Annotated in this window: 33 protein-coding genes and 4 pseudogenes; 14 read left to right on the forward strand and 23 right to left on the reverse strand. The window is 56.8% G+C overall.

Annotation, left to right across the window (positions count from 1 at the left end; all coding sequences use genetic code 11):
* Together FKN99_RS16040 and FKN99_RS16045 are read left to right on the forward strand one after the other, a co-directional pair.
* Window positions 1–1,068, forward strand: a 1,068-nt coding sequence (locus FKN99_RS16040; protein ID WP_172118814.1) for a site-specific integrase, incomplete at its 5' end; no start/stop codon positions are given.
* Window positions 1,069–1,205: 137 nt separating this feature from the next.
* Window positions 1,206–2,059 (forward strand): IS5 family transposase gene (locus tag FKN99_RS16045; protein WP_172118838.1). Its coding sequence is split into 2 segments (ribosomal slippage): window positions 1,206–1,548 and window positions 1,548–2,059, totalling 855 coding nucleotides; the frame shifts between segments, so codons are not numbered across the junction.
* Window positions 2,060–2,348: 289 nt separating this feature from the next.
* On the opposite strand, the gene FKN99_RS16050 is transcribed toward FKN99_RS16045, so the two are convergent.
* Window positions 2,349–3,740 (reverse strand): DEAD/DEAH box helicase, encoded by a 1,392-nt coding sequence (locus FKN99_RS16050; RefSeq protein ID WP_172118815.1) that lies wholly within the window; start codon window positions 3,738–3,740, stop codon window positions 2,349–2,351.
* A complete protein-coding gene (locus tag FKN99_RS16055) occupies window positions 3,737–4,282 on the reverse strand; it encodes a hypothetical protein (protein WP_216658132.1) in 546 nt (181 codons plus the stop codon). Before FKN99_RS16055 ends, FKN99_RS16050 begins: the two co-directional genes overlap by 4 nt.
* Window positions 4,283–4,420: 138 nt before the next feature.
* Between FKN99_RS16055 and FKN99_RS16060 the strand changes: the two genes are divergently transcribed.
* Window positions 4,421–4,642: a helix-turn-helix domain-containing protein gene (locus FKN99_RS16060; protein ID WP_172118816.1), complete on the forward strand. Its 222-nt coding sequence runs from the start codon at window positions 4,421–4,423 to the stop codon at window positions 4,640–4,642.
* Window positions 4,643–4,995: 353 nt separating this feature from the next.
* On the opposite strand, the gene FKN99_RS16065 is transcribed toward FKN99_RS16060, so the two are convergent.
* The 17 genes from FKN99_RS16065 to FKN99_RS16145 form a co-directional block, all read right to left on the reverse strand.
* On the reverse strand, window positions 4,996–6,318 hold the full coding sequence (locus FKN99_RS16065) for a sodium ion-translocating decarboxylase subunit beta (protein ID WP_172118817.1): 1,323 nt from the start codon (window positions 6,316–6,318) through the stop codon (window positions 4,996–4,998).
* Window positions 6,319–6,327: 9 nt separating this feature from the next.
* A complete protein-coding gene (gene oadA, locus FKN99_RS16070) occupies window positions 6,328–8,169 on the reverse strand; it encodes a sodium-extruding oxaloacetate decarboxylase subunit alpha (protein ID WP_172118818.1) in 1,842 nt (613 codons plus the stop codon).
* A 50-nt stretch (window positions 8,170–8,219) separates the two neighbouring features.
* Window positions 8,220–8,471: an OadG family protein gene (locus FKN99_RS16075; protein ID WP_172118819.1), complete on the reverse strand. Its 252-nt coding sequence runs from the start codon at window positions 8,469–8,471 to the stop codon at window positions 8,220–8,222.
* Window positions 8,472–8,861: 390 nt separating this feature from the next.
* Entirely contained in the window at window positions 8,862–9,878 is a 1,017-nt protein-coding gene (locus tag FKN99_RS16080) for an ABC transporter permease (RefSeq protein ID WP_172118820.1), read from the reverse strand.
* A 51-nt stretch (window positions 9,879–9,929) separates the two neighbouring features.
* On the reverse strand, window positions 9,930–11,483 hold the full coding sequence (locus tag FKN99_RS16085; protein WP_172118821.1) for a sugar ABC transporter ATP-binding protein: 1,554 nt from the start codon (window positions 11,481–11,483) through the stop codon (window positions 9,930–9,932).
* 178 nt (window positions 11,484–11,661) lie between these two features.
* A complete protein-coding gene (locus FKN99_RS16090) occupies window positions 11,662–12,588 on the reverse strand; it encodes a substrate-binding domain-containing protein (RefSeq protein ID WP_172118822.1) in 927 nt (308 codons plus the stop codon).
* 132 nt (window positions 12,589–12,720) lie between these two features.
* A complete protein-coding gene (locus tag FKN99_RS16095) occupies window positions 12,721–13,884 on the reverse strand; it encodes a Gfo/Idh/MocA family protein (protein ID WP_172118823.1) in 1,164 nt (387 codons plus the stop codon).
* Window positions 13,881–14,942 (reverse strand): sugar phosphate isomerase/epimerase family protein, encoded by a 1,062-nt coding sequence (locus tag FKN99_RS16100; RefSeq protein WP_172118824.1) that lies wholly within the window; start codon window positions 14,940–14,942, stop codon window positions 13,881–13,883. The genes FKN99_RS16095 and FKN99_RS16100 overlap by 4 nt, the downstream gene beginning before the upstream one ends.
* A 4-nt stretch (window positions 14,943–14,946) precedes the next feature.
* Window positions 14,947–15,762, reverse strand: a complete 816-nt coding sequence (locus FKN99_RS16105) for an SDR family oxidoreductase (RefSeq protein ID WP_172118825.1) — start codon at window positions 15,760–15,762, stop codon at window positions 14,947–14,949.
* The gene (gene iolE / locus FKN99_RS16110) at window positions 15,762–16,658 is read right to left on the reverse strand and encodes a myo-inosose-2 dehydratase (RefSeq protein WP_216658133.1); all 897 of its coding nucleotides are present in this window, start codon (window positions 16,656–16,658) and stop codon (window positions 15,762–15,764) included. Before iolE ends, FKN99_RS16105 begins: the two co-directional genes overlap by 1 nt.
* Window positions 16,659–16,661: 3 nt before the next feature.
* Window positions 16,662–18,527, reverse strand: coding sequence for a 3D-(3,5/4)-trihydroxycyclohexane-1,2-dione acylhydrolase (decyclizing) (gene iolD, locus FKN99_RS16115; RefSeq protein WP_095623437.1), 1,866 nt, complete (start codon window positions 18,525–18,527; stop codon window positions 16,662–16,664).
* 419 nt (window positions 18,528–18,946) lie between these two features.
* Window positions 18,947–19,897: a MurR/RpiR family transcriptional regulator gene (locus FKN99_RS16120; protein ID WP_172118826.1), complete on the reverse strand. Its 951-nt coding sequence runs from the start codon at window positions 19,895–19,897 to the stop codon at window positions 18,947–18,949.
* Between the two features lie 182 nt (window positions 19,898–20,079).
* Complete coding sequence (locus FKN99_RS16125) at window positions 20,080–21,204, reverse strand: Gfo/Idh/MocA family protein (protein ID WP_172118827.1); 1,125 nt, start codon at window positions 21,202–21,204, stop codon at window positions 20,080–20,082.
* A 150-nt stretch (window positions 21,205–21,354) separates the two neighbouring features.
* A complete protein-coding gene (iolG, locus tag FKN99_RS16130; RefSeq protein WP_172118828.1) occupies window positions 21,355–22,350 on the reverse strand; it encodes an inositol 2-dehydrogenase in 996 nt (331 codons plus the stop codon).
* A gap of 81 nt (window positions 22,351–22,431) precedes the next feature.
* The gene (locus tag FKN99_RS16135) at window positions 22,432–23,400 is read right to left on the reverse strand and encodes a hydroxyacid dehydrogenase (RefSeq protein WP_095623441.1); all 969 of its coding nucleotides are present in this window, start codon (window positions 23,398–23,400) and stop codon (window positions 22,432–22,434) included.
* A 2-nt stretch (window positions 23,401–23,402) separates the two neighbouring features.
* Window positions 23,403–24,218 (reverse strand): HpcH/HpaI aldolase family protein, encoded by an 816-nt coding sequence (locus FKN99_RS16140; protein WP_095623442.1) that lies wholly within the window; start codon window positions 24,216–24,218, stop codon window positions 23,403–23,405.
* A 13-nt stretch (window positions 24,219–24,231) separates the two neighbouring features.
* Window positions 24,232–25,668 (reverse strand): NAD-dependent succinate-semialdehyde dehydrogenase, encoded by a 1,437-nt coding sequence (locus FKN99_RS16145; protein ID WP_095623443.1) that lies wholly within the window; start codon window positions 25,666–25,668, stop codon window positions 24,232–24,234.
* Window positions 25,669–26,249: 581 nt separating this feature from the next.
* Between FKN99_RS16145 and FKN99_RS16150 the strand changes: the two genes are divergently transcribed.
* The 6 genes from FKN99_RS16150 (at window position 26,250) to FKN99_RS16175 (ending at window position 33,267) form a co-directional block, all read left to right on the forward strand.
* The gene (locus FKN99_RS16150; protein WP_172118829.1) at window positions 26,250–27,749 is read left to right on the forward strand and encodes a CoA-acylating methylmalonate-semialdehyde dehydrogenase; all 1,500 of its coding nucleotides are present in this window, start codon (window positions 26,250–26,252) and stop codon (window positions 27,747–27,749) included.
* Window positions 27,750–27,904: 155 nt separating this feature from the next.
* Window positions 27,905–28,861: a Bug family tripartite tricarboxylate transporter substrate binding protein gene (locus FKN99_RS16155; protein ID WP_172118830.1), complete on the forward strand. Its 957-nt coding sequence runs from the start codon at window positions 27,905–27,907 to the stop codon at window positions 28,859–28,861.
* Between the two features lie 14 nt (window positions 28,862–28,875).
* Window positions 28,876–29,388 (forward strand): tripartite tricarboxylate transporter TctB family protein, encoded by a 513-nt coding sequence (locus tag FKN99_RS16160; protein WP_172118831.1) that lies wholly within the window; start codon window positions 28,876–28,878, stop codon window positions 29,386–29,388.
* Between the two features lies 1 nt (window position 29,389).
* Window positions 29,390–30,901, forward strand: a complete 1,512-nt coding sequence (locus FKN99_RS16165; RefSeq protein ID WP_172118832.1) for a tripartite tricarboxylate transporter permease — start codon at window positions 29,390–29,392, stop codon at window positions 30,899–30,901.
* A 39-nt stretch (window positions 30,902–30,940) separates the two neighbouring features.
* Window positions 30,941–32,047 (forward strand): phytanoyl-CoA dioxygenase family protein, encoded by a 1,107-nt coding sequence (locus FKN99_RS16170; protein WP_172118833.1) that lies wholly within the window; start codon window positions 30,941–30,943, stop codon window positions 32,045–32,047.
* Window positions 32,048–32,076: 29 nt separating this feature from the next.
* The gene (locus tag FKN99_RS16175; protein ID WP_172118834.1) at window positions 32,077–33,267 is read left to right on the forward strand and encodes a Gfo/Idh/MocA family protein; all 1,191 of its coding nucleotides are present in this window, start codon (window positions 32,077–32,079) and stop codon (window positions 33,265–33,267) included.
* 263 nt (window positions 33,268–33,530) lie between these two features.
* Here the strand turns inward: FKN99_RS16175 and FKN99_RS16180 are convergent, their stop codons facing one another.
* Window positions 33,531–33,755 (reverse strand): hypothetical protein, encoded by a 225-nt coding sequence (locus tag FKN99_RS16180; protein ID WP_095623446.1) that lies wholly within the window; start codon window positions 33,753–33,755, stop codon window positions 33,531–33,533.
* 9 nt (window positions 33,756–33,764) lie between these two features.
* Here FKN99_RS16180 and FKN99_RS16185 point away from each other — a divergent pair, with 9 nt between their 5' ends.
* On the forward strand, window positions 33,765–34,511 hold the full coding sequence (locus FKN99_RS16185; protein WP_095623447.1) for a sulfite exporter TauE/SafE family protein: 747 nt from the start codon (window positions 33,765–33,767) through the stop codon (window positions 34,509–34,511).
* Between the two features lie 270 nt (window positions 34,512–34,781).
* On the opposite strand, the gene FKN99_RS16190 is transcribed toward FKN99_RS16185, so the two are convergent.
* From FKN99_RS16190 to FKN99_RS16200, 3 genes are all read right to left on the reverse strand, one after another.
* Window positions 34,782–35,336 (reverse strand): Tn7-like element transposition protein TnsE, encoded by a 555-nt coding sequence (locus FKN99_RS16190; protein ID WP_172118835.1) that lies wholly within the window; start codon window positions 35,334–35,336, stop codon window positions 34,782–34,784.
* Window positions 35,337–35,799: 463 nt separating this feature from the next.
* Window positions 35,800–37,866, reverse strand: a complete 2,067-nt coding sequence (locus FKN99_RS16195; protein ID WP_172118836.1) for a helix-hairpin-helix domain-containing protein — start codon at window positions 37,864–37,866, stop codon at window positions 35,800–35,802.
* Window positions 37,841–38,857: an IS30 family transposase gene (locus FKN99_RS16200; RefSeq protein WP_172118837.1), complete on the reverse strand. Its 1,017-nt coding sequence runs from the start codon at window positions 38,855–38,857 to the stop codon at window positions 37,841–37,843. Before FKN99_RS16200 ends, FKN99_RS16195 begins: the two co-directional genes overlap by 26 nt.
* 172 nt (window positions 38,858–39,029) lie before the next feature.
* On the opposite strand from FKN99_RS16200, the pseudogene FKN99_RS18020 reads away from it, so the two are divergent.
* From FKN99_RS18020 to FKN99_RS17800, 4 pseudogenes are all read left to right on the forward strand, one after another.
* Window positions 39,030–39,296 (forward strand): annotated as a pseudogene (locus tag FKN99_RS18020) (BrxA family protein); the annotation flags it as partial.
* A 69-nt stretch (window positions 39,297–39,365) separates the two neighbouring features.
* Window positions 39,366–39,810 (forward strand): annotated as a pseudogene (locus FKN99_RS16210) (IS3 family transposase); the annotation flags it as partial.
* A 57-nt stretch (window positions 39,811–39,867) separates the two neighbouring features.
* Window positions 39,868–40,173: pseudogene (locus tag FKN99_RS16215) on the forward strand (transposase); the annotation flags it as partial.
* Window positions 40,174–40,542: 369 nt separating this feature from the next.
* Window positions 40,543–40,823, forward strand: a pseudogene (locus tag FKN99_RS17800) (hypothetical protein); the annotation flags it as partial.

Below are 40,823 nucleotides of genomic sequence, written 5' to 3' on the forward strand. Positions count from 1 at the left end.
GATGATAGTTTTATATACCAATTCGTAGCGGAGCTCAAAAAAAGAAATATCAATGACGAAAGCATATTATCTCATTCAAAAAATGCTTTGAAATACTTGCTTCACCTTAACAGAAAGCACCCAAACTGGAAGCTGGCTACGAACCATCCCTCTCAACCAGGGGAGTATAATATTCACTATTATATAGCAGAATTTTTTAAAAACGGCAGGAGGATTCAGCATCCTAAACATCGAGCATTCGATGGATTAATACACATCCATGGTGAGGCAGATTTTATTCGCGACCATGAACTAATTCTTTGGTTTGACTCTATCAACCACACCATCTACCACCCTAATATTACAAGCTTCCTATCAAAACGGTGGCTTGCCCTAGGAACCATACTAGATATCACAGGATCAAGAATCACCGAGGCACACAGAATAACTAGAGGCATGATAAAAAATGCAGCCAGATCGATACCTGACTTAGATACAACGACTGTTATTAGAGGCATCCCCATTCTAAAGGGAAAATTCAAAGGTAAAACCAGAGATGTCCCTGTTTCAGGCGAAGACCTTCAGGTTATCTTGAGCTACATCTTTGAAGTGGAAAATAAATTCCCAGAATTAAAGCACGATGCATTATTTGTTGACTCTCGCAGTGGCAACCCTCTAAAATCCACCTACATCAAGAACTACGCAAAAAAGGTAATCAGCAAAAGCACATATAGTGATAAGCTAAGCCATTTAAGCAATCATTCTTTCAGGCATAGATTTATTACTATCAATATTGCAAAAACTATCAGTAAACTATCAAAGTCGGGAGGTTTTTATAACATCTTCACAGTCGCAGCTGATGTCTGCAGGAAATTAACTATGCATGCATCCAATCAAACTCTATCAAGATACATACACCTAGCTAGCGATATTATAAACATGGATGAAAATGATCACTCAACTCCTAACTCAACACATTTGAGATTAAAGATTGCATCGTTAAAAGAAATTTCTAACTCTATCCGAAACGGTACTATTGAGCAAGAGAGAGGGATGCAAGCCTTGCTAAACGCCATAGACGATATTTAAATATAAAATACCTCACTTAGCATATTTTTACAACTCAATCTCATGGAGTTACACTTCACCACTCATTAAACTAGGTTTTGTACGAAAAGTGATATCTGCTAAGTTTTCCCATGCAATAGCTGCATAGGGAGGAAATGATGGTTGGCCGGTACGAGATATCCAATGAGAACTGGGCACAGATTACAGATATTGTGTCGCCAACTCAGGTAATGGGCAGACCACGGCGGGATGACCGGCAGGTCCTCAATGGCATTTTCTGGGTACTCTGTTCTGGTGCCAAGTGGCGAGATCTACCCGAGCGATATGGTCCCTGGTCAACCGCCTATGAGCGCTTTCGAAAATGGCGAGATGACGGCACGTTTGAAGCCATTCTTTCCCGCTTACAGCTCAGGCTACGTGAAGATGGACTGATGGACCTGGATACATGGATGATTGATTCGACCTCAATACGCTCCACCCGTGCTGCCGCAGGAGGCGGAAAAAAGGGGGCTCTGAAGAACCCTTAGATCACGCCTTGGGGCGTAGTCGTGGAGGATTAACTACCAAAATTCATTTGGTTTGCGATCGTCACGGCTGGCCACTGGCGTTCACGCTGTCTCCTGGCCAAGAGGCAGACTCTCGGCACTTTATTTCGACATTAGAGAAGATTTACCTGCCTGGTAACGCTGGGCGACCACGTAAACGTAGTCGCTATATGGTGGCTGACAAAGGATATGACAGCGATGAGTTGCGCCATTATTGCGACAGGCACGGCATGAAACCGGTAATAGCGCAGCGCAACATGCATCGAAGAATACGGCCAGGTCTACCTAGACGGTTTGATAAGCCTAAATACCGGCAACGAAATGCAGTAGAGCGCTGTTTTAGTTGGCTGAAGGAGTCACGCCGTATCGCCACACGCTACGATAAGTTAGCAAGCAGCTTTAGAGCGATGGTATGCGTGGCGTGCATAGGCCTCTGCTTGCGAGCCGACTTTTCGTACAGAACCTAAAAGGATGAATCATTTAAGCCCTTGATGTGAGTTCAGAATAAAGTTTCATCCTATTGCTAGTGACAAGAAAACCTCCTGACTTACTTCGGCAACGAGAAAAATCTTAATTTAATCATGTATTTATGACACACACTGCCCAGAATAATTCACAGTGCGTGTTTTTGCTTCAGGCAGGTTGGGCAGTGCTAAAGTATCATCCTAATTTCAGGCCAACTCTCGCAATGATGCAGGAACTGAATAATAAAGAATCATCCTTTCACGCGCCCCCTTCTACCAAGCCGCCCACCTTTCATAAGCAAGTCAGTAGCAGCTGCCGGTAGTGCTGCGAAAAGCTGACGTGATAGCTCGGTTCCGCGGCGAAATCACCCAGCGAGTAAGCGCGCGGCGAATCAGCCTCCAGGTCCTGTTCAGTTTCACCATCATTGCTGCCATCCGCATCGTAGTCAGCCCTGCAGCCTTCCGTCGCAGGACCAGAGGCTGAGACAGGCAACGGTATCTGGCTCAGTACAGCCAAATCCTCCGGCAAGTCGTCAGCAATGCGTTCCGCGAATCGCCGTAGTGTCGTCTCCGCCAGCATGAACAGCCAGGCCTGATCATCGTGCTCGCCTATGCGCCGCAGTATCCTTCCCAACACCTGCCGGTAGTGTAACTCGGTACGTATGCGGCTGAAAAAGCAGCATACCTGAAGACGGGGGATGTCAGTCCCCTCGCTGATCATCCCAACCGCGACGATCCAGCGACAATCACTGCGTCGGAAAGCATTGATGACCTGCTGGACATTCGGGGTACGGTTGGTCACGACGCACCAACTTTCTCCTCTGGCATCTAGCGCCCGGGCAATCTGCTGGGCATGCTCTATATCGGTGGCGACCACCAGCCCAGCCGCATCCGGTTTGGTCAGGCGAAGCGCGTCCAGCTTGTCACATCCTCGCGCGAGCAGTTGTTCAATCACCTCGTCATGACGCAGCAGGTCTTCGTAGGTGACAGGCGACTCTCCCAATAGCTCGGCGATACTGGGGAACAACTTGACAGTGTTCTCGGTTTCAATTTCTTCCGTGAGCCTCACTTTCTGATTGTCCAGGAGTAGGATGCGAGGCGAGCGGCACACTCCGTCCACGATAGCTTCCTTCAGACCATAGCGATAGTCGCAGATCAGGTGCCCCTCGGGAGATATGTAGCGCGCCAGGGCAATGGGGCGATCGTCAGAGCGCCATGGTGTGCCAGATAGCGCCAAGGTGAATGCGGCTCGATCCTGGATTTTCTGCAAGATCTGTTGCCCCCAGGCGTTGCTCAGGAGGGGGTCATGGCCAGCGCAGTGGTGGATTTCGTCGAAGACGACGAACACGCGATAATCATCAAGGAGTCGCCAAAAGACCTCATCGCGGTACTCCATGGCTTGATAGGTGTAAGCACCACCGACCGCGCCAAGCAAACCATCCAGACGCTTGCCGAGCACCGCCGAAAAGGTAGAGCGAAAGCCGTCGACAACCTGGCAGGACGGGGCGAAACAGAGCACCAGATCGATCTTGCCTTGATCAAGCAGGCATCGGGCTAGCTCCGCCGCCATGCGTGTCTTGCCGGCACCGGGTGTCGCCTGGCAGAAAAAATGCGCATTGGACAGAAAGTGCTCCAACGCCGTCTCGATACACCGATGCTGCCAGCCTCTCAGTGATGACGTCATTGCACCGACGCCACCGTCTTGAGGGTGTTCTCGACGGCACGGAGGTGCCCCAGCAGGCGTGAGCTGCGGTCTTTGGCTCCCAGGTACTCCTCCTCGACCTTGTCCCGGAGGTGCGGCATGTCATCGAGAAGCTGCTTGTATCGCTCCGCTTCCCCCATCGTCGACAAGAAGTCGAGCCGGATCTCCTTGAGGAGCCCTTCCAGATACGTCTCCGCGTCGGGTGACGAAAGGGAAGGCGTGGCACTCTGTTCGGACGACAGCACCGCTTTACGTGCAGGCTTGAGGCTATTCTCGAACCCGTTGTCGATCAGCTCCAGTTGCAGATGCGTCGGGATGGGTCTTTGGTGGTAGACCTGCCCCCGCTTGCGGCGCTCTTCGTCATGCACGAGCCAACCTGTCCTGAGCAAGCGGCGAATCTGTTCATACACATACCGGCGCACATCGCCGAGACGAAAGTTCACACCTTCCATGTTCTTGGCGTAGGCATCCCGCAATTCTCGGGTGGTGAATTGCGTGCGCCCCTCCTCCTGGAGTAATGTCATACAGTCGCCTGTCGAAGACGAACGGGACGATTTTCATGCCGGCACCTGAGGGTTATAGCGAAAAATGCGGATTATAGTCCGTGGCCTGTGCGTCCGCAAACACACGATAGTGCTGCCTCAAGTGGAATTGAGGCGGTCATGGATCAATTGGCGAAAGCGTTGGGGGCACGCATCCGGATGCAAAGAAAGGCCCGTCGGCTTTCTCAGGATGCACTGGCGCTGGCCTGCAATATTGATCGCAGCTACGTAGGGCGCATCGAGCGTGGCGAGGTGAACATCACGGTCGAGAAGCTATACCTTATCGCCAGCGAGCTGGCTTGCGACCCATCTTCTCTTCTGCCGAAGGTGACGGAGCTTTAAGAAACCACTGAACTATTCGTTTCTGGTCGTCTGAAGCCTTCAGAGTGGCCAGATCATCATCCCAGTGGTCAGTACATGATCTCTTGAAGTGGCCTGCTTTACCTAGCTACCGTGAGACCCAACTGCCAGGCCAGATTCAAGACACACTGGCTCCATCAACGCGGACTGCCCCGTTTCCCCGCCGCGCTGGGGAAGTAGGACGGGGCATTGGCATAAAATCATACGATGACATATGACTCTCATTCCTGGATTACAGATCCTTAGCTTAAGTCATCCCATGAAAAATGGCTCCTCACCGACTTACCGGGAAACGTGATTAGGGGCAATTTTCCATTTTGCCTGGCCGGCCTTGCTTACCCTAGGTACTTGATCATCACCCCGGCGGCCACCGCCGAGCCGATCACCCCGGCCACGTTGGGCCCCATGGCATGCATCAGCAGGAAGTTGTGGGGGTTGGATTCCAGCCCGATTTTGTTGGAGACCCGCGCGGCCATAGGCACCGCCGAGACCCCGGCCGAGCCGATCAACGGGTTGATCGGCATGCGACTCACCGTGTTCATCAGCTTGGCCATCAACACCCCGCAGGCCGTGCCGATGGCGAAGGCCACCATGCCCAGCGCCAGGATCCCCAGCGTTTCGAAGGCCAGGAAACGGTCGGCCATCAGCTTGGAGCCCACCGAGAGCCCCAGGAAGATGGTCACGATGTTGATCAGGGCATTCTGGGCGGTGTCGGAGAGGCGCTCCACCACCCCACACTCACGCATCAGGTTGCCGAAGCAGAACATCCCCAGTAGTGGCGCGGCATCCGGCAGGAACAGCACGACCAGGATCAGCAGCGCCAGCGGGAAGACGATCTTCTCGCGCTTCGACACCGGGCGCAGTTGCGTCATGGCGATCTCGCGTTCCCGCTTGGTGGTCAGCGCCTTCATGATCGGCGGCTGGATCAGCGGGACCAGCGCCATGTAGGAGTACGAGGCCACGGCGATGGCACCCAGCAGCTCCGGGGCCAGGATGCTCGCCACATAGATCGAGGTGGGACCGTCGGCGCCACCGATGATGCCGATGGCGGCGGCCTGGTTGAGCGAGAAGTCCATCCAGCCCATGGCCGACATGCCCACCGCCCCGAGCAGGGTGGCGAAGATGCCGAACTGCGCGGCGGCGCCCAGGAACAGGGTCCGGGGGTTGGCCAGCAATGGGCCGAAATCGGTCATCGCGCCCACGCCCATGAAGATCACCAGCGGGGCGATGCCCGAGGCGATCGCCACGTTGTAGAACTGGTAGAGCACGCCGTTGGCGTAGCCGACATCCATGGCCACGTCGTTGGCGGCGCGCACCAGCGTCGACGAGAGGTCGCCATGCAGCGCATCAGAGAGCGTCCCACGCCATGCCTCGATACCGGCGACCGGGTCCAGGGCGACTCCCAGGGCCGCGGCCATCTGTTCGAGCACCCCGGGACGCGCCAGGTGCGCGGCCTGCTCAGCCGCCGACAGGGCGAGACCCGCCTCGGGGATGTTGGCCAGAATCCCGCCGAAACCGATCGGCACCAGCAGCAAGGGTTCGAACTTCTTGGCAATGGCCAGGTAGAGCAGTCCCAGCCCGACCAGGACCATGACGCCCTGCCCGAGGGTCAGATTGTAGAGCCCCGAGCCATACCAGAGTGTCAGTAACTTCTCCACGGGGGCTCCTTACAGCTCGACCAGCACGTCACCGACGGCGACACTGTCGCCCTCGCTGACCTTGACGGCGGTGACGGTTCCGGCGCTGGACGCCCGTACCTCGGTCTCCATTTTCATGGCCTCGAGAATGATCACCACATCGCCTTCGGCCACCACGTCGCCTTCACGCACATTGACCTTGAAGATGTTGCCAGCCAGTGGCGCGCTGATCGACTCGCCACTCGGCGCCGGCGCACTCTGCTCGGGCGCAGCGGGAGCTGAGGCCTGTTCGTTGACCTGGCCGACCTCGCCCCCCTCGGCGACCTCGACCACGTAGGCCTTGCCGTTGACCTTGATGGTGTAGGTCTCGGGGCCGGCGACGCTTCCCTGGGCCGCCGGCACCTTGGCCTGGCCTGCACCCTGCTGCGTGGCAACCGGCTGGGTCGCGGCCGCATTGTCCTTGCCAGGCGCCTGGGGAACCGGCTCGAAGGCATCGGGGTTGTCGCGGTTCTTGAGGAACTTCAGACCGATCTGCGGGAACAGCGCATAGGTCAGCACATCATCGGTCTCGCGCTCGCCCTCTGCCAGGCGGATGCCCTCGACCTTGGCCTTGTCCCTGAGCTCGGCGGACAGCTTGTCCATCTCGGGGCTTAGGTTGTCGGCCGGACGGCAGGTGATCGGCTCGCCGCCCTCCAGTACCCGCGACTGCAGCTCTGCGTTGAACGGCGCCGGAGCGGCACCATACTCGCCCTTGAGCAGCGCCTGGACCTCCTTGGAGATCGACTTGTAGCGCTCCCCCATCATCACGTTCATCACCGCCTGGGTGCCGACGATCTGGGAGGTGGGGGTGACCAGCGGGATAAAGCCCAGATCTTCCCGTACCCGGGGAATTTCTTTAAGCACGTCGTCGAGCTTGTCGCCGGCACCCTGCTCCTTGAGCTGGCCTTCCATGTTGGTGAGCATGCCACCCGGCACCTGGGCAATCAGGATGCGCGAGTCGATGCCCTTGAGCGAGCCCTCGAAGGCCGCGTACTTCTTGCGCACCTCGCGGAAGTAGGCGGCGATCTCCTCGAGCAGCGCGAGGTCGAGGCCGGTGTCGCGCTCGGTGCCCTGGAGGATGGCGACCACCGACTCGGTGGGGCTGTGGCCGTAGGTCATCGACATTGACGAGATGGCGGTGTCGACGTTGTCGATGCCCGCCTCGGCGGCCTTGAGCGCGGTGGCGGTGGACATGCCGGTGGTGGCGTGGCACTGCAGGTGGATCGGAATGTCCACGGCGGCCTTGAGCCGGGTGACCAGCTCGAAGGCGTCGTAGGGCGTGAGCAGCCCGGCCATGTCCTTGATGGCCAGCGAATCGGCGCCCATGGCGGCGATGCTGCGGCCAAGTTCCACCCAGCCATCCAGCGTGTGCACTGGGCTAACGGTGTAGGACAGGGTACCCTGCGCATGTCCCTCGACCTTGCGCACCGCCTGAATGGCGCGCTCGAGGTTGCGCGGGTCGTTCATGGCATCGAAGACGCGGAATACGTCGACGCCATTGGTCTTGGCGCGCTCGACGAAGCGGTCCACCACGTCGTCGCCATAGTGGCGGTAACCGAGCAGGTTCTGACCACGCAGCAGCATCTGCTGGGGGGTATTGGGCATGGCGTGCTTCAACGCCCGTATCCGCTCCCACGGATCTTCGCCGAGATAGCGGATACAAGCGTCGAAGGTGGCGCCACCCCAGGACTCCAGCGACCAGAAGCCGACCCGATCGAGCTTCTCGGCGATCGGCAGCATGTCATCGAGCCGCATGCGTGTGGCGAACAGCGACTGGTGGGCGTCACGCAGGACGACATCGGTGATGCCAAGCGGACGTGTCTTGTCAGTCATGGTCGTGACCTTGTCATTATGGGTGGAAGGGGAAAGGGGGAACGGTCGCCTTAGCGGTGGTGGCGACGGCGATAGCGGTGCACCGCGGCAGTGATGGCGACCATCACGTCATCGTCCTGGCGAGGCGTCGGCGGACGGCGATTGCCGGTCACGGTAGGGGCGGGCGGCTCGTGAAAGAAGCGCCCGATGGCCTTGGACATCAGAGTGGTAACGATCACCAGCACGGTAAGAAAAACAAAGACAAACCCCATTCCCAAAGCCATGAGGGCCAAGCCCTCACCCATCAAAATATTTGCGCTCATCAGCTTCCGTTGTATTCGATACTTTTATGCAAAATGCCTCAGTCAACGTCATCAGCTCATATGAGAGTCGACATAACTAAAGCTTCCAGAGTATTTATCCCGCCATGGGCGTTCATGTGGTCGCCGCGCGGCCCGATCAAGCTGAGGGCCGCGCTACTACTGCTGCGCAGCGCCTGCAGCATGGAGGGTTCGAGCGACAGGATGGCCCTCCAGCTCGGGGGGATAGCCCACGATCACTCGTATCAGGGAGCGTTGTTGTCAGGATTAATGGATCCGTTGGCTCATGATGCAGCCGTCCTGGCTGCTCTCAGTAGGGGCCTAACATAGGCCCCTGCCCACTAGCTGACATACGGCGATGAACCATCCCGACATCGGATCGGGGAAGTTGCTTCAGGTGGTCTTGTTGCGCTTGCGCTGACGGTACTGATCGACCACCACGGCGGCGACGATGATGGCGCCCTTGACGATATCCTGATAGTAGGCATCGACGCCCAGGAAGGTGAAGCCGCTAAGCATCACGCCTAGGATCAATGCCCCGATCACGGTGCCGGCGATACGCCCCACCCCACCGGCCAGGCTCGTGCCGCCGATGACGGCTGCGGCGATGGCGTCGAGCTCGTACATCAGACCCATGCCCGCCTGACCCGTGCCGGCCCGGGCCGACGCCACGACCCCGGCCAGGCCGGCCAGCAGGCCTGCAATGGCATAGACCATGACGAGATGGCGACGCACGTTGATGCCGGAGACACGGGCGGCCTGGGGATTGGCACCGATGGCATAGGTGTATTTGCCGTAGCGGGTGTATTTCAGGGCGATGTGGAAGAGCACCGCCACCGCCAGGAAGATGATCACCGGGTTGGCACCGGAGCCGATCCAGGTGAACTGCTCGGTCAGCATGCTCACCGGCTGGCCATCGGTATAGGCACGAGCCACGCCCCGGGCGCTGACCATCATGCCCAGGGTGGCAATGAACGGCGGAATGACGGCGAAGGAGATCAGGGCACCGTTGATCAATCCGCACAGGCCACCGACCAGTAGACCCGCGATCAATGGGATGATCCAGGGCATATCGGTCAGTGCCGGATAGACCGCGCGCATATAATCGGACGATTGCGCGAAGCTGGCGGTGACCATGGCCGTCAACGCGAGCACCGACCCCGACGACAGGTCGATACCGCCGGTGATGATGACCTGCGTCACCCCGATGGCGATGATGCCGATGATCGATATCTGCAGGATCATGATCAGCAGGCGCTGGGGGTTCATCAGAAAGGAGTCGCCGCGCACGACCCAGCCGAGGACCTCGAATAGGATCGCGATGCCGACCAGCACGAGCAGGATGCTCACCTCGGTGGGAATCTTCTTCTTGCGCTTCTTGACCACCTCCAGGTGATCGGTGGTTTCCATTGTCTTGCTCATTGTCTTCTACCTCATTGATGCCCGTGGCCCGGAGAAAGATCAGCCTGCGACGGCCGGCGGTTCCACCGGTGACGAGGCGAGTTGCATGATATTGACCTGATTGGCTTCGCTGCGGTCGAGGAAGCCTGTGACCCTACCTTCGTGCATCACCATGATGCGGTCGCTCATGCCCAGCACTTCGGGCAGTTCCGAGGAGATCATGATCACGGCCACGCCTTGCCTGACGAGTTCGGTAATCAGCTTGTGGATCTCGGCCTTGGCGCCCACATCGATCCCACGGGTGGGTTCGTCGAGGATCAGGATACGCGGCTTGGTCATCAGCCAACGGCCGATCAGCACCTTCTGCTGATTGCCGCCCGAGAGGTTGCCGATGCGCTCTTCCATGGAGGGTGTCTTGACGCTCAAGCGTTCCTTCATCGAATCACACTCCTGGTCGAGTCGATCCTGTTCGACGAAGGTGCCCCGGGTGTAACCGTCGCGCAGCACGGCCATTTCCATGTTCTCTACGACCGAAAGGCCGAGAAACAGGCCGGTTTCCTTGCGATCCTCGGTGAGCAGTGCCAGACCGCGTAGCATGGCCTGATGGGGGGAGCTGATGATTTCTTCCTTGCCATCGATGGCGATCCTACCCGACGTGGGCGGCGTCACGCCGAACAGGGTCTCGGCAACGTTGGTACGTCCCGACCCCACCAGACCGGCGAGGCCTAGGATCTCGCCGGCGCGCACCTCGAAACTGATATCCTCGAACACACCCGCCAGGCAGAGATTTTCCACCGACAGGACCACATCACCGATCGGCACCTCTTCCTTGGGGAACATCTGGGTGACCTCGCGGCCAACCATCAGCTTGATGATCTCGTCGGAGGTCAAGTCACTGGCCGCGGCGGAGTGGATGAACTGACCGTCTCGAAACACCGAGATGTCGTCGGCGATCTCGAACACCTCGTCCATCTTGTGGGTGATGTAGATGATCCCCTTGCCCTGTTTCCGCAGGTCGTTGATGATCTGGAACAGGTGTTCCACTTCCCGGTCGGCCAGCGACGAGGTCGGTTCGTCCATGATCAACACGTCGGAGTCGAATGAAACGGCCTTGGCGATCTCAATCATCTGACGACCAGCTACCGTCAGCTTGCGAACCTCCATTTCGGGGTCCATATCGATGCCCAGTCTCTCGAAAAGCGCCTCGGTCATCTGGTTCATCCTGTCGTGGTTCACCATGCCGAGGGCATTGAGCGGTTCACGGCGGATCCAGATGTTCTCGGCGATGGTCATGTAGGGCATCAGGTTGAGTTCCTGATGGATCATGGCGATGCCGGCTTCCAGGGCGTCCAGCGGGCCATTCAACTGCAGCGGCATGCCGTTCAGGCGCACCTCGCCCTGGTCGGGGATATAGACACCAGCAATGATCTTCATCAGGGTCGACTTGCCGGCACCATTCTCGCCCATCAGGGCATGCACGGTGCCAGGGCGGACCTTGAGCTGGACGTTGTCCAAGGCTACTACGCCGGGAAAGGTCTTACGCACACGCTCAACTTCAAGTAAAAATCCGGCCCGATCTTTATTGAGCGTCTCACTATAATTATTTGGCTCCATAACAGCTCCGCAAAAGATTCACATTAAAAATAATTAACCTGATAGCATTCAAACTCTGCCTCAAAATAATTCAAATTAAACGGAGGATTCCTTAACAACACACCAGCCTAAACCATCGATCGGAAGCCCAACAATCCGGGCAGGCCAATAGACAGTCTACCCGGACAGTGAGAATTTGTTATTTAAAACTATCAATATTGTCTAAAGTAACAATCTCAAACGGAATTTCGACTCGCTCTTCAAATTCTTGACCTCTAACAATCTTCAAGGCCGTATCAAGAGAGCCCTGAGCTTGACCTTTTGCATTCTGAAATACAGTAATATCAAGATCTCCGGACTCCAACATATAGAAACCATCTTGGGTGCCATCCACACCTCCAACGACCACATCATCCATTGATATTCCAGACGATTTCATTGCCATGATTGAACCTATAGCCATTTCATCGTTATTGGCAAACACAGCATCCGGAATGGTGCCAGAACTAATCCAATTAGACATAACATCCATTGCAGGAGTGCGCATCCATTCAGCCGTCTGCTCATCTAAAATATTGATGTTATTGCACTCGTCGGTATCAAGCACATCTCGAACTGCAGCTGTCCTACCACGCTGACCTGTTGTACCAAGCTGTCCCATCAAAATAACGGCATCACCCTTTCCGTTAAGTTGTTCGCATATATATGTAGCTTGTAGCTCTCCTGCCTGATATTCATTGGAGCCCACCCAAGCTTGTTTATCAGGAAAATTCTCCATGTTGGATGGCAGCATGTTTACAAAAACCAGTGGAACATCATTTTCATCTGCAATCTCAGAAAAAGTTACTCCAGTATCAGCATCAACCAACATTGTAATGATGGCATCCACATCATTAGCAATAAAATCTTGTATTTGGGATTGTTGGCGGCCGATGGAGCCTTGAGCGTCTGAAACTTGGATAGAAACTTCATCCATAGTATCAGAATAGGATTGCAAACTACGCCTCAAGTCGGTGAGAAAGTTATCATCAAACCTTGACATACTGACACCAATATTGATATCCGCATGGGCCGAAATTGATACTAAAGAAGACAATGCCACTACTACAAAGCTGAGCCTTTTCATAATCCACCTCTATTACTATTGTTATTCCCGCAAAGCCTTACGATGCAGGATTGGCTCATGAATCCATAAGAATAAATGGTTTTCATGAAAGGTTTCTCATGGTTCACACAAGAACCAAGAAGATCATAAGAGTTAAACAGCTAATGGAGTAAGCCAGGGTTGATTTGCATCTTCATGGCTATCCACTACCGCATCGACAAAAGCCACCCCTTTTAGCCCATCATAAGCGGTGGGTAGGTTTTGCCCGATCGGTCCGGGATCACGCCCGCTCTGTCGAGCAAGGATTGCTTCTGCAAAGCCCGCATACAGATTGGCAAAGGCTTCGAGGTAACCCTCTGGATGACCCGGCGGCGTGCGCGTGCGTACCTTGGCATCTTCGGACAGTTCCTCGGCACCACGTTTGATGATCAGGGTACGACCATCGAGCGAGGCCAGTACGAGTTCATTTGGTTGTTCCTGGAACCAAGACAAAGAGCCCTTCTCGCCAAAGACACGAAGTCGGACACCGTTGGAATTACCCAAAGCCACCTGCGATGACCACAGCAGGCCACGCGCTCCCCCCTCATAACGCAACATGACGTGAGCGTTATCATCTAGGGCTCGCCCCTCGACAAAGGTCGAGAGATCCGCGGTAAGGGATTTGAGCTTTAGGCCCGTCACGAACCCTGCGAGATGATAGGCATGCGTGCCGATATCGCCGATCGAGCCACCACGGCCATTCTTTTTAGGGTCGGTACGCCATGAAGCCTGTGCACTGCCCTGGTGCTCGATCGCGGTTGCCATCCACTCCAGCGGATATTCCACTTGTACGGTACGCACGCGTCCGATTTCGCCGTCCGCTACCCGCTTCCGTGCCTCATGCACCATCGGGTAACCCGAGTAGGTGTAGGTCACGCCGACAAAGCGTCCACTCTCGCGCGTGAGTTCCTCGAGCGCCACCGCATCTTCGAGTGTTGCCGTGATTGGCTTCTCGCAGATCACGTCGAAGCCCGCCTCAATGAAGGCGCGCGCGATCGGATAGTGCGTGAAGTTCGGCGTGCAGATGGCCACGGCATCGATCCGATCCTCACGCGCGAGTTCGGCGGCGACCATCTCCTTGTAATCGCCATAGCTGCGGTCGGGGTCGATACCCTGGGTCAGGGCAAAGGCCCGGCCTCGCTCGGCGTCCACGTCGAAGGCACCGGCGACGAGCTGCCAGGCGCCGTCGAGACGCGACGAAATGCGGTGGATGTTGCCGATATAAGCACCCTGGCCACCGCCAACCATGCCAAGACGAAGGGGTCGTTGATAGCTCATTTGTCCTCCAGCCCGAGTATTGCCCGGTTGGCGCTACGATTGGCGCCGGATTTCACGAAGTCGTCAAAAGCACGACCCGAGACCCTGATGATGTGGTCGTCGATGAATCGCGCACCCTCGGCTGCTCCATCTTCGGGATTCTTGAGGAAGCATTCCCACTCCAGCACAGCCCAGCCGTCGTAGTCGTAGGTCGCTAACTTCGAAAAGATCGCGCCGAAGTCGACCTGGCCATCGCCCAGAGAACGGAAACGCCCCGCACGCTTGGACCAAGGCTGATAGCCGCCGTAAATACCCGACTTGCCATCGGGGCGGAACTCGGCATCCTTCACATGGAAGCATTTGATCCGGTCGTGGTAGTGGTCGATGAAAGCCAGGTAGTCGAGCTGCTGCAGCACGAAGTGCGACGGGTCGTACAGCATGTTCGCCCGGGGATGCGCCTTCACGCGATCAAGGAACATCTCCCAGGAGTGGCCGTCATGCAGATCTTCACAGGGGTGAATCTCGTAGCAGACATCCACGCCATGGGCGTCGAAATCGTCCAGTATCGGCATCCAGCGCTCGGCCAGTTCGCCGAAGGCCTCATCCACCAGGCCTTCGGGCCACTGTGGATAGGGGTACAGGTAGGGCCAGAGCAGCGAGCCGGAGAAGGTTACATGGCGATCTATGCCAAGGCGCTGCGAGGCACGGGCGGCGTAGCGTAGCTGCTCCTCGGCCCAGGCCCTGCGCGCCACCGGATTGCCGCGCACAAATTCGGGCGCGAAGCTGTCCATGATCTGGTCGTGAGCGGGGTGCACAGCAATAAGCTGTCCTGTAATGTGCGACGCCAGTTCGGTGATTTCAAGACCATGATCGGCCAACAAACCCTTCATCTCATCGCAATAGCTCTCGCTCTCTGCGGCCTGCTTCATGTCGATCAGGCGTGTATCCCAGGTCGGGATCTGCACGCCCTTGAAACCTTTGTCCGCGGCCCACTTGGCGAGTGACTCCAGAGAATTGTATGGCGCCTCATCGGCTGCGAATTGTGCCAGGTAAACACCTGGACCTTTGAGTGTCCGCATTCTTTTATTCCTCCAGTGCTTGGGCAGGCACGGGAGGCACCGCATCGTAGCCGCCCCAGACGGACTGGTCGAACTGGACTACTGCTCCGGTCATCATTCCGCTATCTGGTGAGGCCAGAAAAAGCACCGCGCACGCCACTTCTTCCGGCTCCAGCAAGCGCCCGAACGGCAGAGTCGCTGAGGTTTTTTCGAGCCAATTCGGGTCGCCAGATTCTCGCGCCTGCAACTCCTTTTCATTGTCGGACGCCATCCAGCCGATATCGAGCTGATTCACGCGAATCCGGTTGCGCATCAGCGCATAACCCGAATTTCGCGTCAGGCTGGCAAGCGCACCTTTGGAAGACGAGTAGGACGAAAGGAATGGTTGACCGGCACGCTCCGAGACGGAACCGATATTGATGATCGAGCCCTCGATTCCCTCTCGAATCATAATTTTCGCTGCATCCTGCATCAAGAAGAATGGTGCGCGCACATTGACCGCAAACATGCGGTCGAAGAGTTCGGGTGACGTATTAAGAAGATTGCCGCGATCCGTCAGGCCGGCAGCGTTCACGAGGATATCCACCCGACCGAAATAGCTATCGGCCTGTGAAATCACATTGCGGCAATCGTCTACGATGCCGAGATCTGCCTGCACGAATCGAACCTCGATGCCAGTCTCACCGGTAATCGAGGAGGCGATGGTGTTACCCTTCTCGACACCACGGCCACAGATGATGATACCTGCAGCCCCGGCACGCGCGAAGAGACGGGCGACAGCGGCACCAAGCCCCTGAGTACCACCCGTTACAACACAAATTTTCCCATCGATGGCATTCATTATTGCAGTACCTCATAACCTGCGGCGGCCATTACACGCATCAACTCGCGATGCCCTTTCTCCGCCATTTGCAAAGGTGGATTGGCGACAGGGTCCTGCTCCGCTTCCACTACGAACCAGCCTTCATATCCCTTGTCTGCCAAGGACTTGACAATGTCTTCGAAATCTAGCGAGCCGTCACCGGGCACCGTAAAGGCCCCTTTGACGACTGCGTCAAGAAAACTCTCCTTGGTGCGGTCCAGTCCATTCAAGACATCCCCCCGGACATCCTTACAGTGCACCTGGTTAATGCGGCTATGGTACTTCTCGATGACGCGCAACGGGTCCCCGCCTGCAAACACCATGTGACCGGTATCGAACAACAGCGGCACGGTGGAGTGCTGCATGAAGATGTCGAGCTCCGCTTCGGTTTCGATTGCGGCCCCCATGTGGTGGTGGTAGGCGATTGGCATTCCCTGCTCCTCACACCAGTCGGAAAATTGCGATACCTTGCGCGCATAGGCGACGATCTCTTCCTCGGTGAGTTTCGGCTTTGTGGCCAGCGGTGCGCTCATTACGCCCTGGATTGAGCGCGCGGTCTCGCCGTAGACGATACATGGCGCTTTTGCGGCCTTGAAAAAAGCCAGTTGCTGGGCGATCCGCGCTTTTTCCTTCTCGATATCACCGTCGAGCAGAAGACCCGAGAACCAGCCGCCACAGACCGACATGCCGAAGGCATCAAGGATGGGGCCGAGTTCCCTCATGTCCATCGGGAAGCGACGGCCCGTTTCCATGCCGGTGAAGCCGGCCACCGACGCCTGTCGCAGGCACTCTTCGAGACTCACGTCATCCGAGAGAGCTTCGAGGTCGTCGTTCCACCACGCAATGGGAGCGATCCCAAGTTTAGCTTTCAGCATTCCTTAAATCCCCACTCGCCGCTTTGAACGGATGGCGTCGTGTGCTTTACGTGCCTCGCGCACACTCTCGTACGCCGACACCTCGGGCACGCCAACATCCCAATCCGCATCGCCCGGCACCCATGCATAAGCGTCGGAGACGATGCTAAGCACTGTGGTACGGTCGTTGTTCTGCGCCCACTCCATCGCCTCTTCCAGATCTTCGAGGCTTTCACATTTTCGCGCATAGGCGCCCATCGACTCCGCGTGCTTCACGAAGTCGACGTGGAGTGGGTTCTCGGGATTCTGGATCCGGCAGTCCTTGAGCAGGTTGTTGAAGCCCGGCACGCCCTTGAACTGCTGGAGGCGGTTGATGACCGCGTAACCGCCGTTGTCGCAGACGACGACGATCATTTTGTGGCCGGTAAGCACGGCGGAATAGATATCCGAGTTCATCATCATGTAGGTGCCATCGCCGATCATGACGATCGGAGTGCCACCGGCCGCGCCAGGCCCTTCCTGCGCCATCGCGCACCCCCAACCGGCAGCGATCTCATAGCCCATACAGCTGAACCCGAATTCGCAGTCGAAGGTGTTGGGGTTCTTGACCCGCCAACCCTTGATAATCTCGCCTGGGGTTCCGCCAGCTGCGCCGATCAGCGTATCGTTCGGGCGTGCCACCTTGTTGAGTACACCAATTACCTGCGCATAGGAGGGTATTGCCGCATTGGAGGGCGCCTGGTGCTCATCCAGCAGTGCATTCCATTCATCGAAGAGCCCTTTCGCTTTGGCCATATAGCTGGCCGGCATGGCGAAGTCGCCTAGCGCGGCGTCAAGCTCGGCAACAGTCTCGAGCGCGTCACCAACAACCGCGATCGCCCGGTGTTTGGTGGCATCCCAGCGGGCGGCATTGACCGAAATGAATTTTGCGTCCTTGGAGAAGGCGGTCCAGGAACCGGTGGTGAAGTCCTGCAGGCGCGTGCCGATGGCCAGGATGACATCTGCCTCGGCCGCCAGCGCATTGGCCGAGGTCGAACCGACGATCCCGATGGGGCCAGCGAGAACCGGGTGATCGTGGGTCAGAGCGCCTTTGCCCGCAATGGTTTCCACCACGGGAATCCCGCGCTTCTCCGCGAATGCCGCCACCTCGTTCTCGGCGAGGGAATAACGCACGCCGCCCCCCGAAATGATCAACGGATTCTTAGCTGTCTTGAGCAGCGCGGCGGCTTCTTCTATCACCTTGCGATCTGGACGCGGACGCGGGATCGACCAGACCTTCGGCTCGAAGAAGGCTTCCGGGTAATCGAACGCCTTTTCCTGGGTATCTTGAGCCAGACCGATGAATACCGGACCACAGTCGGCCGGATCAAGCATCGTGGCAAGGGCCTGGGGCAGCGAGGTGATTACCTGTTCGGGGTGGGTGATGCGATCCCAATAGCGAACTACCGACTTGAAACTGTCGTTCACGGTCACAGTCGGATTGTTGAAGTGCTCGACCTGCTGGAGAACGGGATCGGGCAGTCGATTGGCAAAGGTATCGCCTGCAAGGAGCAGTACCGGCAGGCGGTTCGCCATCGCTGTACCCGCCGCAGTCACCATGTTGGTGGCACCTGGACCGATCGAAGTGGCCGCAATCATCGCTTGGCGGCGACGCTTGGCCTTAGCGAAGCCAACAGCGGCGAGTGCCATCGACTGTTCATTCTGCCCACGCCAGGTCGGCAATTGATCCTGAACGGCCTCGAGCGCTTCTGACAGGCAGGTCACGTTGCCATGACCGAAGATACCAAACACACCTGCGAATAGCGGTACGCGCTCGCCATCGATCTCTATGAACTGGTTGCTGAGGTATCGGACGATGGCCTGAGCCATAGTGCATCGGACGGTAGACATAGCTTCTCCTGTATACGTTCTGCTAGGCGCAAGCAGCCATAGCACTGGCTTGTTATCAGCAACACTATTGCAGAAATTTATTTTTTGCAATATTAATTGCTGATGGCACGACTAAAGTGTAAGGTCAGCTGACGCTTGAGGGTTCGGAAACGGATAGGAAAGGGAAATATATCGAAAGATCAAAGCTTTATAAGATGACGGACAGAGCCTGTTCATCATCGCCATCGGCCAGTAGCAGAGCCACTCGCACAACGAGCAGCAATAGCTAGTCCTTGGGATGGCAACTCTTTATTCTGCGCGCGCCTACGCGTGAGCTGTCCGCGACACTATATGTGCCAATTGCATGGCATCAGGCAACTGCTTTAGAAGACGCTCAGTTGAAAGTCACGGGCGAATCGACATTAATGACTGCTGGAGAATCACTTCTGCTGGCCATTGGCTTTCCCCCCTCGTGTGCGGCGGGTGCGCTTGCGCTCGTTGCCGGTAACCGTCGCGATCTGGGGTGCCTCCTCATCCGGCTGGAGTATGGATGCCAAGGCGATCGCGATGCTCTGAGAAAGGCACATAGGCGCAGCCAGGGAGCGGGAAAAGGTGTATTCCTCTTCCGGAATGGTGAATAACACGGTCGAACCCTTGGCCAGAGGCGAGAGCTGACTGTCGGTAATGCCGACTACCGAAGCTCCTGCATCGTTCGCGATATCGGCTATGTTGATGACCTCTTTCGCGTAATGTCGGAACGCGATGGCGACCAACACATCGTCCGCCCCTATGGTTCTCGCCATTTCAGGGGCTAGGCCTCCCGCGGAATCGAGAAGCACTACACGCTGCTTCAACATCGTTAGCAGATAGCGGAGGAAGATGGCGATGGGTTCCGAGCGGAGCTGTCCAGAGATGTAAATCGTATCGGCATCTTTCAATAGCATGGCTGCCTGTTCGAGGCTTTCCGCGGCAACCGAGTTCAAAAGTTCCTGCAACGTAGCGATGTCCCGCACGACGAGGTCATGCATGAAACCGACGATACCGTGCTCGCGACTTTTTCGGATATCGGTTCCCAGGGCCTTGACACGCTCCTCATACCCGGGCGCAGCCGTCGACAAACGGGACTGGAATACCGTCTGCATCTGCTTAAAACCGGAATAGCCGAAGTTCTGCGCAAAACGAACCAAAACTGAGGGATGGACACTGCACTTGGCCGCAACCGAATTCACGGACTCCATCGCCACAATATTCGGGTTCTGCGTCACGTAACGTGCAACTTGCTTATAGCGCTCCGACAAATTTTCATATTGATTGGTAATTTCATTGACAATCCGCTCGTAATTTTCGGGCGGTGACAGGGGGTTAGAAGAAGAACTGCTTTTCTGGGACATAAGGTGACATCCATTAGAAATGAGCTTTCGATGGCTATAGTGGTATCATGAAGCACATGCAAGTGCCCAGCCCATCGTTGATCCGACCAAGAACACACATGCAACATCTGCTGCCATATGCCAATTTGCTTGTCAACTCTCCGGTCCCTGCGCATCCGCGCCATTTTGTGAATCACGCAGCCTCAGGACACCGGCATCCAGCAACCCTCCTTCGACGACCGCACAGCGGTATCGACTACCTTCTGGATTTCCCAGGCTTCACGGAAGTCCGGTCCTTCCGGGTCTTTGCCTTGAGCGATTGCCTGCAAAAACTCAGCAACCTCGATCGTCTTGAGATCATTGAACCCTAGCTGATGTCCCGGGGCCTTGCAGAAATGCCCGTAGGGTGTGTGTTGCGGTCCTGCTTCGATACGCTGGTATCCCGAGTATTTCGGATCATTTCCGGCCTTGAAGTGTAACAGTTCATTAAAACGTTCCTGGGTAAAGGCCAGCGAGCCTTTCGAGCCGACTAACTCGAAGCCGAGTTGCATCTTGCGACCGGTAGCGACCCAGCTCGCCTCGATGGAACCCCGGCAGCCACGGGAGAACTGCACCGTCAAGCGCGCAATATCATCCAATTCGACCGCTCGCATCTCGCTCGCTCCAGACGCAATCGGCCGCTCCTTGATCACGGTTTCGAGATCTGCATAGAGGCCAGCTATCGGACCAAGCAGGAAACGTGCGATGCCGACGATGTGGCTGCCCAGGTCCGCGATGACGCCCGCTCCCCCGGACGGATCAAAGCGCCAGCTGTAGGGCAACCGAGGATCCGCCATATAGTCTTCGGCATGAATACCGCGAAAGCTGATGATTTCACCCAACTCTCCAGACTCCACCATCTGCCGCGCCAGTTTGAGCAACGGATTTTTAATATAATTGTAGCCAACCTGCGTCACCACACCCGCCGCTTCGGCCGCTTCCGTCATCGCCTGCGCATCGGCTGCAGTCGGCGCAATCGGCTTTTCGCAGTGCACATGCTTGCCCGCGGCGATCGCGGCCAACGCCTGCTCCCGATGCAGGGTGTTCGGTGTCGTGATCGAGACGACCTCCACCTCGGAATCGGCCACCAAGGCCTTCCAGTCGGTGGTACTGCGCTCGAAACCGTACTGGATACGCGCCCGTTCGAGTGCTTCCTGGTTGATATCGCCGATTACCTTGAGAACCGGGTTGAGGCTGCCTGGGTAGACCCCCGCGGCAGCACGATACGCCAATGCATGCGACTGGCCCATAAAACCAGTACCAATAATGCCAACACCTATATCACGCATTTTCCAAACCCCGTCGTTGATTACCGTTGTTGAAACCCCACCCGCTAGCAGCGCTTGGCAGTGCGAGTGCCGTGAGAACCAGTGGATATACTGCGACAATATCTCAATAGCACTCGCAAGAACTGTTGATAGGGTGCTGCCATGCCGGCGTTACACCTTGACGACTTTACCGGTGCGCACCGATTCCAGAGCGCAGTTCGCCAGGTGCAGTGCCTGGCGGCCGTCGTAGGGAGTCACAGGTACCGGTTTGCCGTTTCCAACCGCCCCAAAAAACGCTTCGAGCTCGGCTCGAAAGGCATCGTCGTAGCGCTCGAGGAAAAAGTTCAGTAGAGGATCGTGGACTTCGGTCTGATCCTGATTGTAGCGCCGCAACGTACTCGGCCGAAGGTTGTCATTGAGCAGCATGCCATTCGAGCCGAACACTTCCATCCTCTGATCGTAACCGTAAACGGCTTTGCGACTATTGTTGATGTGGCATTGCTTACCGGAAGCGGTACGCATTACGACCATGACGGTGTCATAGTCGTCGTATTTCTCGACTAGGTCCGGGCTTACCAGCCGGCTGGCAGTCGCCAACACCTCGGTGGGCTCTTCGCCTAGCAGCCAGCGCGCCATATCGAAGTCGTGGATGGTCATATCACGGAAGATACCACCTGAAGCCTGCACATAACCTTCCGGCGGCATACCGGGATCACGGCTGGTGATTACGACCTGATGCACATCGCCTATCTCGCCGGCGTCGATCGCCTGCCGCATGGCCGCCGCACTAGGATCGAAGCGACGATTGAAGGCGAGCATAACAGGCACGTCTTTGTCTTCGAGCTGCCTCAGCGCCTCATCCACTTTTGCAATGTCCAAGTCAACGGGTTTCTCGCACAGCACAGCCTTGCCCGCTTCGACCGCCTTGAGCATCAGGTGGACATGCGTATCGGTTGGGGTCCCAATAATCACAGCATCGATATCATCGCGAGCGATCACTTCGAGTGGGTCGGTAGCCGCTTCACAGCCTATCCGCTCGGCAAGCGACTTTGCGGCCTCTTCAAACGGGTCGACGACGACAACAAGCTGCGCGAGCCGACTGGCGGCGACAGCCGATGCGTGAACCTGCCCGATTCTTCCGGCACCCAAAACAGCTGTACGAATCATGTGAAATCTCCATTGCTATTGCGTCACGCTACGGGCATGACAGCTTTGACCAAACCTGTATAAAGTCGTAACGACACATCCTCAAGAGAAGCCAACTTCCCTGGCATTGACCACCAATGCCGGATCCAGATCGCCGGAAAAACAGTTGAGAATATTCTCGACAGCGGCCACTGACATGCGCATCGCGGCTTCCTGCGTCAGCCCGGCCACGTGCGGGCTGAGCAGTAGCCGGGGGCAATCCAGTAGCGGATCACCAACCGCCGGTGGTTCATCGACGAGTACGTCGAGACCGGCACCGCCGAGTCGGCCAGCGTGCAGGGCATCGGACAGCGCCCGTTCGTCGATAATGCCGCCGCGGGCGGTATTAACAATGATTGCAGACGCTTTCATCCGCGCCAGCTCCGGCTGGCCGATCAGCGGCTTGCCATCTTTCAGCGGCATGTGCACCGAGAGAAAGTCCGCGTCGGGCAGAGAGGTGTCGATACTGGCGACAGGAGTACAACCCTGCTCCCGGATAAAGTCGTCGCTCTGGAAAGGATCGTATACGGCGACGTGCATGCCGAATGGCAGGGCCAGCTTGGCCACCCCCTGGCCAATACGCCCGAATCCCAGCAGTAGCAGTGTCCGACCGGCGAGCTCGACGGCTGAAAAAGCGTTGCGGCAACCCCAGTCCCCACTGCGGACGCCAGTGTCGTGATGAAGCGCCTGCTTGGCAACCGCGAGCATCATCATCAGCGTGTGCTCCGCGACTGAACAGGAATTTACGTCTCCGACGATAGCAAGTGGAATACCGCGTTCGTTGAGCGCCTTGACGTCGACGGAGTCATAGCCGACACCGTGGCGGGAAACGACTTTCAGGTTCTTGCCAAGCTCGACCTCTCCCGCCGTCATAGGCTGCGTGCGGATCAGAAGGCCGTCGGCCTTGTCGAGCAGCGGCGCATAGCTTTCCGTGCTCACCTCTTCGATTAGGTCGAAAGTCACGCCCGGTGCGTTGCGCAGCCGCTCAACGCCGGCGTCGTGAATCCTGCCAGCCACTAGAATATGCGGCATAGTTAGTACCCCCCCACTTCGTTGGACGTCGAGCCGCCAGCTTCGCCCCGAAGAGCGCGAACCTTGTCGACGCTCGCTTTAGCAGCCCCCACCAGCAGCCGGACGTCGTTGGACACCGTTACCAGGTCGAAGCCCCACTCGAGTGCGCGGGCGGCGTACTCCGGCGTTCCGTTGTGCAGGCAGGCGCGCAATCCCGCTTGCTGTGTACGGGTCATGATGTGCTTGATCGCCTCGATTATCTCCGGCTCTTCGCGGTCGAACCCGGTGCGGTACTGGCGCCCGGTCAATCCGAGGGTCAGATCGGCCGGACCGATATAAACCCCGTCCAGGCCCGGCGTCGCAACGATTTCATCGATGTTGGCAACCGCCTCCGCCGTCTCGATCATCGCAAAACACAGCATCTGGTCGTCCGCGTGCTGGCCATAGTCGGCGCCCGCAGAGAAGGTGACCCGGGTCGGACCAAAGCTGCGAGTACCGATCGGCGGATACCGCACATAGGACACCAGACGCGCCGCTTCTTCCGCATTGTTGATCATTGGACAGATAATGCCGTAGGCGCCAGCATCCAGCGCTTTCATCACCGAGCCCGGATCCAACCAAGGCACCCGTACCATGGGTGCCACGCCGCTCGCGCGCATCGCCTGCAACATGTTGGTACCGACTTCGTACCCCACGAGACCGTGCTGCATATCGATGGTGACGGCGTCATAGCCTTGCTCGGCCATGATCTCCGCTGTGAAGGGGCAGGCAATGGACAGCCAGCCGTTGATGACCTGACCACCCTCAGCCCAGATCTGTTTGATTCGATTGGGAACCATGTCGTACCTACCTCTAGACTGTAATTTGCGCGAGTTTGACATTGGTGTAGTCATGGATGCCTTCGGCACCGCCTTCACGCCCCATGCCGCTATCCTTGATGCCGCCGAAAGGCGCTTCGGCCGCCGCCAGCGCAAAGCTGTTGACCCCGACCATACCGGCCTCGAGCCGGGCCACGACTTCGCGCATGCGCGCCGGATCCCGGGTAAAGGCATAGGCCGCCAGACCAACGGGCAGCGAATTGGCGCGGGCATACACCTCCTCGGTGTCGCTGAACGCGGTGATAGCGGCGATAGGGCCGAAGTTCTCCTCGGCCATGGCCAGGGCATCGTCCGGCACGTCGGCGAGTACCGTCGGCTCGAAGAAATAGCCCGCGCCGATTCCCTCCGGGCGCTTGCCGCCGGTGACTACGCGCGCACCGCGACCGATGGCGTCGGAAACAACAGCTTCGATCGCATCAAGCCGCCGCTGGTTGATGAGGGGTCCCATCTGGGTCGTTTCGTCTAGCCCGCTGCCCAGCTTCAGCAACTGCGCCCTTTGGGCGAAGCCTTCGACGAAACGGTCATAAAGGCTTTCGTGAACATAGAAACGGTCGGCCGTGACACAGACCTGCCCAGCGTTGGCGTATTTGGTGGGCACGCAGAGGTCGAGGACCTGCTCGAGGTCGGCATCTTCAAAAACGATGACCGGTGCGTTGCCGCCCAGCTCCATGCTGACGCGCTTGACGGTGTCGGCGGAGTCGCGAATCATCTGCTGACCGATCCGCGTCGAGCCGGTCAATGAAATCTTGCGCACCACCGGCGAGGCCAGGACCGGATCGTAGGTGCTGCTCGTCGGACCGACGACGAGATTCACGACGCCCTTGGGGAGTCCCGCCTTGCGGAGGCATTCGAACAGCACCATCGCCGTGCCCGGCACCTCGCTCGATGGCCGCACGATCACCGCGCAGCCCGCCGCCAGGGCCGGCGCCACCTTGCGGGCGATCAACACGGCCGGAAAGTTCCAGGCGGTAAAGGCACCGACGACACCCACGGGTTCGTGGTGGACTTCGATACGCCCGCCCGGCACGCGGCTTTCTACGATGCGACCGTAAAGACGACGGGCTTCCTCGGCGTACCAGCGGAATTGGTCGATGGACAGGACCCACTCCCGGCCGGCCTGTACCAGCGGCTTGCCGGTTTCCAGGGAGATGCGATGCGCCGCCTCGTCGGCTGCCGCCACCATCTGATCCGCCACGGCATGCAGCAGATCGGCCCGGTTCCAGGCGGCAGTTGCGCGCCACGTCTCGAACCCTGCTGCCGCAGCCTCGATGGCCGCCTCCGTATCCTCGAAGGACGCCGCCTGAACGTCGCCCAAGACTTCAGCAGTGACGGGATTGAGTACCGAGATGACGGTATCGCTGCTCCCTTTGCGCCATTCACCGTCGATGAAAAGTCCGTAGTTGTTGTACATAGCGTGGAGGCTCTCCTGAGTGTGATTACCTGGGAGCACCGGCATTCGGCCCGCCGCCCCTTCCGATTTCTCCGGTAACGCGTACCAGCTGACCGGGCCGCCCCCGATCACCTGACTACGTCCGCAGTTCCATGGCAGCACGATAGCGCCACCGCAGCTTTAATTGCAAATAATTTTTTAATGCAACTATGATTGCACAATCGGTTCGGGCACCCGACTGTCGGCCGCAAAGCTTCGTCTGCCCGAAGGCGCGTCGACGCGACCCGGAGCCTCGGCGTCAGCCCAGGCAACCTGCGCCCCTGGCCGGCAGTCCCACGCCACGGGACCAAGCTGCCAGGCGATCGGCGCGCAACTGCAATTTTAGTTGCAATTTCAGTTGACCTGCAATTTTAGACGCAATATGCTTTCTCGTCATAGCAGATCGCCGCGCAGCATGAGCATCTGATTTCCGTCCGACACCCTGCAGTCCCCAAACCCGAGCTACGCGATCTCAGTTCGATATCGGCAGGCGCAGAATGAAAAGCGGCGTACTTCAACGGCACGGCTCTACGCTGACACTCACTTTGATTCGAGGTACCGATATGCCAAGCACAATCAATCATTTCGTAAACGGAGAAGAGAGAACTGGCCGGGGCACGCGTACCAGCCCGGTGTTCAATCCCGCTACTGGCGAACAGTCCGGCGCCGTGACGCTGGCCACCACGGAAGAAGTACGGGACGTCGTGGAAGTCGCCAAGAAGGCCTTCCCCGCCTGGTCCACCACGACCCCGTTACGACGCGCCCGAATCCTCAACCGTTTCCTGCGTATCCTGGAAGAACGCACGGACGAACTGGCAGCCGTGATCACCGCTGAGCACGGCAAGGTCCTGTCCGACGCCAAAGGCGAAATTCAGCGCGGCATGGAAGTCGTCGAGTTTGCGGTGGGCGCACCGCAACTGCTCAAGGGTGAAGTCACCGAGAACGTCGGCACCCGAGTCGACAGCCATGCATTGCGGCAGCCGCTGGGTATCGTCGCCGGCATCACCCCCTTTAATTTCCCGGTGATGGTGCCGATGTGGATGTTCCCGGTCGCCCTGGCCTGTGGCAACTGCTTCATCCTGAAGCCCTCTGAGCGTGATCCGTCCGCATCGCTGCTGATTGCCGAATGGCTCAAGGAGGCGGGCCTGCCCGACGGCGTTTTCAACGTGGTCCAGGGAGACAAGGAATCGGTCAACGCACTGCTGAACGATCCGGACATCGCCGCAATCAGCTTCGTCGGTTCGACGCCGATCGCTCGTTACATCTACGAAACCGCCGCGCGCACCGGCAAGCGCTGCCAGGCGCTGGGCGGTGCCAAGAACCACATGATCATCATGCCGGACGCCGATCTCGACCAGGCCGTCGATGCGCTGATGGGAGCGGCCTACGGCTCCGCCGGCGAGCGCTGCATGGCGATCTCCGTCGCGGTTCCGGTCGGGAAGCAGACCGCCGATGCACTGGTCGCCAAGTTGGAAGCCCGGCTGCGGGAGCTCAAGGTGGGCCCCGGTACCGATGCCGCCTCGGATATGGGACCGCTGGTCACGCGCGAACACCTCGAACGCGTGCGCGGTTATATCGACTCCGGCGTCGAGGAAGGCGCCAAGCTAGTCATCGATGGCCGGGATCACAAGGTCGCTGGGCACGAAAATGGCTATTTCATCGGCGGCACGCTGTTCGACCACGTCACCACCGATATGAAGATCTACAAGGACGAGATCTTCGGTCCAGTGCTGGCCGTGGCACGCGCCGATTCCTATGAAACCGCCGCCCGCTGGATCAACGAACACGAATTCGGCAACGGTACCGCGATCTTCACTCGTGACGGCGATGCCGCCCGCGAGTTCGCTCATCAGATCCAGGTCGGCATGGTCGGCATCAACGTGCCGATTCCGGTTCCGATGGCGTTCAATTCCTTCGGTGGCTGGAAAGCTTCACTCTTCGGCGACCACCACATGCACGGCCCCGAAGGCGTCCGCTTCTACACGAAGCTGAAAACCATCACCTCGCGTTGGCCGACCGGCATCCGTGCCGGAGCCGATTTCGTCATGCCGACCATGCAGTAACCAAAGTACGGCTCTTGCAGACGTCAGAGTCTGCGCGTTAAGCGGCCAGTGGCCGTGTCGATTCCATACTGGTTTCGACAGATATTAACCCGGTTATGTGGTCGACCGGGTTAATATCCTTTTTTCAAGATTCAAAACATGAGGCACGCCACCACATGAGTAAAATAAAGAAAATACTGCTGACTGCTGTCATTGCTTCACTTCCCGCCACTGCTGCCCTGGCCGATAACGCCTATCCGGAACGGGACATCGAACTGATCGTGCCCTATTCCCCCGGCGGTGGAACCGATATCTTCGCCCGAACGCTACAGCCAAAACTCGAGGAGGCGTTGGGTGGTACCATCGTGATTCGCAACCTCTCGGGTGGCGGTGGTGCCGTGGGTTATTCTCGTGCGGTCAATGCCGAGCCTGATGGTTATACCCTGGTGGTGCCGCTGAACGCCATCTTCACGCTGCAGGGCCTGGGCAATGTCAATTTCCAATATGATGACTTCGACTATATTGCCCGTGCGATCGTCGAGCCGTACGTGCTTGCCGTCAGGAACAACGACGCCTGGTCCAGTCTCGCGGACCTGATGGAGTATGCGAAGACCAACGACCAGCCCATTACCGTCGGCTTTGCCGGCGTCGGCTCGTCCACCCATGTCACGGCGATGGCGATGGGAACCGAGCTGGGCATTGAACTGAGATACATACCCTTCGATGGCGCTTCCAAGGCGGTTTCAGCCGCCATGGGCGGTCACATCGATGCGGTCGTGTTGAACCCCAGCGACATCATGTCGGCTGTCGATTCCGGCCGCCTCGTGCCGCTGTTGTCGACCGGCGAAGCCCGCACCGAGGTGCTGCCCGAGGTCCCGACCATGCAGGAACTCGATTACAAACTCAGCCTCAATCAGTGGCGCGGTTTCGCCGCACCGAAAGGCGTCAGCCCGGAAATCCGCGACAAATGGGCCCAGGCGGTTGCCACCGCGCTGGAAGACCCGGCCATCCAGGAGTACGCCAAACAGAGCGGTCTGGAGATCAACGCGAAATACGGCGATGAGCTGAAAACCTTCGTCGACAGTACGGCGAACGTCATGATTCCGTTCGCGGGCAAGGCCCGCGCCGAATAAACCGGGACACGCCAATGAAACAATCGATGGGCCAGATCACCTTTCAGGTTGTACTCCTGGGCCTGGGGATACTCTTTCTGTCCGAATCGTTCGGGATTGCGGGCAGCGCCGCCGGGGGAACCCTTGCCCCGGCGGCGTTCCCCAAGGCTATCTGCGGCCTGCTGCTGGCTCTTGTAGCCATGTCCATCATCACGACCCTCGCACGACGGGTCCGGACCAGCGGCGGTGCTTCGGCGACCCTGGCGTCCAATGCCAGGGCATACGTCGGTACCGTCGGCGTGGCGCTGCTGCTCGTCCTGTATACCGCCGTTCTCGAGCAACTGGGTTATGTGATCGCGACTTCGACCCTGATCTTCGTCGTCGTATCGATACTCGCCCTGCTCGACCCGGCTCGGCAGCGCAAGCCCGGGGCTGTCGATGTGCTGAAACTGGTGGCCTTTTCCGTCGCCGTTGCTGCCGCAATCTTTTTCATCTTTACCACATGGTTCGGCATCGTACTACCAGCGGTCGGCTGGATGGGGATATGACATGGACAATCTGATCGAAGGCGCCGGGCTGGTGTTCCAGCTCCAGGTGCTGCTGGCCATTGCCGCCGGAACCTTCCTGGGCCTGGTGCTGGGTGCGCTGCCCGGCCTTTCCGCCGCCATGGCCATCGCCCTGCTGCTGCCGCTGACGTTCGGCATGCCGCCCGTGATGGGCATCGGCATGCTGCTGGGCAGCCTTTGCGGCACCATCGCCGGAGGCTCGGTGTCCGCCACGTTGTTGAATATCCCCGGCACCCCCTCTTCCGTGGCAACGACGCTGGATGCCTTTCCCATGGCCCGGCGAGGAGAAGCCGGCAGAGCCTTGGGCATCGCCATTGTCGCATCCTTTGTGGGTGGCATATTCAGTGCCATCGTATTGAGCCTCCTGGCTCCTCCGATCGCGAACTTTGCGCTTCTCTTCGGCGCCGCCGAGTACTTTTCACTGAGCATATTCGGGCTGGTGATCATCGCCTCGGTTTCCCGCAGCCTGCTGAAAGGGATCATCGCCGGCCTGATCGGTTTGTTGCTGTCGACGGTGGGACTGGACCCGGTCGCCGGCGTGACGCGCTTCACCTATGGCAGCCCGTCGCTGCTGTCCGGTATCAACCTGCTTCCCGCCCTCATCGGGCTGTTCGCCGTCTCCCAGGTGATCGCCGACGTGATCGAGCACCTCACGCCGGGGAAGGCGGACGCCTCGAAAGCGGCGATGGACAGGGCGCGGCCCCGTTGGCGGGAAGTGCTGAGGGGTTGGAAAACGCTGATCGTCAGCTCGTCCATCGGCACCCTGATCGGCGCCATTCCGGGGGCCGGCGGAAGCATCGCCTCCTTCCTCTCCTACGATCAGGCGAAACGAATGTCCAAGACCCCGGCGGCCTTCGGCAGCGGCCACCCCGAGGGCATCGTGGCGTCGGAATCGTCCAACAACGCCCTAGTCGGCGGCGCACTGATCCCAATGCTCACGCTGGGCATCCCGGGCGAAGCCGCGACGGCGGTGTTGATGGGCGGCCTGATGATCCAGGGTATCCGCCCCGGCCCTACCCTGTTCACCGACCAGGGAGCCATCATCTACGGCATCTTCATCGCGTTCTTCGTCGCCAACATCTTCATGCTGCTGTTCCAGTCGCTGGGGATCCGCCTGTTCGTCAAGGTCCTGGACATGCCGCGCAGCCTGCTGCTGGCGCTGATCTCGGTGTTCTGCGTCATCGGTGTCTACTCGGTCGACAGCGACATTTTCAACGTCTACCTGATGCTGGCCTTCGGCGTCCTCGGCTACTTCCTGAATCGCTACGGCTTCGGTACCGCGCCGGTCATCCTCGGTTTGATACTGGGACCCATCGCCGAATCGAACCTGCAGCGTTCGCTGCTGCTGTCCGGGGGCGACTGGTCGGTCTTACTGACCCGACCGATCAGCCTCGCCTTCCTGCTGGTGGCGGCTGCTTTCCTGGCATTCACGCTCTGGCAGCAGAAGAAGCCCACGCAAGGTCCCGACACCTCCGTCCCGGATCCGGCTCCCTGAGGCCAGCTCTGTCGAACCACTCAAGAGGGGAGAACGACTATGGGATGGAATCCCAGCATATCGCTGGAAGCGTTTCGCACGATAGTGGAAGTCGTCACCGATCCGGCCCAGTATCCCGGCGCTACCGACGTTTGCGGCAACGTGCCGATATACGACGCTCGCCACCTCAGCGGAGATGTCGAGGACGAGTGGGTACGGGTGTTGCTCGAGGGACCGGGCGTTCTGGTGGTGCGGGGCGCGTATCCGGATACCACCTGCATCGACCAGGCTACACGGGTACTGCGGGACATTATCGTCGAGGAGCACCTGGCCGGCACCCGGCGGTCGGATCATTTCGCCCGTCTGGGTGCCAACGACCGGGTCTGGAACAGCCTGCAGAAACTCTGCCTGAAGGCCCCCGGGGTCTATGCCCGCTACATCGCCAACCCGGTGATCGCACGGGCCTGTCGGGCCTGGCTGGGGCCAGGCTACCAGATCGCGACGCAGTTGAACGTGGTGCGCCCCGGGGGCAGGGCACAGCAACCTCATCGCGACTACCACCTGGGATTCATGTCGGACGCGGAGATGCTGGAATACCCGCAGCATTTGCATCGCATGGCACCAAGCCTGATTCTTCAGGGCGGAATCGCGCATTGCGATATGCCAGTCGAGAGCGGGACGACCAAGTTCCTCCCCTACTCCCAGCGTTATGCCGACGGTTATCCCGCGATACTGGATCCGGCATTTCGCGACTACTTCGAACAGCACCAGGTTCAGCTGCCGCTGACCAAGGGCGACGTTATTTTTTTCAGCCCGGCGCTGTTTCACGCCGCCGGCGACAACACCACCGAGAATGTCGTCCGCACGGTCAACCTGCTTCAGGTGACCTCGGCGTTCGCGCGCCCGATGGAGGCACTGAACAGGGAAGCCATGTGCCTCGCCGTTTATCCGTACCTTGCGGGCCTCGGTCCCGCGGAGCGGGAGGCCGTCATCGCGGCGACGGCGGACGGCTACGCCTTCCCCACCAATCTCGATACCGATCCGCCGATCGGCTACCTCGTCCCAGAAAGCCAGCAAGCGCTGCTGACACGGGCGCTGGCGGAGACCTGGTCACCTCAACGGCTCGCCGGCGCCCTGCGAATGCAACTGCAAAAACGCAGGCCCTGAACAGGCGCCTGCAACTCAAGGAGACTCCTATGAGCGCAAACTATGTCGTGGAACAACTCGGTCGCCGCCTGCGGTTGGGCGTGGTAGGCGGTGGCCCAGGCTCCTTTATCGGCTCAATACATCGGGGTGCCGCACTGATGAACGAGCAGTACGAGGTTATCGCCGCCGTTCTCTCATCCGACGCGGCGCGGTCCACCGCTTACGCAGCCGCCCTAGGAATCCCTCGCGGCTACGACTCAGCACGGGAGATGATCGAAGCGGAAACCGCCCGCGGAGACGGCATCGACGTCATCGCCATCATGACGCCTAACAATAGTCACTATGAAATAGCACGTCTGGCCCTAGAAAGCGGCCTGCACGTGATCTGCGAGAAACCTCTTACCAACCATTACCACGAAGCCATAAGCCTGGCCGCACTAGTCAACCAAACTGGATTGCAGTTCTGTGTGGCTTACGGCTATGCGGGGTATCCAATGGTCCGCCAGGCAAAGGCCATGGTCGAGGCCGGGGATCTCGGCGAAATTAGAATGATTCAATGCAATTACGTTCAGGGGCATTTGGCCGAGATGGCAGAAGACGAAAAAAATGGTACCAACTGGCACATGCTCCCTGAAGTCGCCGGTGAAAACCTGATCGTCGCTGATATCGGCACGCACTGTTACCACCTCTGCTCCTATGTCACAGGCATGCAGCCCGAACAGTTGAGTGCAGATAGCTGCACGATGGTACCGGGCCGCACCGCAACCGACTACACCAGTATTCAGTTGAGGTACGCCAATGGGGCTCGCGGCTCCCTATGGGTGACCCAGGCCGCAGCAGGGGCGGAGCATGGACTTTATCTGCGCGTGTTTGGCAGCAAAGGCGGCATCGAATGGCATCAGGAGTACCCCAACGAACTGCTCTTCCGCAGCCTGGACCAGCCTGCTCAGGTGTTTACCAAAGGTGGGCCGGGCCTATACGAGAGCGCCAAACATGCCAGCGCAGTCCCAATCGGGCATCCGGAGGGCTATCGCGAGGCTTTCGCCACCCTTTATCGCGACTTCGCAGAAGCTGTCACAGATGCGCTGACAGCCCAGGCGTCACCGAAAGATCCCCTGCTATTCCCGCAAATCGAGGACGGCGTACAGGGCGTGAGATTCATAGAAGCCGCCGAGGAGTCAAATCGCGGCAATGGATTCTGGGTTCAGGTCATTCCGAAGTACGACTATTCGATGATATAGCGCATTATCAGTCCGAGTTTGTCCCTCCTTGGCCTGAGACGCATACACTGCCTGTCGGTATAAGGCTGTCTGACATACTGACTCTATAGCTATGGAGATGTCGATTTCCAAGGGGAACAGACCGAAGGCCCCGACACATGCCACCTTGAGTCCGGTACTGCTGAAGTTGCTCAGGGCCAGCCAGGCGTCATCGAAACCGAAGGTGCCGAAGGTCAACGTTCAGCCGTTAGCCTCAATCGATTTCAACCACGACGCCGACCACATCACACCCGCGTGAGCGACGGCTTGGTCAAGGTGATGGTCTGGTACAACATCGAGTGGGCTTCTAGAATCGCATACTCTTCTCCACCCTGGCGATGCTGGCCGCTGACGTCGGCAGCGCCGCCCCCCAGGGGAAGCTGCCAGCACTGACGCTCCACCCCATGCGGTATCATGACGCCGGAGCACCGCCATGGGGCGGTATCGTCGTATTCATTCGTCCCATTCAAGGAAGTACCATGTCGCTCCCCGACTACTCCTGGCTGGCCTGGACCCTCATCGTGGTGTCCACTTACCTGACCGGTGTCTCCAAGGGTGGATTCGCCGGAGGCTTCGGCACACTCTCGGTGCCGCTGATGGCGCTTGCTATCGGCCCCGTAGAGGCGGCCGGCTTGCTGCTACCGCTGCTTCTGGTGATGGATGGTTTCACGGTGAAGGCCTGGTGGGGGCATCACAACCGTCTCGAGGTGCGTCACTTGCTCCCAGGGTTGGTCATCGGGGTGATCATCGGCACCCTGCTGATTGGTCGCTTGGACGAGGATGGCGTCCGCCTGCTGCTGGGCGTGATCTCCTTGCTGTTCGCGGCCTACATGCTGTTCAAGCCCTCGGCGGGCCGCCCCATCACGACTCGCTGGGCACTGCCGGCCGGTGCTGGCTGCGGCTTCACCAGCTTCCTGGCGCATGCCGGGGCGCCACCGCTCAACCTCTACCTGGTTCCCCGGCGGCTAAGCAAGGAGGCGTTCATCGCCACCAGTTCGATCCTCTTCGCAGCGCTCAACCTGATGAAGCTGCCGCCCTACCTGTGGCTCGGAGAGATCAACCTGACCAGTGCCGGGGGATCGCTGGTGCTGGTACCGGTGGCCTGGGCCGGGGTGCACAGCGGCCTGTGGCTACAGCACCGTGTCAGCGAGCGCCTCTTCTACCGTCTGGTGATTCTGGTCATGGCCATCGTCGGCGTGCAGTTGCTGGTCAAGGCACTGGGGTGAGACGCCCCTGGCGACAACTGATAAGGTAATCCTGCCGCCGCAGCATTTGATAGGACACTACAGTTCACTTTTCGACTACAAGAGACATGCGAGTATCCTCTCCTTTCAATCAGATATTTTCGCTTTTTCATCATCCGATTTAGTCTCTCTCGGATGACGCACCAAATACAGTGGGTCACTGTTTTCGACATATAACTTGGCCAGCGCAATGAACCCTTCACTGTCTCCCTCATAAATCTTTCCATGCATTGTTTGGGGTCAATGTCATCCTTAAAACCGATGATCCGCGTCGACATGCTTCCAATTGTCAGTGGTGTCTATCTCCAGTAGGTACCTCTCACTACCGTTTCTCAGTCGGAAGCGAACCAGCAGATAGCAACGCCGTGTCTCGCTATCCATCATGTGATAACTGCAGCGCGGCACCACGGGCAGTGGCTTCACTTGCATCTGCAGCAGTGCAGTATCCGATTCGTTGGCGATTTGCTTGATGATTTCACTAAGCTGTGGAAAGTAGTTAAAACACTGTTCATGATCAATCTTCTCATCTCCCAGTTGCTGGAGATCCCCCGGCGCTATGCTTCCATCGATAACGGAATCAGCGATACCCAAGGACTTGCTCTCTTCATCGGAGGCGGGAAATTTCTCATCCTCAGACTTTTTTCCGCGGCTACTAGCACGATCTCCATTGTGCACAACGGTGGTGTTTATCTGACCATCAAAGGCAACCCCCTCAATAGGCGGGTAAATCAACTTCGCCTCTTTAGCGCCAGTTGGTTCTTCTTCAGCGTCAACCTCAATCTCTTCGGCTTCCAACGTCCTAGACATGTAGCCGGAGCGTTCTCCTTTGATTTGACGCTTGAGGGAAGGGTGATGAAAAAAAATATCTCCTCGGTAGGTGAATCTGAGATATTGAAACTTTTCTATTTCCCAAACCAACAATTCATTTCTCTCTGGATCAAAGGGGCTTCACGGGCTCGGAACCCGTTCTGTCAACGTCAGTGAAGGTTGGCTGTATTGGGGCTGCGGCACTTTTCTTGGACTTTTTCATGCTGCGACCCCTAGGTCCTTTCGATATTCAAGAGGAGTCAGGCCCTTAAATGGTCCAGCCATGGAAAAGCCAGCATCCGCTGTATGAATGACCTAACATAGCGGATACTGGCTTAGCATGAAGCTCTACTTATACGGATGATAATATATTTGTATGGATGAAACTTTATTCGCATCCCACACTTGAAATCATAAAATGCGAAACATTCTCAAGGGCTGCTGAATAAATAAATTACTTTATTTATGATTTTTTAAAATCAGTCTGCATTTTTATATATCTTTCATATTCCTCCTCGCTCAAAACCTTAACGCCTTTGGTTTTAGCATCTTTTACCTTTTTCTCTCCAACACTATCGCCAACAACTAAAAAATCCGTTTTGCTTGAAATCGACTTTCCTACTTTTGCACCCAGCTTTTTTGCATTGCTCTCCATTTCAGATCTACTTGCAGCTTTCATTGTCCCTGAGAATACAACCTGGAGACCATCCAGCTGAAGACCCGAAAGTTGCTCTTTAGACTGCTTTGTTTTAGACAACCTAAACCCAAGAGAGTAAACTTTTAAAAACTCAGACCTGACATCCTTAAGGCCCTCACAAATTACTGTGGCGCTAGTTTCAGCAAACCCTTCAATGCTTGCAACTTCATCAACTTCCAGGCGAAAAACTTCATCAATATGATAATTACTCAAAAGTTTTTCGCAACTAGCTTCACCAAGCCTTGGGATTCCAAATGCTGCAAGAAACCTCCAATCCTCCAGCTCTCTAATCTTGCTTAGTTTTAATTGGTCAACGAGGTTGGTTGCCGTCTTCTCACCAAACCCCATATCGACCAACTCCTCAACACTTAAGTTATATACTTGGTGGATTTTTGTAATCTTATTTTCATACAATTTTTCAATAACTTTAGGTCCAAACCCATCTACATTGGGCATGGTTTTAAAAAAATGAATTAATGTGTTTTCAGCTTGCGCAGGGCAATCGGTGGAGTTTGGGCAAAAAATATTGTCACCATCCCAAACAACTTTGGAGTGACAGCTGGGGCATAGCTCAGGTATTTCTGGGTCAACACCCTCAATAATTTTTTCAATTTTAGGTATAACAAGACCACTTCTTACCAACTCAACTATAGATCCCTTACCTACTCCCTTGCTTTTAACCATGCCATAGTTGTGGAGTGTTGCCCTACGGATTGTTGCACCACTCAACTTAATAGGCGGGAACTCTGCCACTGGAGTGATCCTTCCTGTTCTCGATGTTTGAGGTATAACCTGACTCACTACTACTGTGGCTTTCTCTAAATTCCTCTTGTACGCAACTTGCCAGCGATGATGTTTTCGCGTAGATCCCATTAACCTTTTCAGGTCTTCATTAAGGACTTCGACAACCAATCCGTCAACCTCGTAATCCCCCCCCCCCCACATATCATCAAAAATATTTTTATACTGCTTTTTAAAAGCCTCACAGCTTCCAATCCAGCCTTTCAGGGAAGCAAAAGGAAAAAAGACACATGCTTTATCCTCAATAGCTTTTGAAACTTTACTATTCACATTTTTCTCAGCAATTACAGAAGCCAAGACATTTCGCGTATTCTCGAACTCACCTGAAAGTTCTTTATCGAAGTATTCCTTATCAACAACTATCTCGCCTGGCCCCATGCCCCTTTTAGCGCTTTCAGCAACCTTCAACCCTCGATTGAAGGCTCTCGTAATGTCTTGGCCACGCACGCCATCTCCCCTCGTGTAAAGCCTTTCACCATCATCATAAGCCGCATATCCATCTAGCTTATGTGAGACTTTTATCAACACTTCTCCGGAATCCAACCCGATTTCCTGACCAAACTTCTCCACTCTCTCAATCCATTGAATAATTTCTTTGTCGCTATATACTTTATCGGTAGAAAGCATTTTCTCCGGCAGAGGCACCGTTTTATATAAAGGCACAGGCTCTGGCTCTACAGTAGCAAGAAACTCATGATTAGGGTTTCTCCGCTCAAGCTCAGCAATAATTTTTGTATCATACTCAACATTGCTAACTACTGGAAACCCTGCTCGGTAAGTAGCATTTGCTATCTTTGCCAACAAAACTAAGTCATCTTCCCCCAGGCTCAGAATGTCTTCCTGGCTAACCAACTCCTCAACTTTTCTTATCTCACAGTTAATTCCAGAATCCTGAATCGCTTTCACCTGATCTTTGCTTAATGATTTCACAATCTTCCTCTCGATAACTAAAAGTAAAACAAACTCTTGGAAAAGATGGCGGATGCAGACACTGAGTGCAACACACTCATTGGATGGTTGACGGGCTTTCATGATACTTGGCCATCAGTTCGCTCATCACTTCTATCGGACATTTAAAATCAAAGCGTTTTCGAGGGCGCATATTCAACTCGAAAGCGATAGCGTCGAGCTCTTCTTGGCTATGCACGGAAAGATCCGTCCCTTTCGGTAAATATTGGCGGATAAGGCCATTGATATTTTCGTTGGCGCCCCGTTGCCAGGGGCTATGTGGATCGCAAAAGTAAATGGCGACGCCGGTTTCCTGAGTGATCTTTGCATGCTGCGCCATTTCGCGGCCCTGGTCATAGGTCATGCTTTTTCGGGCCGTCGTCGGCATTCGGTTTAAGGCCGCACTGAAGCCTGCTACCGCTGATGTAGCGGTGGCATCGTCCATTTTAGCGAGGATGAGATAGCCACTGCTGAGTTCTACTAAGGTGCCCACTGCAGACGCATTGTTCTTGCCTTTGATCAGATCCCCTTCCCAGTGCCCGGGCATTTCACGCTTGCTAACCTCGGGGGGACGCAAATGAATACTGACCATGTCAGGGATCTGACCACGACGGTCTACTTGGCCACGGCGAGGTTTACGGGTGGTTTTCCCTTGTCGCAAGCAGTGAATCAGTTCCTTGCGCAGGTGGCCAACGGGCAGGGCATAAATGGCCGTGTAGATCGTCTCTCGGCAGACGTAGGCATCGCGCAGGTCAGGTAGTTTCATGGCCTTGAGCTTGCCGCTAATCTGCTCGGGAGACAAGCGTCGTCGCAACATATGAACGATGAGGTCAAAACGCTCGGTGCCTGGCAGCAGCTTATGTTTCGGGCGACAGGGTGCTCGCCGCCGCTCTCGTTGCTGTTGGGCATGCCGGGCACAGTAGCTATTCTGATCCCTCTGGTTGCGGCGTATTTCACGAGAAATCGTTGAGGGGGCTCGTCCCAGGAGTCTAGCGATGTATCGTAAGCTCATCCCCTGGGCTTGGCCAACCTGGATACTGGCACGCTCTTCAATGCTGAGTTCGATGTATGACATACGGAAACACCTTAGCGGAAAGCTCTGGTGTTGCACTCAGTTTCTGCGGCCAAGGATAATTTCAAATATAGGCTGAAGAAAATCCAGCTAAGCCACACCTGACAAGTTACCTTTGATCATAGCATAATTAATCATTATTTTACTTCCATCATGCCAGTTGAGTCGAGTCGTTATGCCCCATGATTCCTCTACCCTCCACTACGACTCCGACCTCATCGGCGGCTCGCTGATGGTCCGCGAGAGCCGTATCGTGGCGGAGCTGCTGCTGGCCGGCGTCGTTGACGCGACCCGGGAGGCCGCCATTCTCGACGAGAATCCCTCCAGAAGGCGTGGCCGGCAACTGCCAGGCGCATCTCTGGCCCAGGCGATCCGCAAACGCCTTGAGCGACTTCCTGAGCCGTTCTGGCAGGTGTTGCACGATGGAGATGACCAGCTGGCCACCCAGGTTTGTCGACGCCGGAGCTATAAGTCCGTAAAGGGAATGCGGACTGCCTTCACTGACGTTTACAAAGTGTACCTATCCCCTATGATCGACTGCTTCGATGGACTAGTGGTGAGCTGGACAATCGGCACGAGGCCTGATGCCGAACTGGTAAACACCATGCTTGGCGAAGCCATTGACACGCTGGACGATGACGAGAGACCTATTGTTCACTCTGACAGAGGGTGCTCACTACCGCTGGCCAGGCTGGCTATCCCGAATCAAGGGTGCAAAGCTGACACGGTCGATGTCTCGTAAAGGCTGCACACCGGATAACGCAGCCTGCAAAGGCTTCTTTGGCCGACTCAAGACCGAACTTTTCTACCACAGGAATTGGCAAACCACGTCGCTCGAGCAGTTCATGGAGGAAGTGGATTCCTACATACGGTGGTATAACGAGAAACGGATCAAAATCTCGCTAGGTGGCCTGAGTCCTCTCGAATACCGAAAGGACCTAGGGATCGCAGCATGAAAGAGTCCAAGAAAAGCGCCGCCCCCCCAATCCGGACAGCCTTCACTGACGTTGACAATTGTTCACTCTGACAGGGGGGCTCACTACCGCTGGCCAGGATGGCTATCCCGAATCAAGGGTGCAAAGCTGACACGGTCGATGTCTCGTAAAGGCTGCACACCGAATAACGCAGCCTACGAAGGCTTCTTTGGCCGGCTCAAGGCCGAACTTTTCTACCACAGGAATTGGCAAACCACGTCGCTCGAGCAGTTCGTGGAGGAAGTGGATTCCTACATACGGTGGTATAACGAGAAACGGATCAAAATCTCGGTAGGTGGCCTGAGTCCTCTCGAATACCGAAAGGACCTAGGGATCGCAGCATGAAAAAGTCCAAGAAAAGCGCCGCACCCCCTTTACGGACTTATAGCTCCGGCGTCGACAGATGCGGCGGGCTTGGTCGTAGCGACCGATATTGAACACGCTCATCAGGTCGCTCTAGCCCTAGAGGCCTGGGGAGAGGCCTGCCATGTTGTCACTAACAAGACGTTAGGTCCCCAGCAGGTGATCAACTTGTTTCGGCATAGTGACTGTCGATGGATTGTAGCAGTCGGCATGATCAGTGAGGGAACGGATCTCCCTCGTCTTCAAGTGTGTTGCTATCTCAGCCGCGTCCGTACAGAGCTGCACTATCACCAAGTGCCAGGCAGAATGATTAGGCGTACTGGTGAAACCGATAACCAGGCATGGCTGTTCATGCTGGCAGAACCCACGCTTCAGAGCTTCGCTGAGCGTATCGCAGAGGACCTTCCAGCGGACATTGCGGTGTTAAGTAAAGTCCATCTTCCTTCAGAAAATACGGAGCAAGGCCACACTGAAAAAGGAATCATCTACGACATAGATGATATCTCGGTCAGTGACCTTGGTAGCTTGGAGCGAGATCCTCATTCAGGCAGGACTGAGCCCAGCTTCTCATCTACACCATGTTATCAGATAATCTTTTTTCATCATTTTCGACAGATGTTACTCGACTTTTT

The organism is Halomonas hibernica, from assembly GCF_013183775.1.
In the GTDB taxonomy this organism is placed as follows: Bacteria; Pseudomonadota; Gammaproteobacteria; order Pseudomonadales; family Halomonadaceae; genus Vreelandella; species Vreelandella citrativorans.

Excerpts from the sequence above, each read along its gene's own strand:
- FKN99_RS16050 (WP_172118815.1), bottom strand. The coding sequence starts at position 3,740 with ATGACGTCATCACTGAGAGGCTGGCAGCATCGGTGTATCGAGACGGCG.
- FKN99_RS16055 (WP_216658132.1), bottom strand. The coding sequence starts at position 4,282 with ATGACATTACTCCAGGAGGAGGGGCGCACGCAATTCACCACCCGAGAA.
- FKN99_RS16060 (WP_172118816.1), top strand. The coding sequence starts at position 4,421 with ATGGATCAATTGGCGAAAGCGTTGGGGGCACGCATCCGGATGCAAAGA.
- oadA (WP_172118818.1), bottom strand. The coding sequence starts at position 8,169 with ATGACTGACAAGACACGTCCGCTTGGCATCACCGATGTCGTCCTGCGT.
- FKN99_RS16075 (WP_172118819.1), bottom strand. The coding sequence starts at position 8,471 with ATGAGCGCAAATATTTTGATGGGTGAGGGCTTGGCCCTCATGGCTTTG.
- FKN99_RS16080 (WP_172118820.1), bottom strand. The coding sequence starts at position 9,878 with ATGGAAACCACCGATCACCTGGAGGTGGTCAAGAAGCGCAAGAAGAAG.
- FKN99_RS16085 (WP_172118821.1), bottom strand. The coding sequence starts at position 11,483 with ATGGAGCCAAATAATTATAGTGAGACGCTCAATAAAGATCGGGCCGGA.
- FKN99_RS16090 (WP_172118822.1), bottom strand. The coding sequence starts at position 12,588 with ATGAAAAGGCTCAGCTTTGTAGTAGTGGCATTGTCTTCTTTAGTATCA.
- FKN99_RS16095 (WP_172118823.1), bottom strand. The coding sequence starts at position 13,884 with ATGAGCTATCAACGACCCCTTCGTCTTGGCATGGTTGGCGGTGGCCAG.
- FKN99_RS16100 (WP_172118824.1), bottom strand. The coding sequence starts at position 14,942 with ATGCGGACACTCAAAGGTCCAGGTGTTTACCTGGCACAATTCGCAGCC.
- FKN99_RS16105 (WP_172118825.1), bottom strand. The coding sequence starts at position 15,762 with ATGAATGCCATCGATGGGAAAATTTGTGTTGTAACGGGTGGTACTCAG.
- iolE (WP_216658133.1), bottom strand. The coding sequence starts at position 16,658 with ATGCTGAAAGCTAAACTTGGGATCGCTCCCATTGCGTGGTGGAACGAC.
- iolD (WP_095623437.1), bottom strand. The coding sequence starts at position 18,527 with ATGTCTACCGTCCGATGCACTATGGCTCAGGCCATCGTCCGATACCTC.
- FKN99_RS16120 (WP_172118826.1), bottom strand. The coding sequence starts at position 19,897 with ATGTCCCAGAAAAGCAGTTCTTCTTCTAACCCCCTGTCACCGCCCGAA.
- FKN99_RS16125 (WP_172118827.1), bottom strand. The coding sequence starts at position 21,204 with ATGCGTGATATAGGTGTTGGCATTATTGGTACTGGTTTTATGGGCCAG.
- iolG (WP_172118828.1), bottom strand. The coding sequence starts at position 22,350 with ATGATTCGTACAGCTGTTTTGGGTGCCGGAAGAATCGGGCAGGTTCAC.
- FKN99_RS16135 (WP_095623441.1), bottom strand. The coding sequence starts at position 23,400 with ATGCCGCATATTCTAGTGGCTGGCAGGATTCACGACGCCGGCGTTGAG.
- FKN99_RS16140 (WP_095623442.1), bottom strand. The coding sequence starts at position 24,218 with ATGGTTCCCAATCGAATCAAACAGATCTGGGCTGAGGGTGGTCAGGTC.
- FKN99_RS16145 (WP_095623443.1), bottom strand. The coding sequence starts at position 25,668 with ATGTACAACAACTACGGACTTTTCATCGACGGTGAATGGCGCAAAGGG.
- FKN99_RS16150 (WP_172118829.1), top strand. The coding sequence starts at position 26,250 with ATGCCAAGCACAATCAATCATTTCGTAAACGGAGAAGAGAGAACTGGC.
- FKN99_RS16155 (WP_172118830.1), top strand. The coding sequence starts at position 27,905 with ATGAGTAAAATAAAGAAAATACTGCTGACTGCTGTCATTGCTTCACTT.
- FKN99_RS16160 (WP_172118831.1), top strand. The coding sequence starts at position 28,876 with ATGAAACAATCGATGGGCCAGATCACCTTTCAGGTTGTACTCCTGGGC.
- FKN99_RS16165 (WP_172118832.1), top strand. The coding sequence starts at position 29,390 with ATGGACAATCTGATCGAAGGCGCCGGGCTGGTGTTCCAGCTCCAGGTG.
- FKN99_RS16170 (WP_172118833.1), top strand. The coding sequence starts at position 30,941 with ATGGGATGGAATCCCAGCATATCGCTGGAAGCGTTTCGCACGATAGTG.
- FKN99_RS16175 (WP_172118834.1), top strand. The coding sequence starts at position 32,077 with ATGAGCGCAAACTATGTCGTGGAACAACTCGGTCGCCGCCTGCGGTTG.
- FKN99_RS16185 (WP_095623447.1), top strand. The coding sequence starts at position 33,765 with ATGTCGCTCCCCGACTACTCCTGGCTGGCCTGGACCCTCATCGTGGTG.
- FKN99_RS16190 (WP_172118835.1), bottom strand. The coding sequence starts at position 35,336 with ATGTCTAGGACGTTGGAAGCCGAAGAGATTGAGGTTGACGCTGAAGAA.
- FKN99_RS16195 (WP_172118836.1), bottom strand. The coding sequence starts at position 37,866 with ATGAAAGCCCGTCAACCATCCAATGAGTGTGTTGCACTCAGTGTCTGC.
- FKN99_RS16200 (WP_172118837.1), bottom strand. The coding sequence starts at position 38,857 with ATGTCATACATCGAACTCAGCATTGAAGAGCGTGCCAGTATCCAGGTT.